Genomic DNA, 55,405 nt, shown 5'->3' on the forward strand with positions numbered 1-55,405 from the left:
CGACCGGCGACCGCTCCTGCGGGCTCATGCCCGTCAGGTCCAGCTCGCGCAGCGCCCGCAGCCCGCCCAGGGCCTCCGGCACCGGGCAGGTCAGCCCTCCGGCGCGCAGCACCTCCAGCCGGGCCAGGTCGCCGATCTCCTCGGGCAGGGACTCGAACCGGTTGCCGGAGATGTCGAGGACACGCAGCTCGCGCAGGGAGCCGATGGCCGGTGGGAGCTGCGTCAGCCCCATGCCGGCGATGTTCAGCTCCTCCAGGCCGGTCAGTTCCCCGATGCGGTCGTCGAGGGCGCCGAGGTAGTCGTTGCCGGCGAGGGACAGCCTGCGCAGCCCGGTGAAGGCGAAGAGCCGCTCGGGGAGGCGCCGCAGCTTGCGGCGGGACAGGTCGAGTTCGGTGACCTCGGCGGCCCGGGGCAGCAGCGCTTCCAGTTCGTCCTGTACGACCAGGTGGCTCGGCCGCGCGCCGGGGCCCAGGACCGGCTGCCCGGCGCGCAGCGCCTCACTGATCCGGTACTCGTCGGCCCGGCCGTCCTCGTCGAGCAGCTCCGGCGGGACGAGGCCGGCCAGTTCGTCGTCGGTGAAGTCGACCGGGCAGGTGGTGCGGTAGGGGTCGGCGACGAGCAGGGCTTCCGGTTGCCGTGCGAGGTCCAGGTTGAAGTAGAGGGTGCTGATGACGGCCTCGGCCCGGATGCGGCCCTGGACCGTCAGGTAGCCACCGTCGTCGCCGTGGTGGCCCTGGACGCTGCCGGTGGCGGTCAGATCGCCGCACACCACCACTTCGGGGCAGCCGGACAGCAGCACATGGCGTGCCCGTACATTGCCCGTGACCAGCAGGAAGCAGCCGCTGAGCCCGCCCCACCACTCCAGGTCACCGTCGACGGTCAGATCCCCGTCGACGATCACGTTGTACGGCACCCGGTCGCCTACGGAGTCCACCTCCAGGCTCCCCGCGACGTGCAGGCCGCCCTCGTAGAGGCGTATCTCCTGCGTGTCGGCGAAGTTCTGGTACGGGTACGCCAACTCGTCGGAGGCGGCGAAGCGCTCCTCCGTTTCGGCGACGGTGAGGACGCGATAGCCCGCCGGTGAGTTCACTGTGGTCATGGGGGCGGATGGTAGAGGCCGCCTCCGACAGCCACGGACTCCCCAACGCCCGTTCCCTCAACGGGTGCTGCCGCCGATGAGGAGGAACATGCTGGTCACAGCCCTGAATGCGCTCCTGGAAGCGGCGGGCTCCCTGGGGCCGACCGGTGAACTCCCGTAGTCGATTACGTGGTTTCCCGGATGCCCGGTGGCCCGGGGCGGGGAGCGGGACGAGTGAATGCCTCGATGGCCTTGAAGACCTGTCCGTGCCGCCTCCCGCCCCGGCCGGGCCTGCAAAACCGTGGGATACGCTGGCATCCCATGGCAATAAGCACCGCACTGTGGTCCTTCGCCCTGGTAGTAGGGCTCCTCACGCTCACCCCCGGACTCGACACCGCCCTCATTTTGCGGACGTCGGCCCTTGGCCGACGGAAGCGGGCCTGGGGAGTCGTCCTGGGTATTCAGACGGGAACGCTCCTGTGGGGCGCTCTCACATCCCTGGGTGTCACCGCACTTCTCACGGCCTCCCATGTCGCCTACACGGCCCTGCGTTGGGCAGGTGCCGCCTACCTGGTGTGGATGGGTGCACGCATGCTCTGGGCCACCCTCAAAGGGCGGTCCGCGCCGGACGCGGATGAGGTAGCAGTTCTCTCCGGAGTGGACTCGATGGGCGGCGGCTGGCGCCAGGGAGCGCTCACCAACCTCCTGAACCCGAAGATGGGCGCGTTCTACGTCGCCGTTCTGCCTCAGTTCATCCCTCCCGGGACGAATCACTTCAGCATGGGACTCCTGTTCTCCGCCGTACACATCGCCGTGGGCCTCGTCTGGTCGACCGTGCTGATCGGCTGCGCCCGCCTCCTGCACGGCTGGCTGCGCAAGTCACAGGCGCGCCGCCTGCTGGACCGGCTCACCGGGACCGTCATCGCAGCGTTCGGGATCCGCCTGGCCTTCAGCAACTGAGAGTCCGCTTGCAGCGGCCCTCTCGAACCAGGGACCGCCCCTCAGCTCGCCGGCCGCCTTCCTCGCGAATGCGGGCAGCACCTCACCGAGCACCTGGGCCGTCGCGGGCTCCTGGGTGGCGACGACGTAGGTGGCGTCGATGTCGGGACGCCCGGTGTTCACCGGGGGCAGGGGCTGGGTCCGCTCGACGGCGCCGTGCGGCATCTGACGTGTGGCGACCTCGAACGTCGGGAACGGCTGCCGCGCGAAGGCCGTCATCCTGCAGCTCCACCACTCCTTCTTGACGCGGTTGGTGGTGTGTCTCTTTCGTCTGCGTGCGCTGTCGGCGCCGTGCGCCGTCGGAGCCGCGGGCTGTGGGAACCGTGATGTCAGTTGCCGGGTGCCGGTGGCTGCCAGCCGCTCTGTGCCTGTCCCGGCCCGGCGGTGTTCTCCGGTGCGGCCAGGAAGGACATGAGGTGCAGCGGGTCCTTGAGCCCCGTGATGCGCAGGGCCGGGCCCTTGCTCAGCGTGACGTCGATCCGGTCGTAGGTGCCGCCCCAGATGCTTGTCTTGCGTGTGGTTTCGACGTGGGCGATCCGCGACTTCATGACGGTACGGGTGCCCGTCAGCCGTCGCCGGACGACACCGTGCTCGTACACCACTACTTCCTGCCGCCAGCGCAGGACGAAGGGCGCGAGGCACACCGTGCCGGCGCCGAGGGCGTAGAGCCCGTCGGCGACCGTCCCCGTCCGGTCCGGGAGCAGGGTCTCGGTCAGGCCGGTCAGCGAGCTCAACCCCAGGGCCAGGGCCAGAAAGCCCGCGTACTGGAAGTACGACCCCTGTGTGGAGGTCCCACGGAAGGACGCCACCCGTCGGCCGAGTTGTACGGACATCATGTTCCTCAATCCGGGGCGGCCCTTGCGCGCAACAGCCCTCATGGCGATGGCGAGGCACTCGCCCCTCATCTCGACGCGCGTGATCCGCCCGGAGGACGGGGCACGGCCGGTCCGTCGAAGACCGGTCGGCCTTCGCTCCGGGGACGACGTCCGCGCTCTTGTTCGTCACGGTCCGCCGAATCGTCCTGAAGCGGAGTTCACCGCCGGATAAGGCCGATCACCGAAGGGACCGTCTTGCGTGCAGCCGCGGATCCGGTGTGCGCGGCGCGGAAACCCGGCCGGGCAACGGACGGAGGCCGCGTTCCCTGGCCCACGGAATCCGGTCCGGAACGCGGTTCTGCCTGCCGATCAGGCTGCCGGTGACGGCGGTCCCGCTCCACGGCGGTGGCCGACCGTCCGACACGCGTTGATCACGGTGCCCGACGGCGTCGGCATCGGCATCCGTGGAACTACGGAACCGGATACGCAATTCTCGGGGGCCGGCGTTCGACAGTTCCCCGGTCGGCCGCGGGCCGCCCCAGCTCCCCACCGGCGCCACCTACGATGCGCGCCATGAGCACCCCGGGGTCGGACCCGCACCCACAACTGATCGACGACCGCTTCGAACTGCTGCAGCGGCTCGGCGGTGGAGGCATGGGGCTGGTGTGGCGTGCCCGCGACATCCTCCTGCACCGGGAAGTCGCCCTGAAGGAGGTACGCCCTCCCGCGTCGCTGGATCACGAGGGCGACCCGGCGGTCGCGCGGATGCTGCGCGAGCGGGTGCTGCGGGAGGCGCGCTCGCTGGCGAGGCTCCACCACCCCCACGTGGTGACGATCCATCACATCGTGGACCGGGCCGACACTCCCCATCCGTGGCTGGTGATGGAGCTGGTGACCGGCGGTTCCGTCCAGGACCGCCTGGACCAGGGACTGTTGTCCCCGACCGAAGCCGCCCGGGTCGGGCGGGGCGTGCTGGCCGGGCTGCGTGCCGCGCACGAGGCGGGCATCCACCACCGCGACGTCAAGCCCGCGAACGTGCTGCTGCGCGAGGACGGCACCCCCGTACTCACCGACTTCGGCATCGCGGCCCTGCCGGAGGCCACCCGCCTGACCGCCACGGGCGATCTGATCGGCTCGCCGGAGTTCATCGCACCCGAACGCGTCCGTGGTGTGGAGGGCAACCCCGCCTCCGACCTGTGGTCGCTGGGCATGATGCTCTACGTCGCCCTGGAAGGCCACTCTCCGATGCGGCGCACCACCAGCTTGGCCACGCTCGCGGCCGTACTCGACGAGCCGATTCCGCCGCCGGTGCGTTCCGGGCCGCTGGCCCCGGTGCTGTCCGCGCTGCTGCAGCGGGACCCCGCCGTCCGTCCCGACGCGGAGCAGCTCGACCGTATGCTGGCCGACGCCGAGAGCGGCCGGTCGGACGGAGCTCTTTCGTACGGCTTCGGCCCCGCGCCAACGATGCCGAGCCCGGCTCCGGCGGTGACGCCCCGCCTTCCGCCCCACCCGGCCGCCTTCGCCGGGGCGGCGACGGCCGGCGTCCCGTTCACCACGGCTCCCGCTGAGCCGACAGCCCCGGCAGCCCCGACTGCCCCGACCCCGCGACGTCCGCGTGGGCGGGGTCCCGCACCGAGGAGGAAACTCGGCGCCTCTGTCGCCACCGTGGCGATCATCGTCGGCACCATGCTGTGGGTGTCGCGCCCCGACTCCGGCGATTCCACGGCCGGGACGAACGCCGGCTCGGCTTCGGACGCAGCTTCCGTGAACTCCGGCACCGAGGGCTCTTCGGAGGGCTCCGACAGTACGGCGAGCGCCGATGGCACGGAGAAGGCCGACGACGAGAACGGCACCGATGCCGACTCCACACAGAACCTGCTCACGCCGGCGGGAATGCGCACCCTGACCGAAGCCCTGCGCACGACCTCGGGTGGCACCGAGGTCAAGGACGCCAGCGTCTACCTGGACTACGCCTTCCTCGACGCCCCGACGAAGGCGAACCGGAGCCGGTACGACGCGCTCGAGTACCGCAACGGCGTCATGACGCGCGTCCGGGCGGGCGGGAGCCTGAGCTCCGATGAGGCGCTCATCGACCTCGACGCCGTCGCCTGGGACAAGCTGCCCGCGCTGCTGAGCAAGGCCGACAAGGAGCTCGGCATCAAGGAACCAACCATCCGTTACCTCCGCATCACCACCGATGTGATCAGCCACGAGCCGGAGATCCGTGTCTACGTCGGTGACGAATACGACAGCGGGTACCTGAAGGCGAACGTCGACGGCGAGGTGTTCCGTATGTATCCCGCCGGCCAGTGATGAACTCCTCCCAACGCCCCGACGACCGAAGGCTGTTGCGTCCAGCCGAGCAGATCACGGCCGACCGCACCAGGTGCGAGTCCTACCGCGCCGCTTCACGCACCGATTTCGAGCAGGGCGCGATCGACGCCTACGACTGGCTGCTCGGCCGGGGCCCCGCTCCGCTCAGCGGCCCTGCCGACGCCCCGGCGACACCACAATCGGGGGCGGAGGAAGAGCGGTTGGCGCACGACATCGTCCGCAACAGGCCCGGGGCACCGCCGATGTACCCCGCCGGCGGACGCTGGACGGAGTCGTACGTGCTCGGCGTGCGGCACGCCCTGCGCTGGGCGCGGTACGGGTCACCGACCTCACCGGGCGGGTGGACGGACGAGCCCGCCGACGAGCCGGTGTTGTTCGTGGAACCGCCGCGCCGCCCTCCGCGCTACCGGCGGCGCTGGGATGACTGATCCACGCCCTCGCGGTGCAGCGGGCAGCGGCAGGGCGGGAACTGACCTGACATCAGGGGACGGAAGCCGGTCGTCCGTCATGACGCTCGTGGTTCCCAGCTCCTCTGTGGCGGAACTGTCTCCCGCGAACACCCGGTGGACGCGGATCGTCATCCGGGGACGTACCGCCGCGATCCGCCCCCGGACCTGAAACCGCCGCATGGCGCAAGAGCAGCCACAGCAACAACGACGGAGGCAACTGCCTCGAAGTCGCCGACCGCCGAGTTGTAGGGAGGCCCGTCACGGAGGCGGCGGCTCCTCGCGCCCCGCGTCGGCCTGGCGGGTCACCAGCGCGGCCAGTGCCGCGCGGGACGGCACACCCGTCTTGCGGTAGACGCGGGCCACGTGGCTCTCGACCGTGCGCGGGCTGAGACAGAGCCGGGAGGCGACGGCCTGATTGGTGAGGCCCTCGGCGACCAGCTCCGCTATCTCCCTTTCCCGCGCGGTCAGTTGGGCGAGTGCGGCGGCCGGGCCGGACACCTCCTCCCCCGGTCCCTGCGATTCGGCCAGCGTCTCCGGGCGCTGCCGGTCGGCCAGGGCGACCAGCAGCACCGCCCCGCCCTCGGCGGCCATGCGGCGGGCGCGGCGCCACATGTCCGCCGCGCGGGTGTCGTCGCCCGCGGCCCGGGCGAAGGGGACGGCGAGCAGCAGGCTCTGCACTTCGCGGAGGGTGGCGCCGGAGCGCGCGCTCTCCCGGGCCGCTTCGGCGAAGGCGCGTGCCGCGGCGGCCGGGTCCCCGCGGTGGGCCTCCACGCGGCCCAGGGCGCGCAGGGCCGCCGCCCGGCGGGTGGGCAGGTCGATGCGTTCGGCCTCCTTCAGCGCGCGCTCGGCCGCCTGTTCGGCCTCCGTCGTCTCGCCGACGGCGAGGGACGAGGCGACGAGCAGTTCCAGGAACTCGGGCAGCAGTGAGGGCTGGAGCCGGTGCAGGTCCCTGCCGCCGCCCGCGTCCAGCAGAACGTCACGGGCGCGGTGCGGGTCGCCGGCGCTCAGCGCGGCGAAGGCGAGCAGGGACCGGGACAGGGTGGACCACCAGCTCTCGGCGGCGCCCTCCACCGCGGCCGTCGCCTCCTCGGCGGCGGCCAGGACGTCCGGGTCGCCGGGCGGGCGGGCCTGCCCCAGGAACAGGGCCCTGACCGCGAGCGTGAAGCCGAGGAGTTCGCCGCTGCCCAGGGCACGGGCGATGGTCGCGGCCTCGTCGGCCAGTTCCAGCGCCGAGGTGATGCGGCAGGTCAGGAAGTGGGCGTAAGCCTGGCCGAGCAGGAGTTGGGAGAGCATGTAGAGGCGTCCGGTGCGCCGGGCGATGCCGGCACCCCGCTCGGTGTGGCGTTCGGCGTCGGTATAGGCGTCGAGCATCACCTCGGCCCAGCCCAGCCGGACCAGCGGCTCGCACACCCCGGCGAGGTCGCTGTCGGTGAGGGCGTCCGCGAGGCCGGCCGCCGTACGGGCGAGGTCGCGAGCCTCGGCCGTGTCGCCCTCGTACGCCTCGCTCATGGCCGCCAGGGTCAGGGCGCCGATCTCGCCGAGGCCGTCCCCGAGGGCGCGGGCGTCGGCGAGGGTGCGGGCGAGTTCCTCGCGCACGTCGGGGAAGCGGGCGACGAACTGGGCGCGGCAGCACCACTCGATGACGAGGGCGATCCGCTGGGACGGGGAGGGACCGGGGCGCCGGTCCAGTTCGCGGCGCAGCAGGGCGTCGGCCTCGGCGTAGCGGCCGAGCTGGCGTTCCATGACGGCGCACTGCACGACCGCGGATATACGCAGGGCGTCGTCGTCCGTGTTCCGGCACGGCATGTCGATCACCTGGTGGAAGAGGTCCCGGCTTTCCCGCAGGGCACCGGTGGTGCCGAGTGCGGCGGCCCTCGCCAGCGTCAACTCACGGCGTTGGCTGTGGTGTTCGGGCGTGTCGGGCAGGATACGGAGAACGGCCTGGAGCCAGTGGGCGGAGGTGGCCGGTGCGGTCACGGCGCTCTGTTCGGCGGCCTTGGTCAGTACGACAGCGGCATCCGGGTCCCATCCGGTCAGGGAGTGCTCCACGTGGTGCGCCTGCTCGGCGAGGGGAGCACCGGCCCGTGCGAGTTCGGCCGCCGCGCGCCGGTGGAATTCCTGGCGCCGCCAGGGGTCGGTGTTCTCGTGGACGAGTGCCCGGATCAGCGGATGGCGCAGGGCCAGGCGGTGTCCGTCACGGTCCGGTCGGACGAGATCGCGGCGCGTCACCTCGCGCAGTGCCTCCACGACGTCGGCCACGGGCGAGGCGGTGAGGGTGGCGATCAGCTCGGCGGTGGCGTGATCGCCGAGGACGGCGGCGGCTTCCACGGCGTAGCGCTCCAGTGGGTTCAGCGGCGCCAGCTCGTCCAGCAGCAGCGCCCCCAGCCCGGGGGGCAAGCCGTCCGGCAACGCGCGGGCGGCAGCTCGGCGCGGCGGCTCGGGGAGCGGTGTCCCGATGCGTCGGAGGCCGCGGTGGGACTGCAGGAGGGCGAGGAAGTACAGGGGGTTGCCCTCGCTCGCCGCGTACAGCTCGGCCGCGCGCCGCCGTGGCAGGTCGTGGGCCAGTTCGTCGACGCAGTCCCGCTCGCCCAGCGGGCCGAGCGCGACGCGCAGCACCGTGCCGGTGTCGGCGCCGCGGGCCAACGCCGCGGTGAGTGCGGCCGGGGCCTGGCGGTCCCGCCGTGACACGACGAGCAGGAAGGGGCCTGGTACGGGGTGCCGTATGAGGTGGTCGACGAGTTCCAGGGAGGCGGGGTCGGCCCAGTGCAGGTCGTCGAGCACCACGACGAGCCGCGCTCCTCGGACCCGGCGCAGTACGTCCACGGTCGTGCGGTAGAGCCCGAACCGGTCGCGGGTCCACGGCTCCCCTGCGGGCTCGTCCCTCCCCCGCAGCACCGGCGGGAGCTCCCGCAACGACGGGAACGTCCTGAGCGCCCGTGGGCCGAGGTCGGCGAAGGCGTCGGCGAACGGCTGGAAGGGGCCGTGCCGCTCGTACTCGGTGGCCCTGCCGCGCAGCACGATCACGCCCCGGCGGCGGGCGAGCGCGGTGAACTCCGCCAGCAGACGACTCTTGCCGATGCCTGCCTCGCCGGTGATGTCGACGACGGCCGGACCGCCGACGCCCATGTGCTTCAGGGCCGCTTCGAGCCGGCCGAGCTCCGCGGACCTGCTGACGAACGGCACTCTCGCCGCGCGCCCCCTCAGGCCGTCGTACGACTCAACCACCGCGGATCTCCCTTGGAACGAACGTTGCCGCCGGATGCCCTGCCCCGGGCCGGGAGCACCGGGCGTGACATCGGCTCCTGTCGCTCAGCGTTTTACAACACGGCTACGACAACGCCGTCCGCCACGACCTCCACCTCGGCATTCTCCGACCCCGTCGCATTCTGGCCGACAGGAGCGCAACGCGTCACACTACTGACCAGTCGCTCTCTCACAAACCGTGAGCGGGGGGGCCGACCGCGGCGGTCCAGGCCGCGGGGCCGATACGACCGGTCCGTGGCGCTACCTGATCCGATGCTGAGAAGCCGCACGGATCGGGTGCCGCATACAACCATCCCCCGCCGACGCACCACGGGCAGGGCGCATGGTGACCGGCAGCGAAGGCGTGGTGCGCCACCACTGACAAGTCACCGGTCCGTGGAACTACCTAATCAGCTACTGAACCCGCAGGGACAGGTCACCGCACGGCGGCTGGATGCCGGTGAGCACCGCTACCGTGCCGAAGGTCATGTCCCACGAACACCGAACGGGACAGGGGAGAAGAGCCGAACCGATGACCACTGTCCACGGGGACGACCGCGCCACCGCCACCGCCATGTTCGAGGCGGGCAAGGCCCTGCAGCTTCGAGGCGGCGGGGCTGCGGGCGCACAGGCGCTGGCCGCCTACGACGATCTGATCGCGCGATTCCGGCACAGCCCGGATCCGCTGGTGGCGTGCCGGGTCGCCGACGCGTTGACCTGGGGTGCCCACATCTGCATGGACCAGGGCTCCCCGGAACGGGCTCTGGCCCGCTACCAGCAGACCATCGACACGTTCGGGAGAAGGCCGGAGGACGCCTTCCGCCACAATCTGGCGGTCGCCTGGGGCGGCAAGGCCATCGCCTTCAAGAAGCTCAACCGGCCGGCCGAGCGGCTGCAGGCCCTCGCCGAGCTGGCCCGCAGGATCGACTACCGGCCGTGGGATCTCTCCGAGAACGAGACGGTGGTCAGCGAGGAGCTGGCCAAGGGTGCCCTCAACTACGGGGCCACCCTCCAGGGGCAGGGCAGGGACCAGGAGGCCATGGCCGCCTGGCACGAGCTGACGAACCGTTTCGGCAACGACCCGCGCCCCAGCGTTCTGGAGTTCGTGGCCTGGGCGGCGGCCAATCTCGGCGACGCCTATCTGGAAACGAGGCAGCGCGACGAGGCGGCCGCCCAGTGGAACTACGTCGTCACCCGCTTCGCCGGAATCGACCACGCCTACCTGCAAGAGCAGGTGGACCGCGCGCGGGAGTCCCTGAAGGGCCTGGCCAGGCCCAGGTGGTGGCCCTGGTAGGGGGCGGGGAGCGAGCACGGCACGGGCGCGGGCGGCGGCTTCCGCCATCCGGTCTCCAGCGCGTGATCACAGAGGCGTTCGGGGCGGGCCGGGCTCCCCGAAGCAGCAGGGGACAGCGCACCGGCGTACGCGCGAGGGGCACGGCGGCCCGGGACTGTGCGACCTGGCCGGCATGTTCTCAGCGTGAGATCAGCACATCCGAATCCGTACAGAACGGGAGTGACGACATGTCCTTCGAGCAGTGGGCGCGGCGCTGGGAACCAGTACCGCTGGCGGAGGCGACGGAGCGCTACGACATCGGCGAAGCAAGCAACGAACTGGTGGACGGCCCGGAGGACATCCTCGGGGACGAGCCGGAGTGCTTCTTCGTACACCGGGGCCACCTCACCGTCGACGGGCCCCTGGTGATGGGGAACGGCCCGAACGAAGCGGTGGACACGGTCTACGTCATCGACGGCGACCTGACCGTCAACGGCCCGATGCGTTTTATGAACATGGACGTCTACACGCCGCTCTACGTCACCGGCTCGGTCACCGCCGAGGACCTGCTGTGCCTCCTGGACTGCAACCTGATCATCGGCGGCTCGCTCACCGTCGGGGGCCTGCTGATGACGAAACTCACCGACGGCGGAATGCTCGTCGTGCACGGTGCCACCTCTGCGGGCGCGTGGCTGGAAGCGTGGGACAGGGGCGAGGTCGCGCTCCTCCAGGACCTGGAAGGCCGTCGGCTGCGCATCCGCGACAGCCCCTACGACGAACAGGCCGAAGCCGAAGACGCGGCCGACGCCCTGTCTCCCGGGCTCCTCGACGGTGACACGGACATCTCGGAGAAACTCTGGGACGCCGCGCTCGCAGGGCGGCCCCTGCTGCGGTGTGAACGGGAAAGGAATGAGCAGTGAGCACGGTGGAACTTCCCACGTTCCCTTGGAACGACGGTGAGGGTGAGCAGGGCTGGTTCGAAGGCATCGATCTGACCTTTGACACCTGGAAATTCGACGACCACATGCCGTTCGACGACGCCGAGGTGGTCTGGCAGGAGCTTGTCGAGCGGTTGGAGGAGGAGGACGTCGAACTGACGGCAGACCAGGAAAGGGTCGTGCGCCGCATCTTCGACGGGCTCTGGAGGAATTACCGGGAGCCACAGGAGCAGGCAGGGGCCTGAGCCGGAGGCCGGCCGCCGTCGACCCACAGCACGCCCGCAAGAACGGAGGGGACATGGCAGGAACACCGCGGGTCGGGGACTGGCCGGCGGACGGACTCCCCCTCGACGCCCGCCGGATCGGGTCGGCGTACGAGCGAGTGCGACCGGCGCTGACGCGGGATCGGCTGTTCGTCGAGAACGCCGCCGACTTCGACGTCGACGTGGAGGAACTCGACTTGAGGATGGCCTGGCCGCCCGGCCGTCTGGACGCCGGCACGCTGTGGGACTGGCTCGACGGAGCCGACCAGTACCGGTGGGCGGGCCTGCGGGTGCTGGCCGAAGCCTTCGCCGTTCCCGGATCGCTGCGGCTCGCCGGGCGGATCACCGTCCCCGAGGGCAGCCTCCGTGTCGCGACCGGCGACGTGGTCGTGGAGGGGGACCTGGTGCTCGAGGACCAGGCGATGGTTCTCGTCCTGGGCACGCTCACGGTCACCGGAGCCCTGGTCGGTTCCGTGTGGGACTACTCGCTGGTCGCCGCGGCCGAGGTCAGGTGCCGTGACGGGGTGACGTCCGGGGAGATCCTGGCGCTGGACGCCATCCGGTGCACCGGTGCCCTGTACCTCAGCGGGAACGACTACTCGTGCCGGGCGCCCCTCTTCGACGGCGGGGTGCTCGTCGACTTCGAGCGTTCCAACGCGTTCGGCCGCGTCGACGTCGACGAGCGGATCACCGAGGGGGACGTCACCGCCGCGGCACGGGCGCTTGGCCTGTCCGCGGACGACGAGCTGGACCAGGCGTACGCCGACAGGCTGCTCGCCGCCGGCCCCTCAGCGGCCCCCGGCTCCGGGTGACAGCGGCCACGACCGCGCCCGAACAGTCGACACCGGCCGCGTGGAAGATGCCCGCTCCGCTACGGGCCGACCGTCTCGCCCTCGGTGTCGATCCGCACCCACGGACCGCCGTACGACCCGTCCTCGGCGGGCAACCGCACCTCGGCGACTCCGTCGCGGAACGGCCTGACCTCGACGTACCGTCGCCCCATCGGGATGCGCCAGCGCCCCTCCGCGTCGATCAGGCCGTAGGAGTAGGGGGAGTCCGACTGGTCCTCGACCCAGTTCAGCTCCAGGTCCGCCGCGCTGTAGGGAGGGCGGCGGAAGTGGCTGAACTCGAGCGAGTAGTCGAGCAGCCGGTGCGGGTCGCCCGCCCCGTCGGGGTCCGTGTCCTCGTCCTCATGGAAGCCGGGCTCGGCGACGCGGTTCTCGACGTCGATCAGTTCGCCCAGCAGCCACTCCGTGAAGCTGCCCACGTATTCGATCGCGGCCGAGTCCTCGACCACCCACACCCCGTCCTCCGCGAACGCGAAGCCGTTGATGTCGGAGAGGTCGTAGCCGGCGAAGAAGGCATGACGGCACGGGGTGGGCTCGCCCTCGACCCGCTCCGGGAAGCCGTGCTCGTCGTCGTGGATCTCGACGGACAGCACGGCCATCGCGGCGGGAGGCAGGAACGTCGTCCCCTGGCGGTCGTAGTACGAGAAGCCGAGCACCGGGTAGCCGACCTCCTTGACGAACGCCCGGTAGTCGGCGGGCAGCAGGTGGTCCAGCCGGGCTCCGTGCGGATGGGTCGCCATCCGTGGGTAGCGCAGGTCCGCGGGCGCGTACTCCAGTGCCCAGCCGAGGCCCTTCGCCTGGAGCGTCCGCTCGAACTCCCGCCAGCGAGCGACGATGTCGGTCATTTCAGTTCTCCGATTCCAAGGGGTGATGACGGTGCCCAGTAGGGCAGTTGATCAGGGGGGCAGTGCGATGGACCGCACAGAGCTGTCCGAGCCGCTGCACCATCGCGGTGACCTCGTCGTCACCGGCCATCTCGGTGTGGCGGCGCCGCTCGTCGTCACCGGCTCGCTCACCGTCGGCGGCTGTCTGTACGACCACGGCTCGGAAGGACGGATCGTCGTCGGCGGAGACCTGACCGCGCGGGCGGTGTTCAGCGAGGGCGAGCTGCTGGTCCAGGGAGACATCCGTGCGGATGTCGTCCTGTGCGTCAGTCTCGATCCCCGTACGACCGCCTCGGGCACCGTCCGCGCGCGGCTCGTGCTGGAGGAGGACCCGTCGGGTGCGTCGGTGGAGGCGGACGTCCACCTGGACTACGACAGCTACCTCGCGGGACGGCCGGGCAGCCAGGACGAACTGCAGGAGCGGTTGCGGGCCCTGCTGGTGGACGATGTCCTCACCCGCGACTGGGGGGACGCCGAGGCACGCCTGGACCGGTGGGAGCTCTTCGACCGGCTGCTGGACGGGCAGCGGGTGTTCCGCGACGATCCCGGCTGACCTGCGCCGATCGGCGGCCGCTACGCATGGTCGTGGACGACGGTACGGATGCCCCTGGCGGTCAGCGCCTGCACCACCAGCGGTTCCACCCGGTCCCAGGTGCCGCCCGCCAGCCCGCAGCCGATACGGGGCATGTGCACCGAGGCGTCCAGCCGCGAGGCGTGCTCCGCCAGGGCGTGCAGGGCTTCGCGCAGCGCCTCGTAGCGGATGGGCGGGCCGCTGTCGGCGGGGGAGGTGCCGGACTCGGTCCGTATGCCCGCGCGGGTCCGGATGCCGTGCTGGCCGACCATGTTCGCCACCCACACCTCCGGCTCGACCTGGACCAGTTGTACGGCGCCGAGGCGGAAGCCCGAGGTGGCGCGGGCGCGATACCAGCGCCGGAACTCCCGCTCGGGCTCCGGCCAGCGGTGGGACAGCGCCCGTACGAATCCCGCGCCCCAGGCACCGATGTCGTTGCAGACATGCGCGATGATCTTGTTGCCGTCGGCCTGCGGGGCGGTGGCGTCGCCGTCGATGTACGCGATGGGCAGCACGTGCGCGGTACTTCCTGTCGGGGTGTGGTCGGGGCTCGGGAGCGGCGAGAGCCGTCATGGGGCGTCGGGCCGCTCGGTGTCCGGACGGCCCGCGTCCGGCGCGACCTCACGGTAGCCTGCCTTCTCCCTCGCCGTGATCAGCTTCGCCGCCTTCCCGGCCGCCCGTGCCGGGTCGTCGTAACGACGGGCCTTCACGGCCTCGGCGTGGGAGGACACCCGCTCGTCCTCGCGGTCCTGGTCGGCGAGCAGGATGGCGGCCGCCACCGGGGCGCCGTCGCCGAACGTCTCCACCAGTACGTCGAGCGACTCCATGACCGGCCGGACCACCCGGGCGGGGGGGGAGCACCCGCATCCCGGCGCTGCCCGCAACGGACCACCACCCGGCGTGCCCGAGGGTCTTGTCGATCGCCCCGAAGCAGGAGTAGTCGGCCGACAGGTGGGCCTCGACCGGATCACCGTCGTGCGGCCCGGTCAGTCGCTCCTCGGACGCCTCGATCATCCGCGGGGTGATCGGCAGCCCGTAGAAACGGCTGATCCGGTGGTGGCTGGGCATGATCGCTCCTTCTGGGCGTGGGGACCGTACGCAGCCTCGCACCGGCCACCTGCTGCGGAAATCCGTGGAAGTACGCAATCCGGTACGGAACTTCCGCGCGGGTAGGCTGACCGACGCGGACGACAGCTGCTCCGCAGGTCGAGGAGGATCCCATGCGGCCGCCACGCGTGCTCGCCACAGCTCTCACGGCCGCAGCCCTGCTGCTCGCGGCGTGCGGCGGACCTGACGCGCCGCCCCGACCTTCGGGGGAGGTCACGGTGGCCACCGGCAACCGGGGCGGGGTCTACGCGGACTACGGCGCCGGCTACGCGCAGCTGATCGAGAGCCGGCTGCCGGACGTCTCGGCGCGGGTCCTGCACACCGGAGGCAGTGTGGACAATCTGCGCCGGGTGGCCGCCGGTCAGGCACAGACGGGCTTCACCCTCGCCGATTCCGCCGCCGACGCCGTCGCCGGGCGCCCGCCCTTCTCCGGGAAGCTGCCCGTGGTGGCGCTCGCCTCCCTCTACGACAACTACGTGCAGCTGGTGGTCCGCGAGGACAGCCCGGTGCGCGGCGTCAAGGCGCTGCGCGGGCTGCGGGTCTCCGTGGGCGCCGAGGGCTCCGGTACCGCGCTGATCGCCGATCGCGTCCTGAAGGTCGCGGGCCTCTCCCCCGACGGTGACGTGACCTCTGTGCGGCTGGATGTGCGTGAGTCGGCGACCGCTCTGGCTCAGGGGCGTGTCGACGCCTTCTTCTGGAGCGGCGGTCTGCCGACCGGGGCGATCACCGAACTGCGCCGCACCACCAGCATCCGCCTCGTCGACCTCGGTGACGTGGTCGAGGCCCTCACCCGGTCCTACGGCGAGCTGTACACCGAGACCACCGTGCCGGCCGTCGTGTACGGGGCGCAGAGCGCGGTGACCACGGTGAGCGTGCCGAACTTCCTGGTGGTGCGGCGGGACATGCCGGACGGGGAGGCGTACTGGCTGACCCGGCTGCTGTTCGAGGGCCAGTCCCGGCTGATCCGGGCCCATCCGGAGGCGCGGCGCCTGGACCGTCGTACGGCCATCGCCACGCATCCGCTGGAGCTGCACCCAGGCGCCGCCCGCTGGTACCGCGAGTCACATCCCTGATCCGGGGGGCGGGGCGGGCAGCCGTACGGTGGCGGACAGGCCGTGGGGCCGCGCGGCCGCCAGGATCAGTTCGCCGCCGCCCGCCTCGACCAGCATGCGGGTGAGGGCCAGGCCGAGACCCGTGCCGTGGACGTTCTGGTGGCGGGGGCTGCGCCAGAACCTGCCTCCCGCCTGGGACAGCTCCTGCTCCGTCATGCCCGGGCCGGTGTCCCGTACCGTCACGTCGACCACTTCGCCCGACGTTCCTTCGGCAGGTGTCCGGCGGACCGAGACGTCGACCGGGGCGCCGTCGCCGAACTTGAGCGCGTTGTCGAGCAGGGTGTCGAGGGCGTGATCGAGGCTGTCGGGCAACGACAGCGCGCTCACCCCGTCGGGGATCTGTGTGGTGAGCGGGACGCCCGCGCCGGCGAAGGCCGCCCGCCAGGCGTCGACCCGGTGCCTGACCACGGCGGAGACATCGACCGGTCCGCGTTCCGCCTCGGACGCCTCCGCCCTGGCCAGCCGCAGCAGCCCGTCGAGCATCTCGCCGAACCGGTCGGCCTCCTCCACGGCGAAGTGCAGCTCGTGCAGACCGCGCGGGTCGGCCACGAACTCCTCCAGGTTCTCCACCCGCAGCCGGAGCGCGGTCAGCGGATTGCGCAGCTGGTGGGACGCCTGTGCCACGAACGCCCGCTGCTGCTCCTGGGCGGCGTGCATGCTGTCCGCCATGACGTTGAAACTGCTGGCCAGGCGGCGCAGTTCGGGGGCACCCACCCGCTCCGAGACACGGGTCTTCAGGTGCCCGAGGGCGACCTCGTGCGTGGCACGGTCCAGGTCGTGCACGGGACGGAGCACCCAGCGGACCACCGGCGCCGCGACCGCGATCACCACCAGGGCGAGCGCCGCGAGGCTGCCCAGCACCACCAGCGTCAGATGGTCGGCCACCTCGGACCGCACCCGGTCGGTGGGCGAGACGATCAGTACGGCGCCCAGCACCCGGCCGTCGCGCCGGACCGGCTCGGCCAGCACGAAGGGCCGGTCGTCCCACGGCCACCACACGCCCGGCTGCTCGGGAGGCCGGTCGGCCAGGGCACGCAGCAGCGCCGACCGCACCTGCGGCTCCGCCAGGTCGACGGGGCGGGAGGCGACCACGGTCTCGCTGTCGGCGTCGACGACGGCGACCCGCGAGTCGTAGAGGTCCGCGTAGCGGTCGACGGCGGCCTCCAGCCGTCCGGTCCGCCCCGATTCCAGGGCGGTGGCGGCCAGGTCGGCGAACCAGGCGCCGTCCTCGGTCCGCCCGATGAACGAGCTCTGCACCGTGCGCTCCGCGGTGGCCCGCACCAGGGGCAGGCTGAGCGCGACGATCAGGCCCGCGACCAGGATGAACGCGATGACGAGCAGCCGGCGGCGCATCCGGTGTCCCTCACCCGCCGGCCGCCGCCGGACCGGCGCCGAGCCGGTAGCCGTAGCCCCGTACGGTCTGCACCAGGCCGCCCGTCCGCCCCAGCTTGCCGCGCAGGGTGGCCACATGGACGTCGAGGGTGCGTGACATGCCGTCGTACGTCGTCTGCCACACCTCGACCACGATCCGGTCCCGGGGCACGGCGGCGCCGGCCGCGCGGGCCAGCAGGGCGAGGATCTCGAACTCCTTGCGGGTCAGCGAGACGCTCCGCCCGTCCACGGTGACCGTGCGCCGCCCGAGGTCGATCTCCAGGCCGTCGACGGTGACGCGCCGGTCCTCGTGGGCGCGCTGGCTCACGCTGCGCCGGAGCACCGCCTCGATACGGGCCAGCAGTTCCGCGGTGCCGAACGGCTTCACCACGTAGTCGTCGGCGCCGCTGCGCAGCCCCCGCACCCGGTCGGGTTCGTCGCCCCGCGCGGTCACCGCGATCACCGGGACCCCGCCGCGGGCGCGCAGTTCCCGGCACACCTCGATGCCGTCCCGGTCGGGCAGACCCAGGTCCAGCAGGACGAGATCGGCGGCGGGTGCGGCCAGGGCGTCGGCGGCGCTGGCGGCACGGCGTACCTCGTAGCCGTGGCGCCGCAGGGCACCGGTGAGCGCGTCGGCGACCCGGTTGTCGTCCTCGACGAGAAGTATCCGCACGCGGCCTCCCGGTTGGTGGAATCCGGCCGCCCCGGCCCCGGTGGCGGTGGTGCCGGGGGAGCGCGCGGGTCACTGCCGGTGCGATGAGCGTAGAAGTGACCGCCGTCACTGAACCCTAAACCTACGTTAAGTCCGCCGGCGTTCTCTGTTGCGAGCGTGTGAACGGCTGTCACGGTCTGGGGCACCACGAACCGCCTAGTCCCAGGAGATTCCGCGATGAGCATGGCAACGGTGCCGCCAGAGCCGAGGCAGCGATCAGCCGAGGAACTCGTGGCCGAGTTCGACCAGGAGCGGCCGGCCCGCGCCCTCTCCCCGGGGGTCTCCGCGGCCGTGTCCGTGGTGTGCGCCGCCCTGTCCGTGTTCGTGCTGTACGCGGTCTTCTTCCCGGTCGCCAAAGGCACCCAGTACTACCTGACCGTCTTCCTGGCAGGGACGCTGCCGCTGATCTTCCTGACCCATCGCGGGACGGTGCGGGTGCCGGCCGTGCTGCTGCCCTGGCGGCGCGGTGACCGTGCCGCGGCGGCCGGCGCGGCGCCGGACAAGGCGGCCGCCCGCCACGACAACCCGGGGTGGCTCGACTGGCTGCTGGCCGCGGCGGCGCTGGCCGTGTGCCTGTACCCGCTGCTGGAGTTCGACGCGTTCATCGAGCGGCGGCAGCTGCCGACCTCGTGGGACACGGCGGCGGGCCTCGCCCTGATCGTGCTGGTCCTGGAGGCGTGCCGGCGCACCACCGGCTGGATCCTGCCGGCCTTCTGTGCGAGCTTCCTGGTGTACGCGTACTACGGCGGGCTGCTGCCGTACGAGTGGTCGCTGGCGCACGGCGGCTTCGACATCGACGCGATCGCCGCCCACTACTTCATGGGGACCGACGGCGTCTACGGCGTGCCGCTGAACGTGGCCGGCACCTACATCATCCTGTTCACCATCTTCGGCGCCGTCCTCGACATCTCGGGTGCGGGCAGGTTCTTCATCGACCTGTCGTTCGCGGCCTTCCGCGGCTCGCGCAGCGCGCCCGGACGTACGGTGACCGCGGCGGGCTTCCTGCTCGGCACGGTCTCCGGGTCCGGCACCGCGACCGCGGTGAGCCTCGGCTCGGTCGCCTGGCCGGTGCTGCGCCGGGCCGGTTACGGCAGGGAGCAGGGCGGCGGAGTGCTCGCGGCCGCCGGGATCGGCGCCATCCTGTCGCCGCCGACGCTGGGCGCCGCGGCGTTCATCATCGCCGAGTACCTGCGCGAGAGTTACCTCACCGTCCTGCTGTACGCGCTGGTGCCGACGCTGCTGTACTACCTGGGCATCGTCCTCGCGGTGGAGATCGACGCCCGCAAGCACCACACGCAGCCGGTGGTGGACGACCAGCCCACCTCGGCACTGCGACTGCTCGGCCGGTTCGGCTACCACTTCCTCTCCCTGTTCATGATCGTCGGCTTCATGGCGATGGGACTGCCCCCGTTCCGTGCGGTGATCTACGCGACGGCCCTGCAGTTCCTGCTGTCGTTCCTCGACCCGAGGCACCGGATGACGCCGCGGCGGCTGTACCGGGCCCTGGCCGAGGGCAGCAAGTCGGTCCTCCCGGTCGTCGCGACCTGCGCCGCCGCCGGCATGATCGTCGCCGTCGTCACGCAGACCGGTCTCGGTCTGAACCTGGCCTCGGTCATCGTCGACGCGGCCGGCGTCTTCGGTGACAACGCGACCGTGCGGCTGGTCCTGACCGTGCTCTTCGCCGCGGTGGCGGTGTCGGTTCTCGGGCTCGCCGTCCCGGTCACCGCCTCCTTCATCATCGCCGCGGTGATCATCGCGCCGGCCCTGCTCTCGCTGGGGGTCGCCACCCACGAGGCGTACATGTTCATCTTCTACTACGCCGTGCTCTCCGAGGTGAGCCCGCCCACGGCCATGGCGGCCGCCGCCTCCGCCGCCATCACCGGTGGCAACCCGATGCGCACGATGGTGGCGACCTGGAAGTACTCGCTGCCCGCGTTCCTGGTGCCGTTCGCCTTCGTGCTCACCGACAACGGCGCCCATCTGCTCGGCACGGGCGGCCTGTGGGGCGTGCTGTGGGCCACCGCGGTCTCCGCCCTCGCCGTGGCCGCGCTGGCCGCCGCCACCGGAGGCCGGCTGCTCGGCCCGGCCGGGCCGGTGGAGCGGGCGCTGTGCGCGGCCGCCGCCCTGTGCCTGCTGTACCTCGAACCCCTCGCGATCACCGCGGGGTGCGCGGCCCTCGTACTCGCTCTCGGCGTGCGTCTGGTGCGCCGCGGGCTGCAGCCGGAAACCATCACGGAAGGACACCTCCCCTCATGAAGCACCGGATGCGCACCCTGCGCCTCGCCGCCGCCGCGGTCGCCGCGGCTCTCCTCGCCACCGCCTGCGGCGGCGGGAAGCAGACCGTGGACACGTCCGCCGGCAGCGGCGGGAAGGGTGGCCGCCTGACCATCGCGACCGGGCCCACCACCGGCGTCTACTACCAGATCGGCGGCGGACTCGCGAAGCTGATCTCGGACAACCTCGACGGCTACCGGGCCACCGCCACCACCACCGGCGCGTCCGTGCAGAACATCCAGGGCCTCGGCGCCGGCACCTACGACCTCGCCTTCTCCCTGCTGGACACCGCCGGCGACGCCGTCAAGGGCCAGGAGTCCTTCTCCTCCCCGCAGGACATCGAGGCCCTGACCCGGCTGTACCCGAACTACACCCAGGTGCTGGTGCGTTCGGACTCGGGGATCAAGTCCATGGAGGACATGAAGGGCAAACGAGTCTCCACCGGTGCCCCCGGTTCCGGCACGGAGGTGATCGCCAACCGGCTGCTGAAGGCCGCCGGGCTGGACCCCGCCAAGGACGTCTCCGCCGACCGCCTGGGCCTGGCGGAGACCGTGGACGCCATGAAGGACGGCACCATCGACGCGCTGTTCTGGTCCGGCGGGCTCCCCAGCGGTGGCATCACCGACCTCACCACGAGCCTGAAGAAGGAGGTCCGCTTCCTCGACGTGACACCGCAGCTGGCCGCCCTGAACAAGGAGTACGGCGCCGTCTACCAGGCGGGCTCCATCCCCAAGTCCGTATACAACCAGCCCCAGGACGTGCCCACGATCGTGGTACCCAACGTGCTCCTGGTGAAGAAGGGCTTCGACCCCGAACTCGCCGCCGCGATCGTCAACCTCGTCTACGAGAAGAAGAGCGACCTGGAGAAGGTGAACGCGGCCGCGGCGGAGATCGACCTCGGCCTCGCCGAGGGCGTCACGCCCGTCCCGCTGAACCCGGGCGCCACGCAGGCACTGACAGCCCTCGTGCAGAAGTCCTGAGCCGAACGAGGGGCGGCCGGCCGGTCCCTGCCGAGCAGGACCGGCCGGTCGCCCACGAGAACCCAACCTCCACGACATTCACTCCGACTGCAGGGAAAAGGGATGGTTCTGAGAACGTTCGGCTGGTCGTTCGCCGTCACGGCGGGCGGTCTGGCCTTCGCCGCGTGGCAGTGGGGATGGGAGGCGTTCGGGGTCGTCCTGATCCTGTCGGTCCTCGAGATCTCGCTGTCGTTCGACAACGCGGTCGTCAATGCCGGGATCCTGAAGAAGATGAACGCCTTCTGGCAGCGGATCTTCCTCACCATCGGCATCCTGATCGCGGTGTTCGGCATGCGGCTGGTGTTCCCGGTCGTGATCGTCGCCGTCAGCGCGAAGGTCGGCCCCGTCGAGGCGGTGCAGCTCGCCCTCGACGAGCCGAGCCGCTACGAGGACCTCGTCACCGACGCCCACCCGGCGATCGCCGCCTTCGGCGGCATGTTCCTGCTGATGATCTTCCTGGACTTCATCCTCCAGGACCGGGACATCAAGTGGCTGGCCTGGCTGGAGCGCCCGCTGGCCGGACTCGGCAAGGTCGACATGCTCTCGGTGTGCGTCGCGCTGGTCGTGCTGCTGGCCACCGCGACGACCTTCGCGACCCACGCCCACGTCAGCACCGGCCATGCGGACAAGTCCGCCACCGTGCTGCTCGCCGGCGTCGCGGGACTGGTCACCTACCTCGTCGTGGGCGGCCTGTCCGGGTACTTCGAGGACAGACTCGAAGACGAGGAGGAGCACACGCACGAGGAGGAGGAGAAAGCCCGGGCCGAGGGCAAACCGGTCTCGGCGGTCGCCCTGGCCGGCAAGGCCGCGTTCTTCCTCTTCCTGTACCTGGAAGTGCTGGACGCCTCGTTCTCCTTCGACGGGGTGATCGGCGCCTTCGCCATCACCAACCACATCTTCTGGATGGCGCTCGGCCTGGGCATCGGCGCGATGTACGTCCGCTCGCTGACGGTCTACCTGGTCCGCGAGGGCACTCTGGACGACTACGTCTACCTGGAGCACGGCGCCCACTACGCCATCGGCGCGCTCGCCGCGATCCTGCTGGTGACGATCCGGCACGAGATCAGCGAGATCATCACCGGCCTGGTCGGCGTGTTCCTGATCGCGGCCTCCTTCCTGTCCTCCGTGCGCCGCAACAGGACACTCCGGGCGGCAGAGGCAGCAGCCGCGGCCGGCGGGTCAGCCCAGCGGGGTGAAGCAGTGGGCCAGGGCGGTCACCGCCGGTGAGGGATCTGCCAGCCGGATGGTGAGGTGGACGTCCCGGGTGAGCTCCGCGGGGCGGACCACCGGCAGATAGGTCAGGCCCGGTCGCGCGGCGGCGAGAAGGCGGGGCACCAGAGCCACCCCGAGGTCGGCACCGACCAGGGACAGCAGAAGCTCATAACTGTCCGCCCGGTAGTGCACGCGCGGGGTGAAGCCCGCCTCCCGGCAGGCGAATTCGGTCAGGGCCTGGAATCCGGCGGCGGGCTTGGTGGCGATCCAGGTCGCCTCGGCGAAGTCCGCGAGGTCCACCGGCTCCCGTGTGGCCGGACGGGCATGGGCGGGCACCGCGAGCAGCAGCGGGTCGCGCTGGAGGAGCGTCTGACGCAGCCCGCGCAGATCGGGGCGAGGCAGGTGCCGGTACTGGTGGGTGACGGCGAGGTCGACCGTGGCGGCGGCGACGGCCGGGATCGCCTCCTCCGGTTCCAGCTCGGTGAAGGCGACCGTCACCTCGGGGTGGCGGCGGTGGAAGGCGGCCAGTGCCGGAACGGTCAGCGTCGGCCCGGAGGAGGCGAACGCGGCGACCCGGATGGTGCCGCCGCGTGCCCCCGCCGCCGACCGGACCGCGCGGCCGGCCGCCTCCAGTTCCGCCAGCACGCGGTCGGCATGGTCGGCGAGGACCTGACCGGCCAGGGTCAGGCGCACGCTGCGGGCCGAACGCTCCAGCAGCGCCGCGCCGACATCACGTTCCAGGGCGGCGAGTTGCTGGGACGCCGCGGACGCGGACACGCCGGACAGCTCCGCCGCCCCGGCGATCGTTCCGGTCCGGGCGACATCCCTGAGCAGCTGGAGCTTCTTCGGGTCGAGCACAAGCACAGCTTACGCTCAGCGTGGCCCTGCGCCGCTGGTGGCGCCCGGTCCGCCCGTGCAGGGTGAGGGGCATGCCCCAAGTACCCGACCAGCCACGACCGTCGTCCCGTACGGTCGCCGTGCCCACACCGGAGGACGTCCGCAGGGCGTGGCGCACGGTCAGCTCCCGGCTCACCCCCACCCCGCTCGACCCGGGAGCCGGCACGCCCCGGAACCCGTCACTGAAACTGGAAAGCCTCCAGCCCACCGGCTCCTTCAAGGTCCGCGGAGCCCTGAACGCGATGGCGGCGGCCCCTCCCCGGGCCCGGGTGGTCACGGCCTCCGCCGGCAACCACGCTCTCGGCATCGCGTACGCCGCCCGGACGCTGGGCCGCCCGGCCACCGTCGTGGTGGCCCGGACCGCCTCGCCGGCCAAGGTGGAGTCACTGCGCCGCTGGAAGGTGGACGTGGTGCGGGCCGGGGACGGCTTCGACGACGCCGAGGCGCATGCCCTGCGGATGGCCGAGGCGGGCGCGCACTACATCTCGGCGTACAACGACCCGCAGGTGATCGCCGGTCAGGGAACGATCGGCCATGAGCTGGAAACCCAGGTCGAGGGACCGCTGACCGTCGTCTGCGGCGTCGGCGGCGGAGGGCTGGCGGCCGGGCTCGGGCTGTGGGCGTCCGAACGCCCCGACGTGCGGATCGTCGGGGTGGAGGCCGCGGCGTCCACCGCCCTGTCCCGGGCCGTCGCCGCGGGGCGGCAGGTGCCCGTCGCCATCGGCCCCACCCTCGCGGACGGGCTGGCGGGGAACATCGAACCCGGATCCGTCACGGTCGGGCTCGTCGCGCGCCACGTCGACCGGCTCGTCACCGTCACCGAGGCCGAGATCCGTGCCGCCCTGCGCCACCTCTCGGCGGAACGCGGGTACGTCGCCGAAGCCGCGGGCGCCGTGGCGGTGGCCGCCCTGCTCGCCGGCAAGGTACCCGCGCACGGGCGGACCGTGGCCGTGGTCTCCGGCCGCAACATCACGCTCCCCGCCCTGTCCGCCGTGCTGCAGCCCTGACCCCGGGCCCGTCGGCCGACCGTCTCGCACGGGGCCGAACATCCCGGCCGACTCTCCCGAACTTGATCACCCGAACCAGAAGAGGGCAGCTCATGTCCGCCACCGCACCCGCGGGCTCCCCCGTCCCGGCCGTCCCCGTCCTCACCGAGGCCCAGGTCCGCCGTCTGCTCCCCCAGGACCGCGTTCTCGAAGCCACCCGGCAGGCACTGATCGCGCACGCCGCCGGAGCCGTCTCCCAGCCGGCCCCCTGGCATCTGGAGGTCACCGGGCCCGGCGGATCACCGCAGGGCGAGGTCCATGTGAAGGGCGCCCATCTGCACGGAGCACCCCACTACGCCATCAAGCTCGCGACAGGCTTCTACGGCAACCGGGCGCTCGGGCTCCCCGTATCGGGCGGGCTCAGCGTCGTCGCCGACGCGGCCACCGGCCACCCGGTCCTGATCGTGCTCGACAACGGCTACCTCACCGACATACGCACCGGCGCGGCGGGAGCCCTGGCCACCCACGCCCTTGCCCGGGCGGACGCGCGTCGGATCGCCCTCATCGGTCCGGGGGCCCAGGCCGAGCACCAGTTGAGGGCTCTGCTCCGGCTGCGGCGCCCCGCCGACCTCGTCCTGCACGGGAGGGACCGCGACCGTGCCGAGGCATTCGCGGACCGGGCCCGCGCCCTGCACCCCTGGCGGGTGACGGTGGCGGCCGACGCGGAGGAAGCGGTCAGGGGCGCGGACATCGTGCTGACCGTCACCCCTTCCCGGCAGCCCGTCGTCCGCGGGGAATGGCTCGGGCCCGGGACGCACATCACCGCCGTGGGCGCCGACATGGAGGGCAAGCGGGAGCTGGACGCCTCGGTGCTGCGCCGCGCCGTCCTCGTCGCGGCGGACGACCCCGACCAGTGCCGGCGTACGGGCGAACTCCAGCACGCGGCGCCCGCCGGGACCACCGCGTCGCCGCGGGTCGAGGCGCTGGGGCACATCCTTGCGGGGGTCAGCCCCGGCCGTCGCTCCGCCGCGGAGATCACCGTCGCGGACCTGACAGGGCTGGGCGCGCAGGATAGCGCTGTCGCGGCGCTCCTCGCCGCGCGGGCCCTCCGGACGAGCGACCGACCCGCCTCGGCCTGAGTGCCCGGTGCGTGGTTCAGAGCTCACCCGAGCCGCCCAGGCCGGTCAGCGCGCCCACCGGGTCCGGGTCGGGGGTGCCTCGGGGCCACCAGTCGTCCTGGCCCGGCTCGGACTCGTAGGCGTACCACAGGCCGTCGCGGCCGAGGCGCAGCTGGACATGGCCGGCGGGGTGGGTGAGGTGGTTGCGCCAGGGGCGGAAAGCGGGCAGGTCTGCGGCGAGGAGGAGCGGGCGGGCCCGGTCGAAGCGTCCGGCGGGCGGGTCCCAGGGCTCTTCGAGCGCGGCGAGCCCGTCGCGTCCGCCCTGCCGCCAGGCGGCGACCGCGCGCGCCAGCTCGGTGGGGGTGCGGTCGGTGGCGGAGGCGAGGGTGGCGTACAGGGTGCGGGTGGCGGCGGTCAGGCCGGAGCCGGGGCGGGCCGCGGCGAGCCGTACGGCGTCCTGCCACAGCGTGAGTTCACCGGCCTCGTCCCGGCCGGTGGTCAGCAGGGCGTGGGCGCGGGCGGCCGCGTCGGTGGCGAGCTGGTCCAGGGCGAAGGAGTCCGGGCCGCCCGGGGCGGAGGGGTAGGCCGGGGGCTGCTCGGGGTGCGCGGGCGCCGGGAGGGGGTCCGGCAGGGGCGCAAGGCGGCGTTCGGCGAGGGCGTCCGTGGCGCGCACGCCCGGCAGGGGGGCGGGCTCCTGCTCCTGGGCGGCGCGGGCCGCGCGGGCGGCGTTGCGGCGGGAGAGGGCGTCGAGCAGTTCGCGCTCGCCTCTGCCGCGCAGCAGGAGCAGGACGAAGGGGTCGGCGTCGAGGAGGTGTGCGGTGCGGTAGCAGAGGGCGGCGGCGTGTTTGCAGGGGTGGCCGCGGTCCGGGCAGCTGCAGTGGGGCTCCAGGTCGCCCGGTCCGGGCAGCAGCGGGACCCCGCAGTCGGCGAGGGACTCGGGCAGCTCCTTGTCCAGCAGGGCGGCGATGTGCCCCGGCCGCTCCACGGCCGCGTCGAGGAAGCGCTCCCAGTCGGCGTCGTCGAGCGTCCGCAGCCGCACCTGCACACGGTAGGGCCGGGGCCGGCTGCCCTGCACATACGCGAGCACCAGCCCCGGGGTCACGGTGACGGCGTCCACATGACCACCCTCCGCGTAACTCCGCCCCCGCACCAGCCGCTTGACGTCCAGCGCGCCCTCCTCCAACGCGGTGATCCACGCATTGCCCCACCAGCTCGCGGCGAAGGAGCCGCCCTCCCGGACCGGGGAGACGGAAGAGGCGGGGAAGGTCCGGCGCAACTCGCCGTCACGGGAGGGGGCGGCCATGGAGTGCGGGGTGCGGGTGGCCGGGGGTGGGGTGGGAGCGGTGGTCTCCGCCTCGGCCCGGGCGTGGGCGTCCGTCCGCGCACCGGAGGTTGCCGGACCCGAACCTCCCTCGGTCCGGCCGGAGCTGTCCGGCGCGGTCTCCTCCGCCTCGTCCGACGGCATCCGGAAGGCGCCCGCCAGCAGCTCCCGCAGCTCGCGGGCGCGCCTTCCGGCGACCTGCTCGGGGCCTTTGGGCCGGTGCCCTACGACGTCCTTGCCGGGCCCCGCGCCGGGGGCGGGCCCGCGTCGCCGCCCGACGGCGGCCTGCGCGGCCTCGGCCGCGTCCCGCCGTGCCTCGGCACGAGCGGCACGCAGGGCTTCTCGGGCCAGCTCGGCGCTGCGGGGCCGGCCGGGGGCGGGGAGGACGGGAGGTGTGTCCGCGGCAGGGGTGGGAGCGTCGAGGTGGTCCGAGGTCCCCCGCTCGGCGGCATCGTCCGTGTCGCTCTCCGTCCCTCCGCCGCGCGCGTCGCCCTCGCCGCCGCTCCTGCGCTCGGCCATCGCTCGCCGCAGGGCCGCCCGCGCGGCGTCGCCGGGGCCGGGCTCGCGGTCCCGGCGGCCGGACGGGGCCGCCGTCTCGGCTTCCGGTTGTGCCTCGCGGGCGGCGCGCAGGGCGCGGCGGGCCAGATCTGCCGGGTGCCCGGTCCGCTCCCGGTGTTCTTCGTGCTGCCGTTCCTCGTCCTGCGGCTTCTCCCCCATCACGCCTCCCTCCGCAACGACACGAGGTCCGCCAGCTCACGGTCGGTCAGCTCGGTGAGGGCCGCTTCGCCGGAGCCGAGGACGGCGTCGGCGAGGGCGCGCTTGGCGGTGAGCATCTCGGCGATGCGGTCCTCGACCGTGCCCTCGGTGATGAGGCGGTGGACCTGGACGGGCTGGGTCTGGCCGATGCGGTAGGCGCGGTCGGTGGCCTGTTCCTCCACGGCCGGGTTCCACCAGCGGTCGAAGTGGATGACATGCCCGGCGCGGGTGAGGTTGAGGCCCGTGCCGGCCGCCTTCAGGGAGAGGACCAGGACCGGTGTGGTGCCGTCCTGGAAGCGGTCGACCATCCGCTCCCGCTCCGGCACCGGTGTGCCCCCGTGCAGGAGGTCCACGGGGACTGCCCGGTCGGTGAGGTGCGCGGTGATCAGGCGGGCCATGCCCACGTACTGGGTGAAGACGAGCGCCGAGCCGTCCTCCGCCAGCAGGGTGTCCAGCAGTTCGTCCAGCAGGGCGAGTTTGCCCGAGCGGGCGGCGAGCGCGTCGCCGCCTCCCGCGGTGTGTTCCTGCTTGAGGTACAGCGCGGGGTGGTCGCAGATCTGTTTCAGCGCGCCCAGCAGTTTCAGCACCAGCCCGCGCCGGGCGATCCCGTCCGCCGTCTCGATCGCCAGCAGGGACTCGCGCACCACCGCCTCGTACAGCGCGGCCTGTTCGCGGGTGAGCGGCACGGGGTGGTCGGTCTCCGTCTTGGGCGGCAGTTCGGGCACGATGCCGGGGTCGGACTTCCTGCGGCGCAGGAGGAAGGGTCGGACCAGGCGGGCGAGGCGCTCGACGGCCTGCTCGTCCTCGCCCGTCTCGACCGCGCGCGCGTGCCGGGCGCGGAAGGACTTCAGGGGGCCCAGCAGGCCCGGTGTCGTCCAGTCGAGCAGCGCCCACAGCTCCGACAGGTTGTTCTCGACCGGTGTGCCGGTCAGGGCGACCCGCGCGGGCGTCGGGATCGTACGCAGCGCCTTCGCCGTCGCCGAGTACGGGTTCTTGACGTGCTGGGCCTCGTCGGCGACGACCATGCCCCAGGGCCGCCCGGCCAGTGTGGTGGCCGCCGAGCGCATGGTGCCGTACGTGGTGAGGACGAAGCCGCCGGTCAGGTCGTCCAGGGTGCGGTCGGTGCCGTGGAAGCGGCGGACGGGGACGCCGGGCGCGAAACGGGTGATCTCGCGCTGCCAGTTGCCGAGGAGGGAGGCCGGGCAGACGACCAGGGTCGGCTCGGTACGGGCCCGCTTCAGATGCAGGGCGATGACGGTGATGGTCTTGCCGAGGCCCATGTCGTCGGCGAGGCAGCCGCCGAGGCCGAGGCCGGTCATCAGCTCCAGCCAGGCGAGGCCGCGCAGTTGGTAGTCGCGCAGGGTCGCGCGCAGTCCTGCGGGTGGTTCGGCGGGGCGCAGGCCGGCCGTGAGGCGGTCGCGGAGTGCGGCCAGGGTGCCGACGGGGACGGCCTCGACCGTCTCGCCGTCGACCTCGGCCGTGCCGGTGAGGGCGACGGAGAGCGCGTCGACCGGGTCCAGCAGGCCCAGTTCGCGTTTGCGGGCCTTGCGGACCAGCGCGGGGTCCACCAGCACCCATTGGTCGCGCAGCCGGACGACCGGGCGGTGGGCCTCGGCGAGGGCGTCCATCTCGGCGTCGGTGAGCGGGTCGCCGCCGAGCGCCAACTGCCAGCGGAACCGCAGCAGCTCCTCGCTCTCCAGGAAACCCGTGCCGTCCCTGGCCGAGCCGGGCGCGGGCCGCACCACGGCGGTGGCGGTCAGGTCCTGGGCGAGGTCCCTCGGCCAGTGCACGGCGACCCCGGCCGCCGCGAGCCGGGTCGCGGCGACACCGAGGAGATCACCCAACTCGTCCTGGGACAGGGCCAGTACGTCGGGCGCGTCCTGCTCGGCGAGCCGGGCGAGCGGTGGCCAGACGCGGGCGGCGCGGCGGACGGCGAGGGCCGCGTCCACGCGGGCGCGCGGCCCGAAGGCGCTGTCGGCCTCGCCCGCCCACAGGGCCGCCGCGTCGGCCACCAGGGTGGGGTCGGCGAGGCTGTGCACCTGGACGATCGCGGCACCGGCGCCGCGATCGGGGGCGTCCCCGTCGAACAGGTCGTACGCCGACAGGTCCAGGCGGAGTGAGATCCGCACGCCCGCGTCCATGCCGGCGGCGACCTCGGCCGCCCAGTCCTGGGCGCCGGGCAGCCGCTGGGCCCGGCGGTCGGCGAAGGGCCGCCCGCAGGCGTGCGGCGCGGCGGGAGTGCGGGGCAGGGTGTCCGCGACGGCGTCCAGGAAGGCACGCATCAGCGCCTCCGGCCGGGGCAGCCGCAGCGGTCCGGGGCCGGGCAGCGGCACGGCGTGGCCCTCGGGGGGCAGGGCGGCGGCGACCGCGCGCAGGTGCGCGATGTCCTCGGGGTCCAGCGGGCCGGCCCGCCAGGCGTCATGGCCGCCGGGGGTCAGGCCGGGCAGCAGCCGGCCGCGTGCGGTGAGCCGCAGCGCGTGCAGCGCGGCCGCGCCCCAGCAGGCGGTTGCGGGGTGGGCGACGGGGTCGCGTCGGGCCCGGACGAGCAGCGGGAGCGCCCGGTCGAGCGGCAGGGACAGCGCCGGGATCCGCTTGCGGCGGACGGCGGCGCCTTGGCGTCGTACGACCGTCAGCTCGGTCCGGTCGGCGTGTTCGCTGTCCGCCGGGGCGGGCAGCGGGGCGCCGTCGGGGGCCCAGAAGGCCATACGGCCGTCGCGCGGCAGGGCGGCGGGCAGGAAGACGGCGGCGAGACGCACGGGGACCTGTGCGCGCTCCACCACGGCCGTGTCGCTCATACGCTCTGCTCACCTCCCGCCCATGAGTCGGATCAGTCGTCTTCGACTCTACGGGCGGGGTCTGACAATCGGTCCCGGCGGCCGGTCGGAGCCGTCACGGGTGGCCGCCGGCGCCGGTCAGGGAACGGTGCGGGAGACGACGTACACCATGGGGTGGGTGGGGTTGCCGGTGTTCACCACGACGTCCTGCGTCGGCTTCGGCTTCTCCTGCTCGTGCACGAGTCCGTAGTAGTCGCCGGGGCGGGCGCCGGGTCCGGAGAACCTCCAGCCGGTGACGTTCTGGTCGCGCTCGCTGATGGTGATGTCGTCCTTGACCAGGTCGTCGCGGTCGACGCCCAGCTTCCCGAGGAACTCGTCGAGGCCGGCCTGCGTGGTCTGGAACTGTACGTACAGGCGGCTGGTCCGCCAGTTGTTCGTCTCGTAGTAGGCGACACTGACCGACGGGTCGGGGATCGGCACCTGGTACAGGCGGCGCTGGACCTTCGACGGCCAGCCGGCGGTCAGGCCGGTCGCCGCGTACTTCTTCTCCTTGTTCTTGCCGCTGTCGCGGCTCTGCGCGGCGGAGATCACCAGGTAGCCGGCCGGTACACCGATGAGCAGCACGATGATCAGCAGGGTGAGCGCCCTGCGGCGGATCATGTGGCGGCGGTCCTCCGGCGGCCGGTCCGGCTCGTCCGGGGGTGCCGCCGGGCGGGGCGGCGATGCCGTCACGCGGTGTCCCGGGCTCGGCGGGCGGCCTCGGTGAACCGCTCGTACCGCTCGTAGCGCTCCACCCGGCGCCGCTTGGCGCGTCGGAAGCGGCGGGCGACCAGCCGGGCCAGGTCGGCCGCGCCGACCATGCCGGCCTCGGGGCCGAGCTGGGCGCGCACGATGCGGGCCTCGGGGCGGTAGCCGCGGCCGGTGAGGTGCCGCTTGAACGCGTCCCGGGCGGGGCCGATCAGCAGGTCGTCGGCGGCCGAGACGCCTCCGCCGATCACGAAGCAGGAGGGGTCGAGGGCGGCCGCGAGGTTGGCGATGCCGACGCCGAGCCACTGGCCGATGTCCTGGAGCAGCTCCACGCACATGGCGTCGCCCTCACGGGCCAGCTCGGTGATCATCGGGCCGGTGATGTCGCCGATGTTGCCCTTGACGTGCTCGATGATCCCGTACGCCACCGGGGAGTCGGCGGCGGCCAGCTCCCTGGCCTCGCGCACCAGCGCGTTGCCGGAGCTGTACTGCTCCCAGCAGCCGCGGTTGCCGCACGGGCAGCGGTGTCCGCCGGGCACGACCTGCATATGGCCGAACTCGCCGGCGACGCCGTACTTGCCGCGCTTGACCTGGCCGTCCTCGAGGATCGCGCCGCCGATGCCGGTGCCGAGGGTGATCATGACGAGGTGGTCCTCGCCGCGGCCGGCGCCGAAGCGCCACTCCGCCCAGGCGGCCGTGTTGGCGTCGTTGTCGACCAGGACGGGCACGGCGAGACGGCCCGCGATGCGGTCGCGCAGCGGCTCGTTGCGCCAGGACAGGTGCGGGGCGAACAGGACGCGGTTGCGGTCGGCGTCGACCCAGCCGGCCGCGCCGATGCCGACCGCGTGCACGTCGTGGCGGTCGGACAGGTCCAGCACCAGCTCGACGATCGTGTCCTCGACGACCTTGGGGCTCTTGGACTTGTCCGGGGTCTCCGTGCGGACCTTCTCCAGGATGTTGCCGTCGGCGTCGACGACGCCCGCCATCACTTTGGTGCCGCCGATGTCGATGCCCACCGTGGGCACGCGGGGGGCGGTCAGGTGGGAGCGGCGCTCTCGTGTACCCACGGTCCTCAGGACCGGGGCGCGGCGGGAGCCGATGGGGGCGCTGAAGTCGCGGTAGGTGCTCATCGACGCCGATTCTGCCTCACGGTGCCCGCGAGTGCGGCGCGGGGCAGAAATCGAAGGTGCGCGTCGTATCGGTCGCATTGTCCGGACATTGCGACGAATCCGACCCCCGGGGAGTCAGGGCCGTACGAGCAGCTGGAACTCGAAGGAGTAGCGGCTCGGCCGGTAGATGTGGTCGCCGAACTCGACCGCGCGGCCGGTGTCGTCGAAGGTGGTGCGCTGCATGGTGAGCAGCGGGGCGCCCTCCTCCTCGGCGAGCCGCTCGGCCTCGGCGGCGGTGGCGGCGCGCGCGCCGATGGACTGGCGGGCGCTGTGCAGGGTGATCCCGGCGGCTCGCATCAGGCGGTACAGGCCGGTGGCCTCCAGCTGGGCGGTGTCCAGGTCGAGCAGGCCGGAGGGCAGGTGGTTGCAGAGGTACGCCATCGGCTCGCCGTGGGCGAGGCGGAGCCGCTCGACGCGCTGGACGTCGCTGCCTTCGGCGACGCCTAGCGCGGCGGCGACCTGGGCGGTCGCCGGGACGACGGTGTTGACCAGGACGGTGGTGGCGGGGCGCTGTCCGGCGGCCTCCAGGTCGTCGTAGAGGCTGCTGAGTTCCAGGGGGCGCTTGACCTGGCTGTGCACGACCTGGGTGCCGACGCCGCGGCGGCGCACCAGGAGGCCCTTGTCGACGAGCGACTGGATGGCCTGACGGACGGTCGGGCGGGACAGGCCCAGCCGGGCGGCCAGTTCGATCTCATTGCCCAGCAGGCTGCCCGGGGTCAGCAGGCCGTGCTCGATCGCCGACTCCAGCTGCTGGGACAGCTGGAAGTACAAGGGGACGGGAGAGCTCCGGTCCACACGGAGTTCGAGCTGCACGGTCGGGTCCACTTCTGGTTTCGGCACGGGCCCGAGCGTAGCTCCGCGCCCGGTTGACGGGAAGTTGTGTAGTTCGATTGTCCGGACATACACATTGACACGGTACGGGGTCCGGCTCCACTTTGTTTTCATGCGCATCGGGGTCATCGGGACCGGCCGCCTCGGCACGATCCACGCGAACACGCTCAGCCGCCACCGCGAGGTCGGATCGCTGATCCTGACGGACGCGGAACCCGCGCGGGCGCAGGAGCTGGCCCTCCGGCTGGGCGAGACGGCGGCGCCGGGAGTGGACGAGATCTTCAGGTGGGGCGTGGACGCGGTGGTGATCACCACGGCGACGTCGGCCCACGCGGAAATGATCGGCCGGGCGGCACGCTCCGGCCTTCCCGTCTTCTGCGAGAAGCCGATCGCCCTGGATCTGGCCGGGACCTTACAGGCGATCGAGGAGGTCGAGACCGCTGGAACGGTCCTGCAGATGGGGTTCCAGCGCCGCTTCGACCGGGGCTACAGCGGCGCCCGGGAGGCGGTGCGTTCCGGGCGGCTCGGGCGGCTGCACACCGTGCGGGCGGTGACCTCCGACCAGGCGCCGCCGCCGGCCGACTGGCTGCCGCTGTCCGGCGGGATCTACCGGGACGCGCTGATCCACGACTTCGACGCGGTGCGCTGGGTGACCGGCCACGAGGTGACCGAGGTGTACGCGGCCGGGTCGGCCGCCGGGCCCGCGATGTTCCGCGCGGCGGGGGACGTCGACACCGCGGCGGTGGTCCTCACCCTCGACGACGGCACGCTCGCCACGGCCACCGCGACCCGGCTCAACGGCGCGGGCTACGACGTGCGCATGGAGCTGGCCGGGGAGCTGGACCAGATCGTGGTGGGCCTGGACGACCGCACCCCGATCGCGTCGACCGAGCCGACCGGTCCGCCGGCCGCCGACAAGCCGTGGGCCGGTTTCCTGGAGCGTTTCGCGCCCGCGTACGAGGCCGAACTGGCCGCGTTCGTGGAGGTGGTGAACGGCGAGCGCGCCAACCCCTGTGACGGCCGCGAGGCGTTGCAGGCGCTGCGGATCGCCGAGGCGTGCGATGTGTCCCGGCGGGAGCGCAGACCTGTGGCGCTGCGGGAGATCCCGGGCGGCCGGGAGCCGGCGGCGCTGGGCTGACGCGCCCGGTTCAGGCTTCCTCGACCGCCGGCGCAGTCCCCTGCGCCGGCGCGCACGGCCTCACCGGGCCGTCCCGCGCGACCGTGCCCCGTCTACCAGCGCACCGGCAAGGCGCGCAGCCCGCGCATGAGCATGCCGGGCAGCCAGTCGCCGGGCGGGCCGTCCAGGGCGAGACCGGGTGCGCGGTCGAGCAGCGACCGTATCGCCGTGCGGGCCTCCAGGCGGGCCAGTGGGGCGCCCAGGCAGTAGTGGATGCCGTGGCCGAAGGCGAGGTGACCGCGCGGGTCGCGGCGTATGTCGTAGCGGTCGGGGTCCGGGTAGCGTGCCGTGTCGCGGTCGGCGGAGGCGAGGCCGACCAGGACCGGGTCGCCCTTCTCCAGCGTGACGCCCCCGATCTCGACGGGTTCCACGGCGAACCGGTAGGTGGCGTTCTCCACCGGGCCCTCCCAGCGCAGGGTCTCCTCGATCACCCCGTCGAGCAGCCCGGGGTCGGCGCGCAGGGCGGCGAGCTGGTCGGGGTGGGTGAGCAGGGCGTGGACGGCGTTGGTGATGAGGTTGACGGTGGTCTCGTGGCCGGCGACGAGCAGCAGGAAGGCCATGCCGCGCAGTTCGTCGGAGGAGAGCCGGTCGCCGTCCTCGGCGGTGGTGCGGATCAGGTCGCTCAGCAGGTCGCCGCTCGGCCCGGCGGACCGCTTGTCCTCGATCAGCTCGGTGAGGTAGGCGCCGAGCCGGGCGAACGCGTCGTAGGAGCTGTCCGCGTCGGTGGGGGCGACCACCTCGGTCGACATCTCGCGGAAGGCGGTGCGGTCCATCTCCGGGACGCCGAGCAGTTCGCAGATGACGGTGATGGGCAGCGGGAAGGCGAAGGACTCCACGAGGTCGGCGCTCCCCCGCGGCAGCATCGCGTCGAGCAGGTCGTCGGTGATCCCCTGCACGCGCGGGCGCAGCTCCTCGACGCGGCGCATGGTGAACGCGCGCGTGACGAGCGCGCGCAGCCGGGTGTGCTGCGGTGGGTCGGTGATCAGCAGGTGCTTGCCGATCAGCTGCTCCTCCAGGAAGGTGGCCCCGATCCGCTCGCTGCCCTTGACCAGGCGCGGGTCGGCGAGCGCGGCACGCGCCTCCTCGTACCCCACGACCAGCCAGGTCTCGTAGGGCCCGTCGGCACCCGCCAGCCGCACCCGGTGCACCGGGCCGCGCTCACGCAGCCGCGCGTACACCGGATACGGGTCGTGCCGGAACTCCTCGCCGTACTCCCTGAGATCGGTCACCTCGGTCATCGTGCTCCCCCTCCTGTCACTCCCCCAACGCACGGGCGTCCGGTTCAGTGCCCGTCACCGTCGTCGAGCAGTCCCGCGTCGTACGCCAACAGGGCGATCTGCACCCGGTTGTTGAGATCGAGCTTGGCGAGGATCCGGGAGACATGGGTCTTGACGGTGGCGACGCTCATGAACAGGCCGGTGGCGATCTCGGCGTTGGACAGACCCCGGCCGACGGCGACGGCGACCTCGCGTTCCCGCTCGCCCAGGGTGTCGACGCGCGCACGCGCGCGTGCCCGGCGGGTGTCGGCGGCGGTGCCGGCCGCGTGCGCCATCAGCTGGCGGGTGACGGTGGGCGACAGCACGGGCTCCCCGGCCGCGACCCGGCGCACCGCGTCGACGATCTCGGCGGGCGGGGTGTCCTTGAGGACGAATCCGGCGGCACCCGCGCGCAGGGCGCGCAGCACCTGCTCGTCGGCGTGGAAGGTGGTGAGCACCACGACCTGCGGGGCGTCCTCGCGGCCGCGCAGCCGCTCGGTGGCGGTCAGCCCGTCCACCGACGGCATCCTGATGTCCATCAGGACGACGTCCGGGCGGGTGCGGTCGACCAGGTCCTCGACCTCGCCGCCGTCGGCGGCCTCGCCGACGATCCGGATGTCGTCGGCGCCGCCCATCATCAGGGCCAGCCCGGCCCGCACCAGCGGGTCGTCGTCCACGAGGAGCACTCTGATCGCGGTCATGTGCCTTACGTAATCACGGTTGTACGGCGGTGACGGACGGCGGGGACCGGATGCGCCCGGGCTCACCCGGCGGCCGGCCACGGCAGCCAGGCCCGCACCTCGAAGCCGCCGTCGGCGGTGCGGCCGTGGTCGAGCCGCCCGCCGGTCAGTGTGGCGCGCTCGGTGAGGCCGATCAGGCCCTGCCCTGAGCCGGGGACGTGCGGTACGTCGCCCCCGGGGGCGGGGTTGCGCACCGCGAGGGCGAGCCCGTCGCCGGGGGCGCCGGTGGCGGTCACCGCGACCTCGGTGCCGGGGGCGTGCTTGCGGGCGTTGGTGAGGGCTTCCTGGGCGATGCGGTAGGCGGTGCGGCCGACCGAGGCGGGCACCTCGGCCGGGTCGGTGACCCGCAGGTCGAGGGTGACCTTCATGCCGGCCTCGCGGGACTCGGCGACCAGCGCGTCCAGGGCGGCGAGGGTGGGCTGGGGGCGGCCCGCGTCGTCGGACTCACCGGCGCGCAGCACGCCGATGATCTCCCGCAGGTCCTGGAGGGCCTCGTGGGCGCTCTCCCGGATGACGCCGGCCGCCCGGGCGATCTCCTCCCGGGGCGCGTCCGGCCGGAACTCCAGGGCGCCCGCGTGGACGCTGAGCAGGGTGAGCCGATGGGCGAGCACGTCGTGCATCTCCCGGGCTATGGCCTCGCGGGCCAGCCGCTGTGCCTGCTCGGCGCGCAGCCGCGCCTCGCTCTCGGCGCGCCGGGCGCGGTCGCGCAGGGTCACCACGAGCTGCCGCTTGGAGCGTACGAACATGCCCCAGCCGATGACGGCGGCGGTGAGCACGGCGACGAACACGAGGGCGACGAGGTAGGGCAGGTCGGGGTCCGGGCGCAGCAGGTAGTACAGGGGGACGAGGACGAGCTGGGCGCCGCCGATCCACGCGACGTAGCGGAAGGGCCGGTGCACGGCGACGGTGAAGAGGGCGATGAGGATCGCGCCGCCGGCGGTGTCCGAGGCGAAGCCCAGGACCGTCAGCGTGGCGGCCAGCGCGACCGGCCAGCGGCGCCGCAGCCAGATCGCCGCGCAGGCCAGCGCGCCGATCAGCTGGTCGAGGACGGCGACGGCGTGCGGCAGGTCGGGGTCGTTGGCCACGGTGTCGGCGGCCGCGATGCCGGTGACGACGGCGAGCAGGAAGCAGGAGAAGTCGACGATCCAGTCGCGCACGGTGCGCTTGGGCCGGCGCGGGCGCCCCTCGTCCGGGCCCGGGTCATGGACCAGTGCGGAGGGCAGCCACCACCGCCGTCCGGTGAGCTCCGCCGTCTGCGCCGTCCCGTCCCCGTTGCCGTTCACGGTTGACCAATCTACGCAGGGCCGGAACGTGCCACCCACCCGTGGGCGGGATCGCCGACCTAAGTCGCGGCACCTCCTACTTTGGTCGCGAACGGCCGCCCCGAACGGGGGACTTGCGTCGCACCCGCCGCACCCCGCGGCCGACTCGGTCGACGGGTCCGCGGGGCGAGGCTCGGGTGCATGAAGCAACTGCTGGAAGTGGTCGGATTCGTCGCCTTGGTGCAGGGCGGACTGGGCCTGGTGCACGAGTTCACCGACTGGGACATCGGTTTCGTGCAGCGGATCGGCTTCCTCGACGGTTACGAGGTGTACGCGAGCGTCACGCTGGTCGTGCTGGCGTTCGCGCTGTTCGCCGCCGCGGAGAGCCGGGGGTCCGGCTGAGGGGGCGTCAAGAGGTAGGGGTAGCCTCGGTCGGAGCGGCGGGGTCAGTCGCCGAGGGCGGCGCGCAGCGTGGTGGCCATCAGATCGATGGCCTCCTTCGCCTCCGGCACCGGGCCGGTGTGGGTGAAGTAGTGGTCGACGCCCTCGAAGACACGGTGGGTGACCGGGACACCGGCGGCCTCCAGGGCCTTGGCGTAGGCGTCGCCCTCGTCGCGCAGGCGATCGTTCTCCGCGGTGATCACCAGGGCGGGCGGCAGACCGGAGAGGTCGTCGGCCAGGCCGGGCGACACGAGGGGTTGCGCCCGGTCGGCCGGGTCAGGGACATACGCGGCGGTGAAGATCCGCATGAGCTGGGGGCTGAGCAGCGGCTTGGCGATGAGGGACTGCTTGGTGGCCGGGTCGGCGAGCTGGTCCAGCGGTGCGGAGTCGATGATCTGGAGCCGGGGGGTGAAGGTGCCGCGCTCCCGGGCCAGGCGGCACACCGCCGCGGTCAGGTTGGCGCCCGCACTGTGTCCGCCCACGGCGAGCCGGGAACCGTCCCAGCCGCCCGCGGCGCCGTTCTCGGCGACCCACGCGGTGACGTCGTATGCCTGGGTCACGGGGACGGGGAACGGCCGCTGCGGGGCGACCGCGTAGTCCACGTTGATCACGACACAGCCGGCCGTGGCGGCTATGTAGCGGCAGATGTGGTCGTCCTGTTCCGGGCGGCCGATCACGAACCCGCCGCCGTGGAAGTTGACGTAGACCGGAGCGAGGGCTCCGGTCGCGGCCGGCGGACGGTAGACGGTGCAGGTCACCGGTCCGGCTCCGGTGTCCACCCGGAGCGTTTCGGTGTGCGTCGGGATGTCGGTGAAGCGCAGTTCCTCATGCACGCGGGCCATCACGCGGCCGAGCAGCAGCTGGACACCTCTGGCCTGGAGTCTTGAACTGAACAGCACGGCCCCACCCCGCATATCCAAAAGTTAAACTATCAGGAATCCTGATGATGGACGCTCCCCTCACATCCCGCAATAGGCGCGCGGCACCTCTGAACGGCCTGCGGGCTACGCGCCCTCCCCGGGCCCGCTGTCGGGCAGTTCGTACGAGCCGTACTCCGGGCGTCCGACGCGGTCGTACGACTGGATGGAGACGCCCGCTGCGGTGATCCGTCCGCCGGTGTGCCGGAAGGCGGTGGGCAGGGTGCCCTCGGTGAACAGGCGGCGGCCCGCGCCGAGCACCACCGGGAAGGTCAGCAGGTGCAGGGTGTCGACCAGGTCGAGGTCGAACAGGGAGCGCAGCAGGGCGCCGCTGCCGTGGACCTGGAGTTCGCCGTCGGTGCGCTCCTTGAGCGCGGTGACCTCCTGGGCGAGGTCGTCGCCGAGCACCGTGGTGGCGGTCCAGGACGGGTCGGTCAGAGTGGTGGAGGCGACGTACTTGGGCAGGGTGTTGAGGCGGGAGGCGACCGGGTCGTCGGGGGCGGTCACCTTGGGCCAGTAGGCGGCGAAGATGTCGTAGGTCCGGCGGCCGAGGAGGAAGGCGTCCACGCGGTCGAAGACGTCGGTGACGAAGCGGCCGAAGTCGTCGTCCCCGTAGGGGACGCTCCAGCCGCCCTGCTCGAAGCCGTCGCGGGTGTCCTCCTGCGGGCCGCCGGGCGCCTGGTAGACGCCGTCGAGGCTGACGAAGATGGTGGAGACCAGCTTGCCCATGTCGGGTGCCTTCTTCCGGGAGTCCGAGAGGTGGGGTCCTGTCCGTCATCACTTCAGACCCCACCGGCACCCGCAACTCATCGCTCGGCCGTACGGACCTCAGCCACGGAACGCCAGGGGCTCGCCGGCCTCCGCGGTGGACGGTCCGGCCGGGCTCGGCTCCGGCGGGTCGGCCGGGGCCCGCCCGTGCGGCATACATGTCCGTTCGCCGCCAGCGTCCTTCCGTGCCGGACGGTGGCATGGAGGCATGACAACGACCGAGGACATCAGGACGCTGGACGGCAAGGTGGCTCTCGTGACCGGTGGCAGCCGGGGTATCGGGGCGGCCACGGCGCTGCGGCTCGCCCGGGCGGGCGCGGACGTGGCTGTGACGTATGTGCACGGCAAGGACGCGGCCCTGGACGTCGTACGGGCCGTGGAGGCGCTGGGGCGCCGGGCGGTGGCCCTGCGGGCGGACTCCGCCGACGCGGAGGAGGCGGCCGGGGCGGTGGGGTGCGCGGCGGAGGCGCTGGGCGGGCTCGACGTGCTGGTGAACAACGTGGGTGTCGGGCTGCTCGGGCCGCTGGAGGGGCTGTCGCTCGCCGATGTGGACCGGGTGCTCGCGGTGAACGTGCGCGGGGTGTTCCTGGCGTCGCAGGCGGCCGCCGGGCGCATGGGCGGGGGCGGGCGGATCATCACCGTCGGCAGCTGTATGACGCAGCGGGTGCCCGGGCCCGGCGGCACCCTCTACACCATGAGCAAGTCGGCGCTGGTCGGGTTGACGAAGGCGCTCGCGCGGGAGCTGGGCGGGCGCGGGATCACCGCGAACATCGTTCACCCCGGGCCGACCGACACGGACATGAATCCGGCCAACGGGCCCTATGCGGCGGGGCAGGCGGCGATGACCGCGCTGGGGCGGTTCGGCACCGCGGAGGAGGTGGCCGACATGGTCGTGCATCTCGCGGGGGCGGCATACGTCACGAGGGCGGAGTTCTCGGTGGACGGAGGCCACTCGGCGTAGCCGGCGGGTGACGCCTGGGCCGACTGCCGGTGGGCAACCCGCTGAAGGGGTGCAGAACGGCGGCAGGACCGAAGCGCCGGAGCCGGGACCACGGTTCCGGCGCTTCGCTGACCAGCGTCAGGTGCTCAGCTCCTGGTGTCTGGCCGACAGCCGGGCGGCACCCTTCTCGGTCAGGGAGCCGTGCAGACGCAGGCGGGAGATCCCCCCGTCGGGAAAGATGTCCACGCGCGCGTGGGTGCCGACCGCCGGGGTCGGCAGGACGAAGCGGTGGTTGGTGTCGGGCTGGAGGCGGGTGCGGGGGAGGATCTCACGCCAGTCGCCGTCCTCACCGTCCCGCACCGACAGCGACGCCCAGCCCGCGCTGTTGCCCTTCAGATACGCCGTGTCGATCTCGATCGCGCGGATCTGGGACTGTGCGGCGAGCCGGTAGCGGATCCAGTCGTTGCCCTGGTCGCGGCGGCGGCGCGTCTCCCAGCCGTCGTCCATCTTGCGGGAGCGGCCGGGCTGGATGGTGTTGGTCGCCGGGGAGTAGAAGAGGTTCGAGGCGTCCTCGACCTGGCCGCCGTTCTCCAGGGCGACCACGTCGAAGGTGCCGAGCACCGAGAGCCACTCGGGGTCGGGTACGACCTCGCCGTGCACGCGGAGGCGGGCGATGCCGCCGTCGGGGTGCTGGTTCACGCGCAGGTGTGTGAAGCGCTGCTCCACCGACACGGAGAAACCGTTCGCCGCGTGTCCGCCGACCGGCGTGCGCGGCACGATCGTCGTCCACTTGACGTCGTCGGCCAGCAGCTCCCGCGGCGACGGCGAGCCGGGCACGGAGGTGCCCTCGACGGACACGGCCTGCGGGTAGTTGCCGCGGAAGTGGGCCGTGTCGACCACGATCCCCCGGACGACTCCCGGCGCGCCCAGTCGGACCAGCGCCCAGTCGTGGTCGTCGGCCGTCGGCCACGGGTGCTCGGCCGAGACGCCACGCCGGCGCCGGGTCTCCCAGCCGTCCATGATCTTGCCCTTGTGCCCGAAGTCCTCGGGGTCGAACTCGGCGCGCTCCGGCACCAGCAGGTTCTCCCGCTCGGCGAAGAACTCGTCGTTGGCGGCGATGACACCGGCGCCGAGCCGCCGGTCGGCGAGGTCGGCGTACCGGGTGAAGGGGAAGTCGGCGGTGCGGTAGTCCGCGTAGGGGTCGCCGCCGCCGTAGGGGTTCGCGTCGCCGGTGAAGCGGGGTATCGGTATCGCCGTCACGGTGATCGGGTCTGCCTTTCGGAGCTCGTCGGGTGGGATTCAGCGGGGGCGGGTGAGCAGGCGTCCCTTCGGCTCGGTGAACTCGCCGTCCGCGACGATGCGTTCGCCGCGCAGCCAGGTGGACTTCACGACGCCGTGCAGGGTCCGGCCCGCGTATGCCGTCACCCGGTTGCGGTGCTGGAGGGCCGCCGGGTCCACGGTGAAGGTCTCGTCGGGGGCGAGGACGGCGAAGTCGGCGTCGCGGCCCTCCTCGATGGCGCCCTTGCGGTCCTGGAGCCCCACCAGTTCGGCCGTCCTGGTCGACATCCATCGGACCACGTCCTCCAGGCCGTGCCCGCGCCGGCGCGCCTCGGTCCACACGGCCGCGAGGCTCAGCTGGAGTCCGGAGATGCCGCCCCAGGCCGTCGCGAAGTCGTCCGTCTTCAGGTCGGCCGTGGACGGCGAGTGGTCGGTGACGACGCAGTCGATGGTGCCGTCCGCCAGCGCCTGCCACAGCAGGTCCTGGTTGGCCGACTCGCGGATCGGCGGGCAGCACTTGAACTCGCTGGCGCCGTCCGGGACCTCCTCGGCGGTCAGGGTCAGATAGTGCGGGCAGGTCTCGACCGTGATCCGCACCCCCTGGGCCTTGGCCTCGGCGATCAGCGGCAGGGCGTCGCCGGAGGACAGGTGCAGTACGTGCACGCGCGCGTGGAGGCGCCTTGCGTGCGCGACGAGGGCGGCGACGGCGGTGTCCTCGGCGTCGCGCGGGCGGGACGCGAGGAAGTCGGCGTACTTCGGGCCGCCCTGCTGCGGGGCGGCGGCGAGGTGGTGCGGGTCCTCGGCGTGCACGATGAGCAGCCCGCCGAAGCCGGCGATCTCGGCGAGGGACTGGGCGAGCCGGTCCTGGTCGAGGTGCGGGAACTCGTCGACGCCGGAGGGCGACAGGAACGCCTTGAAGCCGAAGACCCCGGCGTCGTGCAGCGGGCGCAGGTCCTTGACGTTGTCGGGCAGGGCGCCGCCCCAGAAGCCGACGTCGATGTGCGCCTTGTCGGCGGCGACCTGCCGCTTCACCCGCAGGTTGTCGACCGTGGTGGTCGGCGGGAGGGAGTTGAGCGGCATGTCGACGAGGGTGGTGATGCCGCCGGCCGCCGCCGCGCGCGTGGCGGTCCAGAAGCCCTCCCACTCGGTGCGGCCGGGGTCATTGACGTGGACGTGGGTGTCGACCAGGCCGGGCAGCAGGACGTGGTCGCCGAGGTCCTCCAGGCGGGCGCCCGACGGGATGTCGGCGTCGTACGGCAGTACGGCCGTGATCGTGCCCGCGGACACCGCGACCGAGGCGGCTCGCGTTCCCTCGGGTGTGATGACGCGCGTCGAGCGCAGCACCAGTTCAGCGTCGGACACCCGGACCCCTCTCTGCCGCCGTTAACTTCCGCGTAACGGAATTCAACTTTCTGTTGAAGGAGTCTTCACCCCCGCCTCCGAGCCGTCAAGGGGCACACTCTCCACAGTGCACCCCACGCCCGACCTCTGGACGTTTCCACGAAGCGGAATTAAACTTCCGAGCAGCAGAACGTAGCTGTGCCCCAGCGGGGAGTCAACCGACCGGCGGGTAGGCTTCTGCCCTCCCGTCAGTCCGAAAGGAACGCGCCGTGCCGACGTCCAGCGCCAGCACCACCGACTCCGCCCGGTCCGCCGGCGGAGGCGTCCAGTCCCTTGAGCGCGCCTTCGATCTGCTGGAGCGGATGGCCGACGCGGGCGGCGAGGTGGGGCTGAGCGAGCTGTCCGCGAGCAGCGGGCTGCCGCTGCCGACCATCCACCGTCTGATGCGCACGCTCGTGGCCTGCGGATACGTACGCCAGCAGGCCAACCGCCGCTATGCGCTGGGCCCGCGGCTGATCCGCCTCGGCGAGTCGGCCTCCCGGCTGCTGGGCACCTGGGCGCGCCCGCACCTGGCCCGCCTGGTCGAGGAGACCGGCGAGACGGCGAACATGGCCCTGCTCGACGGCGACGAGATCGTCTATGTCGCCCAGGTGCCGTCGAAGCACTCGATGCGCATGTTCACCGAGGTCGGCCGGCGGGTGCTGCCGCACTCCACGGGCGTCGGCAAGGCGCTGCTGGCGAGCTTCCCGGACGACGAGGTGCGCGCCCTGCTCGCGCGCACCGGCATGCCCGCCGCCACCGAGAAGACGATCACCACACCGGACGGCTTCCTGGCCGCGCTGGCGGAGGTGCGCCGGGCCGGGTACGCGGTCGACGACAATGAGCAGGAGATCGGCGTGCGCTGCCTCGCGGTCCCCGTCCCCGACTCCCCCACCGCCGCGGCCATCTCCATCTCCGGCCCGGCGGGCCGGGTCACGGAGGCCGCCACGGAGAAGATCGTGCCGGTGCTCCAGCAGATCGCCGGGGAGCTCTCCGCGGCCCTGGTCAGCCAGAACCACTCCTGACCGAACCGCGACCCCGCCGCACAGGTCAAAGATCAAGCTAGGCCCGCGGCGGTTCCCCGAACAGTTCCACCGCCGTGCGTACGTCCGACAGGCCCCGGGACAGCGCGCTGACGGAGCCGATCGCGCCGGCGATGACCAGTAACGAGCGCCGCAGGCGCGGGACGTCGGGCATCCCGTCGATCGTCATCGCGGCCAGCGCCGCGAGTTCGTCCTCCGCGATGCCCCGGTCGGGGAACTCGGTGGGTAACGCGGCGAGTTGACGGCGCAGCCGGGACACCGCCGTCCGCAGTCCGGTCACCCTCGGATCGTTGTCGCTGCCGGTCACTGGCCTCTGCCCCAAGCTCCGCAACACAGCTCCGCCCCCTCGTACGTCCTGGTGCACGAGTCCGTTCCGTTCCCACCCTGCGTCCCATGACGGCAGTCGGGCGCCAAGGGACGCGGGCCAGTAAACGCCACCCCGCGCCACCGCGCCACAGCGCGGACGGAAATTCAGCCGCGGGAGAGCGTAAGGCGGGCAGGGAACAGTCCGGCACGCAAGGGCGGTCAGGTATGCAGGAGGCATGACGCACATCGAGGACCAGGTCGCCGGACTGCTGCTGGCCGCCGGCGGCGGACGGCGGCTCGGCGGACGCCCCAAGGCACTGCTGGAACACCGGGGCCGCCCGCTCGTCGAACACGCGGTCGGCGTACTGCGGGCGGCCGGCTGCGCGCGCGTGCACGTGGTGCTGGGGGCCGCCGCCGAGAACGTACGGGAGCGGGCGCGGCTCGACGGATGCACGGTTCTACGGAACCCGCAGTGGGAGCGGGGCATGGGCTCGTCACTGCGGGCCGGGCTCGAATCGCTCACCGGAACGGGGGCGCGGGCCGCGCTGGTGCTGCTGGTGGACCAGCCGGGCATCGGGCCGCAGGCGGTGGCCCGGGTGCTCGCCGCGTACGAGGGCGGGGCCTCGCTGGCCGCGGCGGCCTACGACGGTCTGCGCGGCCATCCCGTGCTGCTCGGCGCCGACCACTGGGCGGGGATCGCGGCGAGCGCGACCGGGGACCAGGGGGCGCGGGCGTATCTGCGGGCACACGAGAAGGACATCCGGCTCGTCGAGTGCGGGGACGTGGCCCGGCCGTACGACATCGACACGGAGGCGGACCTGGGCCACCTTGAGTGAACGGGGTGGCACCGAGAGCCACCTTGCCTCGACTCGGAGAATCTCGACATCAACAAACCATTGAAGTTCCACGATGAGGAAACTACTATCCACTGATCAGAAGCACCTGGCCGCACAGCCGGTGCGAAATGCCCCGTTCGCACAGACAGGCACCCGGTGCCACCGCTGAAGGAAGTGACAGCTCATGTCCGCACCAGCGCCGTCCCCGCCGGCCATCGTCGACGCCGAACCCCTGCCCCGGCAGGAAGAGGTCCTCACCGACGCGGCGCTCGCCTTCGTGGCCGAGCTGCACCGGCGGTTCACGCCGCGCCGTGACGAGCTCCTCGCCCGCCGGGCGGCCCGCCGCGCCGAGATCGCCCGCACCTGCACGCTCGACTTCCTCCCCGAGACCGCCGCGATCCGCGCGGACGACTCCTGGCGGGTCGCCCCCTCCCCCGCCGCCCTGGACGACCGGCGCGTGGAGATCACCGGCCCCACCGACCGCAAGATGACCGTCAACGCGCTCAACTCCGGCGCGCGGGTCTGGCTCGCGGACTTCGAGGACGCCTCCGCGCCGACCTGGGAGAACGTCGTCCTGGGCCAGCTCAACCTGATCGACGCCTACACCCGGAACATCGACTTCACGGACGAGCGCACCGGCAAGTCGTACGCCCTGCGCCCGGACGCGGAACTCGCCACCGTCGTCATGCGCCCGCGCGGCTGGCACCTGAACGAGCGTCACATCGAGGTCGACGGACAGCAGGTGCCGGGCGCCCTCGTCGACTTCGGCCTGTACTTCTTCCACAACGCCCAGCGGCTGCTCGACCTCGGCAAGGGCCCGTACTTCTACCTCCCGAAGACGGAGTCGCACCTGGAGGCCCGCCTCTGGAACGACGTGTTCGTCTTCGCGCAGGACCACGTCGGCATCCCGCAGGGCACCGTCCGCGCCACCGTCCTGATCGAGACGATCACGGCGGCGTACGAGATGGAGGAGATCCTCTACGAACTGCGCGACCACGCCTCCGGGCTGAACGCCGGCCGCTGGGACTACCTGTTCTCCATCGTGAAGAACTTCCGTGACGGCGGCGCCAGGTTCGTCCTGCCCGACCGCAACGCGGTCACCATGACCGCCCCGTTCATGCGGGCGTACACCGAACTCCTCGTCCGTACCTGCCACAAGCGCGGCGCGCACGCCATCGGCGGCATGGCGGCGTTCATCCCGTCCCGCCGGGACGCCGAGGTCAACAAGGTCGCCTTCGAGAAGGTCCGCGCCGACAAGGACCGCGAGGCGAACGACGGTTTCGACGGCTCCTGGGTCGCCCACCCCGACCTGGTCCCGATCGCCATGGAGTCCTTCGACCGGGTCCTCGGCGACCGGCCGAACCAGAAGGACCGGCTGCGTGAGGACGTCGACGTCAGGGCGGAGGACCTGATCGCCATCGACTCGCTGGACGCCAGGCCGACGTACGACGGCCTCGTCAACGCCGTCCAGGTCGGCATCCGCTACATCGAGGCATGGCTGCGCGGCCTCGGCGCGGTCGCCATCTTCAACCTGATGGAGGACGCGGCCACCGCCGAGATCTCCCGCTCCCAGATCTGGCAGTGGATCAACGCGGGCGTCGAGTTCGAGAACGGCGAGAAGGCCACCCCGGAGCTGGCCCGCAAGGTCGCCGCCGAGGAACTGGCCGCGATCCGCGAGGAGATCGGCGCGGACGCCTTCGCGGCCGGCCACTGGCAGCAGGCCCACGACCTGCTGCTGAAGGTCGCGCTCGACGAGGACTACGCGGACTTCCTCACCCTGCCGGCGTACGAGCAGCTCACGGGATGACGTCGTCCTGCGCGGCGCTGTCCGAGTGGCCCAGGGACTTCCCCGGGGCCACTCGGTCGCGTACGGCCCGCTTCACGGCCGTGGGCTCGGGGAAGCCCTGCTCACGCCGGTCCCACACCACCTCGTCGTTCACGCGGACGACGAAGACACCGCCCCTGCCGGGCTTCAGCGACAGCTCCGTCAGCTCGCTCTCGAAGGTCGTCAGGAGTTCCTGCGCCAGCCAGGCCGCCCGGGGCAGCCAGCGGCACTGGGTGCAGTACTCGATCTCGACGCGCTGGATGTCACTCATCCCAGGTGCACCGACCAATCCTGTTCCGCCGCCGGCTTGCCGTGCAGGTCGGGGACCCGCTTGAGCCAGTCCGGACGGCCCTGCTGGGTGCGTGCCGCGCGAAGGGCGTCCTCGGCGGCGAGCTCCTCCCGGGTGGGGAAGTCGGTGGGCAGCCAGGCCGCGGAGGCCCGTACGCGCGTGTGGAGGTGGTCGACGTAGGCCGCCCGGATGTCGTCCGGTGCGGCGAACCCGTCCTCACCGGTGAGCCAGGCGTCCGGTACGCACTCCGTGACCGAGCGCAGCAGCTCCCGCGTCACCCTGGGGGCCAGCTCGGCGTCGGCGGCCCGCACGTCGGGGCCGAAGTGGCCGAGGGCGTGGTGCCGGAAGTCGTACGCCTTCTCGGGGTCGGTGGCGTCCCAGCGGTGGTGGAAGACCAGCGCCGCGCCGTGGTCGATCAGCCACAGCCGCGGCGGGACCGTCCCGAAGGTCGGCCAGATCATCAGGTTGGAGCTGTGGACCGTACGGTCGACGTTGGCGGTGAGGGCGTCCAGCCAGACGATCCGGCCGGCCTCCAGCGGATCCACGCGGAAGGTCCTCGCGACCTGCGGGGTGAAGTCCCTGGCCCCCGGCAGATGGTCCATGCCGAGGTTGACGCCCCCGCTGGCCAGGTGCAGGTCCCGCACCTCCTGGTGCGGCTCGTGCGCGGCGATCACCGGGTCGAAGTGCACCAGCACCAGCTCGGGGAAGCGCAGCCCGAGGGCCCGGGCCAGCTCTCCGACGATCACCTCGGCGACCAGCGACTTGTGGCCCTGGGCGGAGCCGGTGAACTTCACGACGTACGTCCCCAGGTCGTCGGCCTCGACGACGGCGGGGACGGAACCGCCGGAGCGGAGGGGCGTGACGTAGCGGGTGGCGGTGACCTCTCTCAGCATCTTCAAAGGCCCCACTGCTCGATTGCCATGAAACGAGCATAGTGACCAAGCGTGACAGCCGGGGAGGAGGGGCAGTCCCCGCAGCTTGGCAAGCTGTCGTGGGACTGCCCCTCCTCCGGTGGGGATGGCGGGTTACCGGAGCGTGGTCCACTTCTGGTTGTTCGTGCCGCTGCAGGTCCACAGGATCAGCGGGGTCCCGTTGGCCGTGGCGGCGCCATTGACGTCGAGGCACAGCCCGGCGTTGACGTTGCGGATCGACCCGTCGGCCTGCGTGGTCCACTTCTGGTTGTTCTGGCCGTTGCAGGGCCAGATGATGACCCGGGTGCCGTTGGTGGTGCCCTGGCCGGAGGCGTCCAGGCACTTGTCGCCGTAGACGCGGATCTCGCCGCCGGCCCAGGTGGTCCACAGCTGGTTGGCGGCGGTGTGGCAGTCCCAGATCAGCGTCTGGGTCCCGGCCGCGGTGGCGGCGCGGTCCACGTCCAGGCAGCGGCCGGATCCGGTACCGCGCAGGCGTGCGGTGGTGGAGGCCAGCGGGCTGCCGCCGGTCATCTTGAACACGGCGACACCGTGCGCGGGGACGCTCGCCGAGATCTGCCCGGACGTGCTGGACGTGCCGCCGGTCCACAGGTCGGTCAGGGTGAACGACCCGCCCGTGAGGCCGACCTGCGCGGCCGAGGCGGTGATGGTCGTGGTGCTCCCTCCCCGGTTGAACAGGCCCACGGCGACCGAGCCGTCGGACAGGGGCTTGGCGAACACCTCCGTGTCGCCGTCATCGCGCACCCGGCGCCCGCCCGCGCCCAGCGAGTCCTGGTTCACCGCCAGCAGACGCGGGTTGCGCAGGATCGCGCTCACGTCGGCGGACATGCTGCGGATGTCATTGCCGGCCATCAGCGGGGCAGCCATGAGTGCCCACAGGGCGAAGTGGGAACGGGACTCCGTCAGCGACAGACCGGGACGGCCGACAACCAGCATGTCGGGGTCGTTCCAGTGGCCCGGACCCGACTGAGCGGCCAGCGGCGCGGTGACGTCCAGGACGTTGCCCACGCCCATCGGATAGCTGTTGGTGTTGTTGTTCTGCCAGATGTCCAGCAGGTCCTCGGTCGTCCGCCACAGGTCGGCGACCTCGCCCCAGTTGAACTTGTCGCCGGTGGGGGCGTGGAAGCTGTTGGGGTTGATGCTGTAGACGATCGGACGCCCGGTGGCGCGCAGGGCGTCGCGCATGATGGTGAACTGCGCGACCTGCTCGCTGAGGGTTCCGCTGCCGGAACACCAGTCGTACTTGAGGTAGTCGACGCCCCAGGAGGCGAACGTGGCGGCGTCCTGGGCCTCGTGGCCCTTGCTGCCCGTGCGGCCGGGGTAGGTGCCCACGCCCTGCGCACACGTGACCTCGTTGGGCGCCTGGTAGATGCCGAACTTCAGGCCCTTGCTGTGGATGTAGTCCCCGAGCGCCTTCATGCCACTGGGGAACTTGGTCGGGTTGGCGCGGAGGTTGCCCGCCGAGTCGCGCTGCGGGTCGAACCAGCAGTCGTCGACGACGACGTACTGGTAACCCGCGTCCTTCATGCCCGAGGACACCATCGCGTCGGCGGCCTGGCGGACCTGGGCCTCGGTGATGCCGCATCCGAAGCTGTTCCAGCTGTTCCAGCCCAACGGCGGGGTGAGCGCCGGGCTGCCCGGTGCGGCCTCGGCGGTCGTGGTGACGGAGGCGGTGACGCAGGCGGTGAGCGTCAGCGCGGCGGCCGCGAGGAGACGCGGCAGTCGTCTGCGGAGGGGAACCATGGGGGGTGGTCCTTCCTGGCCCGCACAGCGGAAGCCGCTGTGCGGGCCTGAGGGGAACGGTCACGAACTTGTGATCAGGTGCGCGCGGGTCAGCGCTGCAGGGTCAGGAGGCCCGGCCGGTACGGCAGTAGCCCGTAGGGGGTGTTCTGTGGAGTGCCGGGGCTGCGGCCCTGGTAGAGGAACTGCAGGTTGCAGGGGTCGATGGTCATGGTCTGGTCGGCGTTGACGCGGATCAGGTCACCGTGGCTGATGTCGTCGGTCCAGGTGGCATTGCTGTTGGCCTTGCCCGCGAAGGGGTTGCTCTCGGTGGCGGCCTGCGGGGTCCACGGACCGTTCAGGCTGGGGGCGGTGAACGAGCGGAAGAAGCGCTGCTCGGTCGCACCCCGAGCCTCAACGATCATGAGGTACTGGTTCTGGCCCTGGACCTTGTAGACCTCGGGCGCCTCGAACAGGTTCTTCACCGTGTCCTTCATGACCGTCGTGTACGACGAGCCGAAGCTGCTCGGGAAGTTCCCGAGCGGCATGGTCGACCTGTAGATGCCGCCGAGGTCATCGGCGAAGAACAGGTACATGTTCTGGTCGTCGGCGATCAGGGTCGGGTCGATCGGGCCGCCTTCGGGGAGGTCGCCGGTGAACAGCGGCTGCGGGGCGGACCAGCCATTGGGGTTGGTGGGGTCGCTGGACGTGCGGTAGGAGAATTTCCAGGGGGTACCCCACCCGTTCGAGGCCAGCACCCAGATGTTCTTGGTCGAGAGGTAGAACAGTTTGGGCGCCACCGCAGTGCCCTGGTTCATCCCGGTCTGGGTGGCTGTCGCCATGTCCGACCAGTTCGTGAAGGGGCGGAACGCCATCGTGCCCCACGCCGATCCGTCAGCAGTGGGCCTGGACGTGGTCGCGTAGACCAGGTTCTGACCGTTGTACCGCACGGTGGTGAAGTCCTTCAGCGCGACCCACCCGTTCGCCGGCTCCGCCAGCGGGCCGGTTGACGTCCACCGGTAGGTCGACGGAAGAGAACACGTGGGCGACGTCCCGGACAGGCCGGTCCACTTCTGGTTGTTGCTGCCGGTGCAGTTCCAGAGCTGCACCGCCGTGCCATTGGCCGTGGCACCGCCCGAGACGTCCAGGCACAGCCCGGACTGCACGGCGACGACCGTGCCGTCGGCGTTCACCCGCCACTGCTGGTTCGTACCGCCGTGGCAGGACCAGATCACCGGCCGGGTCCCGGCCGTGGCGTTACCCGGAACATCCAGGCACTTGTTGCCGTACACGGTCAGCTGGTTGTTGTCCGTCAGCGTCCACTGCTGGTTGGTCCCGCCCCAGCAGTCCCAGATGTGCAGGTTCGTGCCGTCGGTCTGGCTGAGGCCGGGCACGTCGAGACACCGGCCGGAACCGACACCGCGCAGTTCGCCGGTGGTAGCCGCCTGAGCCGGGGTGGCGACGAGCATCGCCGCCAGCGAGCCCAGGGCCGCGACCGCGGCGGCGAGCGCCACAGACAGACGTCTGCGGCTGGAACTTCCTCTGTGCATGGGGACCTCGTGATCCTTGAGTGAGCGGGTGGGGGGCGTTCGATATATCGACCAAGGGTCGAAGCATCGAACAAAACTGGATGATGGAGTACGACCGAGATCTGCTTCCGCAACAGGCGCTAGTTCTGCACGATGCGCCACCGGTTGTCGGCCGCGCCGTTGTCCGAGTCCTGGACTGCGAACGCGCCGACAGCGGTGGAGTTGTTCGCGATGGCGAGCAACTTGCCGCTGTTCTCGTTGCGGATCTTGTAGGTCCCGTCTCCCTGGTCGAGCAGCGTCCATCTGTGGTCGGCGGTGCCGTTGTCCGACCACTGCAGGACGGTCGCGTTGTCTTCCATGGACCGGCCCTGGACGCCGAGCACCTTGCCGCTGTGGGCGTTGCGGAAGCGGACCGCGTTTCCGTCGGTGATCATTTCCCAGTTGTGGTCGGCGGTGCCCGAGTCCGTCCACTGCAGAGCGCGGCCGCCGTCGGCCGTGGACATGTTCTGGATGCCCAGCACGAGACCGCTGCCCACGTTGGCGAGGCGGACGGTGCCGCTGGTGCTCCAGTAGACGGTGTAGTTGTGGCCGTGCGCGTCGTGGAAGGGGCCCAGGTTGACGGTGGAGCCGTTGGCGGTGGCGGTGAAGGCGAGCGAACTGCTGCTGGTTCGTGTGATCGAGGCCGTGTTCAGCGACGGGAGGGAACTGAGCGCGGAGTTGCCGTAGTTGCCCGACAGGACCACCGGGCCGTAGGTGATCGCGGCGACGTTCGCGTTGTCGTTGGCCGCTCGCATGACGATCCGCATGGGCAGGCGGACGGTGACCGTGTCGCCGGAGGTCCAGGAGCGGGTCAGGGTGGCGTAGCTGCCGGGGGTGGTGGTGATGTTCTGCGCGACGCCGTTGACGCTGACGGTGGCCCCGGTGGTCCAGCCCGGTATGCGGATGCGCATCGCCCAGGTTCCGCTGACGTTGCCGGTGACTTGCAGGGTCGTGGTGTCGCTGACGGGGTATGTCGTGGTCTGGGTGACGGTGATCCCGCGCTCCGACCAGTTGAGCACCGAGGGCACGAACAGGTTCACGGTCAGCGTGTTGTCGCTGCGGAAGTAGATGGAGTCCATCAGCCTGGTGTTCATCTCCAGGCCCGTGCCCTGACAGCACCAGAAGGAGCCGTAGTCGGTGCTCCAGGTGCCGCCGCCCCACGCCGGGCCCACGCCGCGTCGGCCACCCGGGTTGAGCGGGGTGAAGTACGTGACATGGCCGTGGTTGTCGGCCGGGTTCTGCTGGCCGATCATCTGGTTGAGCCAAGCCCGCTCGTAGTAGTCGATCAGCGCGACCCGGTTCGGATCCAGCGCGAACAGTTCCCGGGTGAGGACGAGCATGTTGAAGGTGTTGCAGCTTTCGCAGGTGTCCTGGTTCAGGTAGCCGGCGATGGCGTTCGGGGGGCGGAAGTGCTCGGCCTGGCTGTTGCCGCCGATGGCATAGGTGTGCGAGGTGACGCAGATGTTCCAGGCGTTGGTGGCGATGTCCCGGTAGCGGGTCGTGCCGGTGGCCTTGTACTCCCGGGCGGCCCCGATCCACTTGGGTACCTGGGTGTTGGCGTGCAGTCCGTTGAGCCAGTCCTGGTTGGACGCCAGGGGGTCGAACACCGCGGCGTGGTCGAACCGTTGGGCGACCGTGAGCCACCGCGCGTCGCCTGTCTGCTGGTAGAGATCGGTCAGCACGGCGTTCATGCCGCCGAACTCGGTACCCAGCATGGTCTGCATCTGCTGGCCGCTCAGCCGGCCGGTGCGCCAGTCGACCCATCCCGCCAGGGCGAGCAGCACGTCACGGGCTTGTGTGCTGCCGATGTGGCGCCATACGTCCAGCAGGCCGGCGAGGGTCTTGTGGATGGTGTAGTACGGCACGTTGCCGTTGTTCAGGGTCCGCTGCTCGAGAGCGGTGAAGTCGGACTCGGGGTAGCCGGAGAGGTACCCGGCGTTGAAACCGGCGGCGCCGTTGTTGGCCTGGCACTTGGCCAACTCCGCGACCATGTGGGTTGCCTTGTCCCGGCAGACGGTGTCCCCGGTCACGGCGTAGAGCTGTGCCCATGCCGTGAGGAAGTGCCCTTGGAAGTGGGTACGGAAGGGGAACGTCGGCTCTTCCCAACCGCCGGTGGGAGCCGCGCCGTTGGTGGACAGCCGGTGGTTGGCGCGGAAGTTGTACAGCAGTCGGTCGACATCGACGAACCGCAGGTAGTTCTGCGTACGGTTCTGGTTGTCCAGCCACCGGCTCGCGGTGAGCCGGACCTGGCCGAGTTCGAAGGGGTGCGCCAAGACCCCGATGTCGGCTCTTGCGGGGGGTATCGCCGCGTGGGCGGGGGAACTGCCGATGAAGGATCCGGTGGCAGAGACGGCGGCGGTGGCCCCGGCTGCTTGCAGGAGGCGCCGTCTGCTGACGGAGGAGGGCATCTCTCACCTTTCGGTGTGTGGGCTCACATGTACGACGGTCGGGTGCAGCACGTCACAGGCATCTCGGACCCATCGGCCCTCTCCACTGACACATGGGATGGATTAACGGATATGAACGTTGCCCGTGTCTAGTCTTGTGACACGAAATCCTTGGCCACTTCCGAATGAGCATCCGGTCGACGCCCTGACACCAAGCCAGACATGGGATGTGTACAGAAGGAGCGTCAGGAGTGCACGTACGGGATCAACCGGCCACCTTGTAGCCCGGGACAGAGGGCCAGCGGACCGTGAGAACCACGGACTCCTCCTCCGCGAACCAGGAGTGACCAACACCCCGGCCCCACACCACGTAGTCCCCCTGCTCGGCCAGGAGAACACTGCGCCCGGGCAGTTCCACCCGGAACCGCCCACTGATGAGGACCAGCAGGGCTGTGCGCTCTTCGCCCGTCACCCACTGAGCCCGCTCATCGCCCTGGGGGTGGACTCCCCACTTGATCTCCACGGCCTCGCTGTGCCGAGGATCGCAGACGTCCTTGAAATGCCCCAGCAGCCACCCCTGGTCCAGTGTCGCGTCCCTGCCCGCGTTGCCCACGTACACGCTGTCGGTCATGGCTCCGGAAAGTAGCAGCGGGCGGCGCGCAGGGGGTTGAGGTGGTGTTCGCCGAGGCGGTCGCGCAGGGTGTGGGGGCCGAGGTGGAACAGGGGGTTGCGCTCCGACTGCTCCTGGAGGTCGGCGGCGTGGCTGACCACGATCCGCTTGAGGTTCATCCATAGGTAGCGGTTGTCGAAGCGGTGTTGGAGCCGCAGGTGACGACTGTTCCGCCGCGTCGGACGACGAACACGGACAGGCCGAAGGTGGCCTTGCCGATGTAGTCGAAGACGACGCCGAAGTGGCCGCGGATGATGCGGCCCAGCCGCTTGCCGGCTTCCACGGTCGCTTCGGGTCGTCGGAGATGTCCCGGTCCAGGCCGATCGCGTCCTGGTTGATGACGAGGTCGCAGCGGAGGGCGCGCACCCGGTCCGCCTTCAGTGAGCTCAGGATGCCGACGGCGGTGCCGCCGCCGTTGCGGACGAGCTGGACGGCGTAGGAGCCGAGCCCGGCGGCCGGGTGCGGGCGCCGCACCCCGGGACCGCGCGCTGCTGAGCAACGACGCGGACGACGCTCCCGAACCGCCCGCCGAGGACGTGGAGGACCCGCCGCACCTGACCCGCGTCTACCGCA

Annotated in this window: 51 protein-coding genes and 1 pseudogene (1 of these 52 only partly in view); 21 read left to right on the forward strand and 31 right to left on the reverse strand. The window is 71.9% G+C overall.

Annotated features, from left to right (window positions below; genetic code table 11):
- Positions 1-1,099 carry the 5' portion of a hypothetical protein gene (locus ACH5AC_RS12765; RefSeq protein ID WP_398861766.1) on the reverse strand. 539 nt of this gene lie to the left of the window's left edge, so the window shows 1,099 of its 1,638 coding nt (coding positions 1-1,099); the start codon lies at positions 1,097-1,099; its stop codon lies off the left edge, out of view.
- Between the two features lie 300 nt (positions 1,100-1,399).
- On the opposite strand from ACH5AC_RS12765, the gene ACH5AC_RS12770 reads away from it, so the two are divergent.
- Entirely contained in the window at positions 1,400-2,038 is a 639-nt protein-coding gene (locus ACH5AC_RS12770; RefSeq protein ID WP_398861767.1) for a LysE family translocator, read from the forward strand.
- On the opposite strand, the gene ACH5AC_RS12775 is transcribed toward ACH5AC_RS12770, so the two are convergent.
- Complete coding sequence (locus ACH5AC_RS12775) at positions 1,958-2,296, reverse strand: hypothetical protein (RefSeq protein ID WP_398861768.1); 339 nt, start codon at positions 2,294-2,296, stop codon at positions 1,958-1,960. The two genes, ACH5AC_RS12770 and ACH5AC_RS12775, sit on opposite strands and share 81 nt — an antisense overlap.
- Before the next feature lie 110 nt (positions 2,297-2,406).
- Positions 2,407-2,913 carry a hypothetical protein gene (locus tag ACH5AC_RS12780; protein WP_398861769.1) on the reverse strand — a complete coding sequence of 169 codons (507 nt, stop codon included), beginning with the start codon at positions 2,911-2,913 and terminating at the stop codon, positions 2,407-2,409.
- 552 nt (positions 2,914-3,465) lie between these two features.
- Between ACH5AC_RS12780 and ACH5AC_RS12785 the strand changes: the two genes are divergently transcribed.
- The 3 genes and pseudogenes from ACH5AC_RS12785 to ACH5AC_RS12795 form a co-directional block, all read left to right on the forward strand.
- Entirely contained in the window at positions 3,466-5,205 is a 1,740-nt protein-coding gene (locus tag ACH5AC_RS12785; RefSeq protein ID WP_398861770.1) for a protein kinase, read from the forward strand.
- Between the two features lie 35 nt (positions 5,206-5,240).
- The gene (locus ACH5AC_RS12790) at positions 5,241-5,654 is read left to right on the forward strand and encodes a hypothetical protein (protein WP_398861771.1); all 414 of its coding nucleotides are present in this window, start codon (positions 5,241-5,243) and stop codon (positions 5,652-5,654) included.
- Between the two features lie 104 nt (positions 5,655-5,758).
- A pseudogene (locus ACH5AC_RS12795) lies at positions 5,759-5,908 on the forward strand (DUF397 domain-containing protein); the annotation flags it as partial.
- Between the two features lie 25 nt (positions 5,909-5,933).
- On the opposite strand, the gene ACH5AC_RS12800 reads toward ACH5AC_RS12795, so the two are convergent.
- Positions 5,934-8,900 (reverse strand): AAA family ATPase, encoded by a 2,967-nt coding sequence (locus tag ACH5AC_RS12800; RefSeq protein WP_398861772.1) that lies wholly within the window; start codon positions 8,898-8,900, stop codon positions 5,934-5,936.
- A 550-nt stretch (positions 8,901-9,450) separates the two neighbouring features.
- On the opposite strand from ACH5AC_RS12800, the gene ACH5AC_RS12805 reads away from it, so the two are divergent.
- The 4 genes from ACH5AC_RS12805 to ACH5AC_RS12820 all read left to right on the forward strand — a co-directional run bounded on the left by ACH5AC_RS12805 (position 9,451) and on the right by ACH5AC_RS12820 (position 12,204).
- A complete protein-coding gene (locus ACH5AC_RS12805) occupies positions 9,451-10,212 on the forward strand; it encodes a hypothetical protein (protein WP_398861773.1) in 762 nt (253 codons plus the stop codon).
- 227 nt (positions 10,213-10,439) lie between these two features.
- Positions 10,440-11,111, forward strand: a complete 672-nt coding sequence (locus tag ACH5AC_RS12810) for a hypothetical protein (RefSeq protein WP_398861774.1) — start codon at positions 10,440-10,442, stop codon at positions 11,109-11,111.
- A complete protein-coding gene (locus ACH5AC_RS12815; RefSeq protein ID WP_398861775.1) occupies positions 11,108-11,374 on the forward strand; it encodes a hypothetical protein in 267 nt (88 codons plus the stop codon). Before ACH5AC_RS12810 ends, ACH5AC_RS12815 begins: the two co-directional genes overlap by 4 nt.
- 53 nt (positions 11,375-11,427) lie before the next feature.
- The gene (locus tag ACH5AC_RS12820) at positions 11,428-12,204 is read left to right on the forward strand and encodes a hypothetical protein (protein ID WP_398861776.1); all 777 of its coding nucleotides are present in this window, start codon (positions 11,428-11,430) and stop codon (positions 12,202-12,204) included.
- 59 nt (positions 12,205-12,263) lie between these two features.
- Here ACH5AC_RS12820 and ACH5AC_RS12825 read toward each other — a convergent pair whose 3' ends face one another.
- Positions 12,264-13,085 (reverse strand): WG repeat-containing protein, encoded by an 822-nt coding sequence (locus ACH5AC_RS12825; RefSeq protein ID WP_398861777.1) that lies wholly within the window; start codon positions 13,083-13,085, stop codon positions 12,264-12,266.
- A gap of 67 nt (positions 13,086-13,152) precedes the next feature.
- On the opposite strand from ACH5AC_RS12825, the gene ACH5AC_RS12830 reads away from it, so the two are divergent.
- Positions 13,153-13,677, forward strand: a complete 525-nt coding sequence (locus ACH5AC_RS12830) for a hypothetical protein (protein ID WP_398861778.1) — start codon at positions 13,153-13,155, stop codon at positions 13,675-13,677.
- A 20-nt stretch (positions 13,678-13,697) separates the two neighbouring features.
- On the opposite strand, the gene ACH5AC_RS12835 is transcribed toward ACH5AC_RS12830, so the two are convergent.
- Together ACH5AC_RS12835 and ACH5AC_RS12840 are read right to left on the reverse strand one after the other, a co-directional pair.
- On the reverse strand, positions 13,698-14,210 hold the full coding sequence (locus ACH5AC_RS12835) for a macro domain-containing protein (protein ID WP_398861779.1): 513 nt from the start codon (positions 14,208-14,210) through the stop codon (positions 13,698-13,700).
- Between the two features lie 54 nt (positions 14,211-14,264).
- A complete protein-coding gene (locus tag ACH5AC_RS12840; RefSeq protein ID WP_398861780.1) occupies positions 14,265-14,522 on the reverse strand; it encodes a hypothetical protein in 258 nt (85 codons plus the stop codon).
- A gap of 393 nt (positions 14,523-14,915) precedes the next feature.
- On the opposite strand from ACH5AC_RS12840, the gene ACH5AC_RS12845 reads away from it, so the two are divergent.
- Positions 14,916-15,875, forward strand: coding sequence for a TAXI family TRAP transporter solute-binding subunit (locus ACH5AC_RS12845; protein ID WP_398861781.1), 960 nt, complete (start codon positions 14,916-14,918; stop codon positions 15,873-15,875).
- Here ACH5AC_RS12845 and ACH5AC_RS12850 read toward each other — a convergent pair.
- On the reverse strand, positions 15,864-17,267 hold the full coding sequence (locus ACH5AC_RS12850) for a sensor histidine kinase (RefSeq protein ID WP_398861782.1): 1,404 nt from the start codon (positions 17,265-17,267) through the stop codon (positions 15,864-15,866). The two genes, ACH5AC_RS12845 and ACH5AC_RS12850, sit on opposite strands and share 12 nt — an antisense overlap.
- 10 nt (positions 17,268-17,277) lie before the next feature.
- On the reverse strand, positions 17,278-17,958 hold the full coding sequence (locus ACH5AC_RS12855; protein ID WP_398861783.1) for a response regulator transcription factor: 681 nt from the start codon (positions 17,956-17,958) through the stop codon (positions 17,278-17,280).
- Positions 17,959-18,174: 216 nt separating this feature from the next.
- On the opposite strand from ACH5AC_RS12855, the gene ACH5AC_RS12860 reads away from it, so the two are divergent.
- The 3 genes from ACH5AC_RS12860 to ACH5AC_RS12870 all read left to right on the forward strand — a co-directional run bounded on the left by ACH5AC_RS12860 (position 18,175) and on the right by ACH5AC_RS12870 (position 22,517).
- The gene (locus tag ACH5AC_RS12860) at positions 18,175-20,253 is read left to right on the forward strand and encodes a TRAP transporter permease (protein WP_398861784.1); all 2,079 of its coding nucleotides are present in this window, start codon (positions 18,175-18,177) and stop codon (positions 20,251-20,253) included.
- Positions 20,250-21,251 carry a TAXI family TRAP transporter solute-binding subunit gene (locus ACH5AC_RS12865; protein WP_398861785.1) on the forward strand — a complete coding sequence of 334 codons (1,002 nt, stop codon included), beginning with the start codon at positions 20,250-20,252 and terminating at the stop codon, positions 21,249-21,251. Before ACH5AC_RS12860 ends, ACH5AC_RS12865 begins: the two co-directional genes overlap by 4 nt.
- 102 nt (positions 21,252-21,353) lie before the next feature.
- The gene (locus ACH5AC_RS12870; protein ID WP_398861786.1) at positions 21,354-22,517 is read left to right on the forward strand and encodes a DUF475 domain-containing protein; all 1,164 of its coding nucleotides are present in this window, start codon (positions 21,354-21,356) and stop codon (positions 22,515-22,517) included.
- Here ACH5AC_RS12870 and ACH5AC_RS12875 read toward each other — a convergent pair.
- Complete coding sequence (locus ACH5AC_RS12875; protein ID WP_398861787.1) at positions 22,470-23,360, reverse strand: LysR substrate-binding domain-containing protein; 891 nt, start codon at positions 23,358-23,360, stop codon at positions 22,470-22,472. The genes ACH5AC_RS12870 and ACH5AC_RS12875 overlap by 48 nt on opposite strands.
- A gap of 71 nt (positions 23,361-23,431) precedes the next feature.
- Here ACH5AC_RS12875 and ACH5AC_RS12880 point away from each other — a divergent pair, with 71 nt between their 5' ends.
- Positions 23,432-24,406, forward strand: a complete 975-nt coding sequence (locus ACH5AC_RS12880) for a threonine/serine dehydratase (RefSeq protein ID WP_398861788.1) — start codon at positions 23,432-23,434, stop codon at positions 24,404-24,406.
- Between the two features lie 92 nt (positions 24,407-24,498).
- Positions 24,499-25,524: an ornithine cyclodeaminase family protein gene (locus ACH5AC_RS12885; protein WP_398861789.1), complete on the forward strand. Its 1,026-nt coding sequence runs from the start codon at positions 24,499-24,501 to the stop codon at positions 25,522-25,524.
- 16 nt (positions 25,525-25,540) lie between these two features.
- Here the strand turns inward: ACH5AC_RS12885 and ACH5AC_RS12890 are convergent, their stop codons facing one another.
- From ACH5AC_RS12890 to ACH5AC_RS12910, 5 genes are all read right to left on the reverse strand, one after another.
- Entirely contained in the window at positions 25,541-27,541 is a 2,001-nt protein-coding gene (locus ACH5AC_RS12890; RefSeq protein WP_398861790.1) for an SWIM zinc finger family protein, read from the reverse strand.
- Positions 27,541-30,375: an SNF2-related protein gene (locus tag ACH5AC_RS12895; RefSeq protein WP_398861791.1), complete on the reverse strand. Its 2,835-nt coding sequence runs from the start codon at positions 30,373-30,375 to the stop codon at positions 27,541-27,543. Before ACH5AC_RS12895 ends, ACH5AC_RS12890 begins: the two co-directional genes overlap by 1 nt.
- A 117-nt stretch (positions 30,376-30,492) precedes the next feature.
- The gene (locus ACH5AC_RS12900; RefSeq protein ID WP_398861792.1) at positions 30,493-31,086 is read right to left on the reverse strand and encodes a sugar kinase; all 594 of its coding nucleotides are present in this window, start codon (positions 31,084-31,086) and stop codon (positions 30,493-30,495) included.
- Positions 31,083-32,231, reverse strand: coding sequence for an ROK family glucokinase (locus ACH5AC_RS12905; protein ID WP_398861793.1), 1,149 nt, complete (start codon positions 32,229-32,231; stop codon positions 31,083-31,085). The genes ACH5AC_RS12900 and ACH5AC_RS12905 overlap by 4 nt, the downstream gene beginning before the upstream one ends.
- A 114-nt stretch (positions 32,232-32,345) precedes the next feature.
- Positions 32,346-33,083, reverse strand: a complete 738-nt coding sequence (locus ACH5AC_RS12910) for a GntR family transcriptional regulator (protein WP_398862203.1) — start codon at positions 33,081-33,083, stop codon at positions 32,346-32,348.
- 130 nt (positions 33,084-33,213) lie between these two features.
- Here ACH5AC_RS12910 and ACH5AC_RS12915 point away from each other — a divergent pair, with 130 nt between their 5' ends.
- Positions 33,214-34,239, forward strand: a complete 1,026-nt coding sequence (locus ACH5AC_RS12915) for a Gfo/Idh/MocA family oxidoreductase (protein ID WP_398861794.1) — start codon at positions 33,214-33,216, stop codon at positions 34,237-34,239.
- A gap of 92 nt (positions 34,240-34,331) precedes the next feature.
- On the opposite strand, the gene ACH5AC_RS12920 is transcribed toward ACH5AC_RS12915, so the two are convergent.
- From ACH5AC_RS12920 to ACH5AC_RS12930, 3 genes are all read right to left on the reverse strand, one after another.
- Complete coding sequence (locus ACH5AC_RS12920) at positions 34,332-35,516, reverse strand: cytochrome P450 (protein ID WP_398861795.1); 1,185 nt, start codon at positions 35,514-35,516, stop codon at positions 34,332-34,334.
- Positions 35,517-35,560: 44 nt separating this feature from the next.
- A complete protein-coding gene (locus ACH5AC_RS12925; RefSeq protein ID WP_398861796.1) occupies positions 35,561-36,235 on the reverse strand; it encodes a response regulator in 675 nt (224 codons plus the stop codon).
- 62 nt (positions 36,236-36,297) lie between these two features.
- Positions 36,298-37,557: a sensor histidine kinase gene (locus ACH5AC_RS12930; RefSeq protein ID WP_398861797.1), complete on the reverse strand. Its 1,260-nt coding sequence runs from the start codon at positions 37,555-37,557 to the stop codon at positions 36,298-36,300.
- Positions 37,558-37,737: 180 nt separating this feature from the next.
- Here ACH5AC_RS12930 and ACH5AC_RS12935 point away from each other — a divergent pair, with 180 nt between their 5' ends.
- A complete protein-coding gene (locus ACH5AC_RS12935) occupies positions 37,738-37,938 on the forward strand; it encodes a hypothetical protein (protein WP_398861798.1) in 201 nt (66 codons plus the stop codon).
- Positions 37,939-37,982: 44 nt separating this feature from the next.
- Here ACH5AC_RS12935 and ACH5AC_RS12940 read toward each other — a convergent pair whose 3' ends face one another.
- The gene (locus ACH5AC_RS12940) at positions 37,983-38,891 is read right to left on the reverse strand and encodes an alpha/beta hydrolase (RefSeq protein ID WP_398861799.1); all 909 of its coding nucleotides are present in this window, start codon (positions 38,889-38,891) and stop codon (positions 37,983-37,985) included.
- A gap of 90 nt (positions 38,892-38,981) precedes the next feature.
- Entirely contained in the window at positions 38,982-39,623 is a 642-nt protein-coding gene (locus ACH5AC_RS12945; RefSeq protein WP_398861800.1) for a dihydrofolate reductase family protein, read from the reverse strand.
- A 247-nt stretch (positions 39,624-39,870) separates the two neighbouring features.
- Between ACH5AC_RS12945 and ACH5AC_RS12950 the strand changes: the two genes are divergently transcribed.
- Positions 39,871-40,623 carry an SDR family oxidoreductase gene (locus ACH5AC_RS12950; RefSeq protein ID WP_398861801.1) on the forward strand — a complete coding sequence of 251 codons (753 nt, stop codon included), beginning with the start codon at positions 39,871-39,873 and terminating at the stop codon, positions 40,621-40,623.
- Between the two features lie 117 nt (positions 40,624-40,740).
- Here the strand turns inward: ACH5AC_RS12950 and alc are convergent, their stop codons facing one another.
- Together alc and allB are read right to left on the reverse strand one after the other, a co-directional pair.
- Positions 40,741-41,868, reverse strand: a complete 1,128-nt coding sequence (alc, locus tag ACH5AC_RS12955; RefSeq protein ID WP_398862204.1) for an allantoicase — start codon at positions 41,866-41,868, stop codon at positions 40,741-40,743.
- 33 nt (positions 41,869-41,901) lie between these two features.
- Complete coding sequence (allB, locus tag ACH5AC_RS12960; RefSeq protein ID WP_398861802.1) at positions 41,902-43,242, reverse strand: allantoinase AllB; 1,341 nt, start codon at positions 43,240-43,242, stop codon at positions 41,902-41,904.
- Between the two features lie 248 nt (positions 43,243-43,490).
- Here allB and ACH5AC_RS12965 point away from each other — a divergent pair, with 248 nt between their 5' ends.
- Positions 43,491-44,285 (forward strand): IclR family transcriptional regulator, encoded by a 795-nt coding sequence (locus ACH5AC_RS12965; RefSeq protein WP_398861803.1) that lies wholly within the window; start codon positions 43,491-43,493, stop codon positions 44,283-44,285.
- A gap of 37 nt (positions 44,286-44,322) precedes the next feature.
- Here the strand turns inward: ACH5AC_RS12965 and ACH5AC_RS12970 are convergent, their stop codons facing one another.
- The gene (locus tag ACH5AC_RS12970) at positions 44,323-44,610 is read right to left on the reverse strand and encodes a DUF5955 family protein (RefSeq protein ID WP_398861804.1); all 288 of its coding nucleotides are present in this window, start codon (positions 44,608-44,610) and stop codon (positions 44,323-44,325) included.
- Between the two features lie 235 nt (positions 44,611-44,845).
- Between ACH5AC_RS12970 and ACH5AC_RS12975 the strand changes: the two genes are divergently transcribed.
- Together ACH5AC_RS12975 and aceB are read left to right on the forward strand one after the other, a co-directional pair.
- Entirely contained in the window at positions 44,846-45,445 is a 600-nt protein-coding gene (locus ACH5AC_RS12975; protein WP_398861805.1) for an NTP transferase domain-containing protein, read from the forward strand.
- A 184-nt stretch (positions 45,446-45,629) separates the two neighbouring features.
- Positions 45,630-47,252, forward strand: coding sequence for a malate synthase A (gene aceB, locus ACH5AC_RS12980; protein WP_398861806.1), 1,623 nt, complete (start codon positions 45,630-45,632; stop codon positions 47,250-47,252).
- Here the strand turns inward: aceB and ACH5AC_RS12985 are convergent.
- The 8 genes from ACH5AC_RS12985 to ACH5AC_RS13020 form a co-directional block, all read right to left on the reverse strand.
- The gene (locus ACH5AC_RS12985) at positions 47,242-47,541 is read right to left on the reverse strand and encodes a SelT/SelW/SelH family protein (RefSeq protein ID WP_398861807.1); all 300 of its coding nucleotides are present in this window, start codon (positions 47,539-47,541) and stop codon (positions 47,242-47,244) included. The two genes, aceB and ACH5AC_RS12985, sit on opposite strands and share 11 nt — an antisense overlap.
- Positions 47,538-48,452: a HipA family kinase gene (locus ACH5AC_RS12990; protein ID WP_398862205.1), complete on the reverse strand. Its 915-nt coding sequence runs from the start codon at positions 48,450-48,452 to the stop codon at positions 47,538-47,540. The genes ACH5AC_RS12985 and ACH5AC_RS12990 overlap by 4 nt, the downstream gene beginning before the upstream one ends.
- Positions 48,453-48,584: 132 nt before the next feature.
- Complete coding sequence (locus ACH5AC_RS12995) at positions 48,585-50,231, reverse strand: glycoside hydrolase family 27 protein (RefSeq protein ID WP_398861808.1); 1,647 nt, start codon at positions 50,229-50,231, stop codon at positions 48,585-48,587.
- Between the two features lie 89 nt (positions 50,232-50,320).
- A complete protein-coding gene (locus ACH5AC_RS13000; RefSeq protein WP_398861809.1) occupies positions 50,321-51,757 on the reverse strand; it encodes a non-reducing end alpha-L-arabinofuranosidase family hydrolase in 1,437 nt (478 codons plus the stop codon).
- Between the two features lie 119 nt (positions 51,758-51,876).
- Complete coding sequence (locus tag ACH5AC_RS13005) at positions 51,877-54,183, reverse strand: beta-L-arabinofuranosidase domain-containing protein (protein WP_398861810.1); 2,307 nt, start codon at positions 54,181-54,183, stop codon at positions 51,877-51,879.
- Between the two features lie 244 nt (positions 54,184-54,427).
- Entirely contained in the window at positions 54,428-54,793 is a 366-nt protein-coding gene (locus ACH5AC_RS13010; protein ID WP_398861811.1) for a signal peptidase I, read from the reverse strand.
- A complete protein-coding gene (locus ACH5AC_RS13015; RefSeq protein WP_398861812.1) occupies positions 54,790-54,951 on the reverse strand; it encodes a hypothetical protein in 162 nt (53 codons plus the stop codon). The genes ACH5AC_RS13010 and ACH5AC_RS13015 overlap by 4 nt, the downstream gene beginning before the upstream one ends.
- Positions 54,948-55,115 (reverse strand): hypothetical protein, encoded by a 168-nt coding sequence (locus tag ACH5AC_RS13020; RefSeq protein WP_398861813.1) that lies wholly within the window; start codon positions 55,113-55,115, stop codon positions 54,948-54,950. The genes ACH5AC_RS13015 and ACH5AC_RS13020 overlap by 4 nt, the downstream gene beginning before the upstream one ends.
- Positions 55,116-55,405 lie beyond the last annotated feature (290 nt).

It is taken from the genome of Streptomyces sp. NPDC018693 (genome assembly GCF_044391385.1).
GTDB lineage: Bacteria > Actinomycetota > Actinomycetes > Streptomycetales > Streptomycetaceae > Streptomyces.

Bases quoted from the DNA above. Each gene is read 5' to 3' on its own strand.
- ACH5AC_RS12770 (WP_398861767.1), top strand. From the start codon at position 1,400: ATGGCAATAAGCACCGCACTGTGGTCCTTCGCCCTGGTAGTAGGGCTC.
- ACH5AC_RS12775 (WP_398861768.1), bottom strand. From the start codon at position 2,296: ATGACGGCCTTCGCGCGGCAGCCGTTCCCGACGTTCGAGGTCGCCACA.
- ACH5AC_RS12780 (WP_398861769.1), bottom strand. From the start codon at position 2,913: ATGATGTCCGTACAACTCGGCCGACGGGTGGCGTCCTTCCGTGGGACC.
- ACH5AC_RS12785 (WP_398861770.1), top strand. From the start codon at position 3,466: ATGAGCACCCCGGGGTCGGACCCGCACCCACAACTGATCGACGACCGC.
- ACH5AC_RS12805 (WP_398861773.1), top strand. From the start codon at position 9,451: ATGACCACTGTCCACGGGGACGACCGCGCCACCGCCACCGCCATGTTC.
- ACH5AC_RS12810 (WP_398861774.1), top strand. From the start codon at position 10,440: ATGTCCTTCGAGCAGTGGGCGCGGCGCTGGGAACCAGTACCGCTGGCG.
- ACH5AC_RS12820 (WP_398861776.1), top strand. From the start codon at position 11,428: ATGGCAGGAACACCGCGGGTCGGGGACTGGCCGGCGGACGGACTCCCC.
- ACH5AC_RS12825 (WP_398861777.1), bottom strand. From the start codon at position 13,085: ATGACCGACATCGTCGCTCGCTGGCGGGAGTTCGAGCGGACGCTCCAG.
- ACH5AC_RS12830 (WP_398861778.1), top strand. From the start codon at position 13,153: ATGGACCGCACAGAGCTGTCCGAGCCGCTGCACCATCGCGGTGACCTC.
- ACH5AC_RS12840 (WP_398861780.1), bottom strand. From the start codon at position 14,522: ATGGAGTCGCTCGACGTACTGGTGGAGACGTTCGGCGACGGCGCCCCG.
- ACH5AC_RS12845 (WP_398861781.1), top strand. From the start codon at position 14,916: ATGCGGCCGCCACGCGTGCTCGCCACAGCTCTCACGGCCGCAGCCCTG.
- ACH5AC_RS12850 (WP_398861782.1), bottom strand. From the start codon at position 17,267: ATGCGCCGCCGGCTGCTCGTCATCGCGTTCATCCTGGTCGCGGGCCTG.
- ACH5AC_RS12860 (WP_398861784.1), top strand. From the start codon at position 18,175: ATGAGCATGGCAACGGTGCCGCCAGAGCCGAGGCAGCGATCAGCCGAG.
- ACH5AC_RS12865 (WP_398861785.1), top strand. From the start codon at position 20,250: ATGAAGCACCGGATGCGCACCCTGCGCCTCGCCGCCGCCGCGGTCGCC.
- ACH5AC_RS12870 (WP_398861786.1), top strand. From the start codon at position 21,354: ATGGTTCTGAGAACGTTCGGCTGGTCGTTCGCCGTCACGGCGGGCGGT.
- ACH5AC_RS12880 (WP_398861788.1), top strand. From the start codon at position 23,432: ATGCCCCAAGTACCCGACCAGCCACGACCGTCGTCCCGTACGGTCGCC.
- ACH5AC_RS12885 (WP_398861789.1), top strand. From the start codon at position 24,499: ATGTCCGCCACCGCACCCGCGGGCTCCCCCGTCCCGGCCGTCCCCGTC.
- ACH5AC_RS12890 (WP_398861790.1), bottom strand. From the start codon at position 27,541: ATGGGGGAGAAGCCGCAGGACGAGGAACGGCAGCACGAAGAACACCGG.
- ACH5AC_RS12895 (WP_398861791.1), bottom strand. From the start codon at position 30,375: ATGAGCGACACGGCCGTGGTGGAGCGCGCACAGGTCCCCGTGCGTCTC.
- ACH5AC_RS12905 (WP_398861793.1), bottom strand. From the start codon at position 32,231: ATGAGCACCTACCGCGACTTCAGCGCCCCCATCGGCTCCCGCCGCGCC.
- ACH5AC_RS12915 (WP_398861794.1), top strand. From the start codon at position 33,214: ATGCGCATCGGGGTCATCGGGACCGGCCGCCTCGGCACGATCCACGCG.
- ACH5AC_RS12920 (WP_398861795.1), bottom strand. From the start codon at position 35,516: ATGACCGAGGTGACCGATCTCAGGGAGTACGGCGAGGAGTTCCGGCAC.
- ACH5AC_RS12925 (WP_398861796.1), bottom strand. From the start codon at position 36,235: ATGACCGCGATCAGAGTGCTCCTCGTGGACGACGACCCGCTGGTGCGG.
- ACH5AC_RS12935 (WP_398861798.1), top strand. From the start codon at position 37,738: ATGAAGCAACTGCTGGAAGTGGTCGGATTCGTCGCCTTGGTGCAGGGC.
- ACH5AC_RS12940 (WP_398861799.1), bottom strand. From the start codon at position 38,891: ATGCGGGGTGGGGCCGTGCTGTTCAGTTCAAGACTCCAGGCCAGAGGT.
- ACH5AC_RS12945 (WP_398861800.1), bottom strand. From the start codon at position 39,623: ATGGGCAAGCTGGTCTCCACCATCTTCGTCAGCCTCGACGGCGTCTAC.
- ACH5AC_RS12950 (WP_398861801.1), top strand. From the start codon at position 39,871: ATGACAACGACCGAGGACATCAGGACGCTGGACGGCAAGGTGGCTCTC.
- ACH5AC_RS12975 (WP_398861805.1), top strand. From the start codon at position 44,846: ATGACGCACATCGAGGACCAGGTCGCCGGACTGCTGCTGGCCGCCGGC.
- aceB (WP_398861806.1), top strand. From the start codon at position 45,630: ATGTCCGCACCAGCGCCGTCCCCGCCGGCCATCGTCGACGCCGAACCC.
- ACH5AC_RS12985 (WP_398861807.1), bottom strand. From the start codon at position 47,541: ATGAGTGACATCCAGCGCGTCGAGATCGAGTACTGCACCCAGTGCCGC.
- ACH5AC_RS12990 (WP_398862205.1), bottom strand. From the start codon at position 48,452: ATGCTGAGAGAGGTCACCGCCACCCGCTACGTCACGCCCCTCCGCTCC.
- ACH5AC_RS12995 (WP_398861808.1), bottom strand. From the start codon at position 50,231: ATGGTTCCCCTCCGCAGACGACTGCCGCGTCTCCTCGCGGCCGCCGCG.
- ACH5AC_RS13000 (WP_398861809.1), bottom strand. From the start codon at position 51,757: ATGCACAGAGGAAGTTCCAGCCGCAGACGTCTGTCTGTGGCGCTCGCC.
- ACH5AC_RS13005 (WP_398861810.1), bottom strand. From the start codon at position 54,183: ATGCCCTCCTCCGTCAGCAGACGGCGCCTCCTGCAAGCAGCCGGGGCC.
- ACH5AC_RS13010 (WP_398861811.1), bottom strand. From the start codon at position 54,793: ATGACCGACAGCGTGTACGTGGGCAACGCGGGCAGGGACGCGACACTG.
- ACH5AC_RS13015 (WP_398861812.1), bottom strand. From the start codon at position 54,951: ATGAACCTCAAGCGGATCGTGGTCAGCCACGCCGCCGACCTCCAGGAG.